The 57671-nt window shown below is 70.1% G+C and carries 45 protein-coding genes (2 of these 45 running past the window's edge); 30 read left to right on the top strand and 15 right to left on the bottom strand.

What is annotated here, in order from left to right:
• The 4 genes from C8N38_RS02550 to C8N38_RS02535 all read left to right on the top strand — a co-directional run.
• Positions 1 to 819, top strand: the 3' portion of a protein-coding gene (locus C8N38_RS02550) for an alpha-amylase family glycosyl hydrolase (protein WP_108023587.1). It extends 816 nt beyond the left edge of the window; the window shows 819 of its 1635 coding nt (coding positions 817-1635); its start codon lies beyond the left edge, outside the window; the stop codon is at positions 817 to 819.
• Positions 819 to 1913, top strand: coding sequence for an ABC transporter ATP-binding protein (locus C8N38_RS02545; protein WP_108023585.1), 1095 nt, complete (start codon positions 819 to 821; stop codon positions 1911 to 1913). The genes C8N38_RS02550 and C8N38_RS02545 overlap by 1 nt, the downstream gene beginning before the upstream one ends.
• A 114-nt stretch (positions 1914 to 2027) precedes the next feature.
• Complete coding sequence (locus C8N38_RS02540; protein ID WP_108023583.1) at positions 2028 to 2582, top strand: hypothetical protein; 555 nt, start codon at positions 2028 to 2030, stop codon at positions 2580 to 2582.
• A gap of 108 nt (positions 2583 to 2690) precedes the next feature.
• On the top strand, positions 2691 to 3236 hold the full coding sequence (locus C8N38_RS02535; RefSeq protein WP_108023581.1) for a hypothetical protein: 546 nt from the start codon (positions 2691 to 2693) through the stop codon (positions 3234 to 3236).
• 9 nt (positions 3237 to 3245) lie between these two features.
• Here C8N38_RS02535 and C8N38_RS02530 read toward each other — a convergent pair whose 3' ends face one another.
• The 3 genes from C8N38_RS02530 to dctP form a co-directional block, all read right to left on the bottom strand.
• Positions 3246 to 4646 carry a TRAP transporter large permease gene (locus tag C8N38_RS02530; protein ID WP_108023579.1) on the bottom strand — a complete coding sequence of 467 codons (1401 nt, stop codon included), beginning with the start codon at positions 4644 to 4646 and terminating at the stop codon, positions 3246 to 3248.
• Between the two features lie 9 nt (positions 4647 to 4655).
• On the bottom strand, positions 4656 to 5288 hold the full coding sequence (locus C8N38_RS02525) for a TRAP transporter small permease subunit (protein WP_108023577.1): 633 nt from the start codon (positions 5286 to 5288) through the stop codon (positions 4656 to 4658).
• A 129-nt stretch (positions 5289 to 5417) separates the two neighbouring features.
• Positions 5418 to 6422 carry a TRAP transporter substrate-binding protein DctP gene (gene dctP / locus C8N38_RS02520; RefSeq protein ID WP_108023575.1) on the bottom strand — a complete coding sequence of 335 codons (1005 nt, stop codon included), beginning with the start codon at positions 6420 to 6422 and terminating at the stop codon, positions 5418 to 5420.
• A gap of 142 nt (positions 6423 to 6564) precedes the next feature.
• Between dctP and C8N38_RS02515 the strand changes: the two genes are divergently transcribed.
• The 4 genes from C8N38_RS02515 to guaB all read left to right on the top strand — a co-directional run bounded on the left by C8N38_RS02515 (position 6565) and on the right by guaB (position 10201).
• On the top strand, positions 6565 to 7536 hold the full coding sequence (locus tag C8N38_RS02515; RefSeq protein ID WP_108023573.1) for a TDT family transporter: 972 nt from the start codon (positions 6565 to 6567) through the stop codon (positions 7534 to 7536).
• Between the two features lie 43 nt (positions 7537 to 7579).
• Positions 7580 to 8209, top strand: a complete 630-nt coding sequence (locus tag C8N38_RS02510) for a Crp/Fnr family transcriptional regulator (RefSeq protein WP_108023571.1) — start codon at positions 7580 to 7582, stop codon at positions 8207 to 8209.
• Positions 8210 to 8283: 74 nt separating this feature from the next.
• Positions 8284 to 8562 (top strand): N(2)-fixation sustaining protein CowN, encoded by a 279-nt coding sequence (gene cowN, locus C8N38_RS02505; protein ID WP_108023721.1) that lies wholly within the window; start codon positions 8284 to 8286, stop codon positions 8560 to 8562.
• Between the two features lie 190 nt (positions 8563 to 8752).
• Positions 8753 to 10201, top strand: a complete 1449-nt coding sequence (guaB, locus tag C8N38_RS02500; protein WP_108023569.1) for an IMP dehydrogenase — start codon at positions 8753 to 8755, stop codon at positions 10199 to 10201.
• A gap of 70 nt (positions 10202 to 10271) precedes the next feature.
• On the opposite strand, the gene C8N38_RS02495 is transcribed toward guaB, so the two are convergent.
• The 7 genes from C8N38_RS02495 to C8N38_RS02465 form a co-directional block, all read right to left on the bottom strand.
• Complete coding sequence (locus tag C8N38_RS02495; RefSeq protein WP_108023567.1) at positions 10272 to 13556, bottom strand: hypothetical protein; 3285 nt, start codon at positions 13554 to 13556, stop codon at positions 10272 to 10274.
• On the bottom strand, positions 13553 to 14908 hold the full coding sequence (locus C8N38_RS02490; protein ID WP_108023565.1) for an ATP-binding protein: 1356 nt from the start codon (positions 14906 to 14908) through the stop codon (positions 13553 to 13555). The genes C8N38_RS02495 and C8N38_RS02490 overlap by 4 nt, the downstream gene beginning before the upstream one ends.
• Entirely contained in the window at positions 14901 to 18500 is a 3600-nt protein-coding gene (locus tag C8N38_RS02485; protein WP_108023563.1) for a contractile injection system tape measure protein, read from the bottom strand. Before C8N38_RS02485 ends, C8N38_RS02490 begins: the two co-directional genes overlap by 8 nt.
• Positions 18501 to 20605: 2105 nt before the next feature.
• Positions 20606 to 22741 carry a hypothetical protein gene (locus C8N38_RS02480; RefSeq protein WP_108023562.1) on the bottom strand — a complete coding sequence of 712 codons (2136 nt, stop codon included), beginning with the start codon at positions 22739 to 22741 and terminating at the stop codon, positions 20606 to 20608.
• The gene (locus C8N38_RS02475; RefSeq protein ID WP_108023560.1) at positions 22738 to 23607 is read right to left on the bottom strand and encodes a hypothetical protein; all 870 of its coding nucleotides are present in this window, start codon (positions 23605 to 23607) and stop codon (positions 22738 to 22740) included. The genes C8N38_RS02480 and C8N38_RS02475 overlap by 4 nt, the downstream gene beginning before the upstream one ends.
• A complete protein-coding gene (locus tag C8N38_RS02470; protein ID WP_108023558.1) occupies positions 23604 to 27503 on the bottom strand; it encodes a baseplate J/gp47 family protein in 3900 nt (1299 codons plus the stop codon). The genes C8N38_RS02475 and C8N38_RS02470 overlap by 4 nt, the downstream gene beginning before the upstream one ends.
• Before the next feature lie 220 nt (positions 27504 to 27723).
• Positions 27724 to 28662, bottom strand: a complete 939-nt coding sequence (locus C8N38_RS02465) for a hypothetical protein (protein WP_108023556.1) — start codon at positions 28660 to 28662, stop codon at positions 27724 to 27726.
• Positions 28663 to 28906: 244 nt separating this feature from the next.
• On the opposite strand from C8N38_RS02465, the gene C8N38_RS02460 reads away from it, so the two are divergent.
• The 13 genes from C8N38_RS02460 to C8N38_RS02400 all read left to right on the top strand — a co-directional run bounded on the left by C8N38_RS02460 (position 28907) and on the right by C8N38_RS02400 (position 39914).
• On the top strand, positions 28907 to 29584 hold the full coding sequence (locus C8N38_RS02460) for an eCIS core domain-containing protein (protein ID WP_108023554.1): 678 nt from the start codon (positions 28907 to 28909) through the stop codon (positions 29582 to 29584).
• Between the two features lie 56 nt (positions 29585 to 29640).
• Positions 29641 to 30909 (top strand): transporter substrate-binding domain-containing protein, encoded by a 1269-nt coding sequence (locus C8N38_RS02455; protein ID WP_158272284.1) that lies wholly within the window; start codon positions 29641 to 29643, stop codon positions 30907 to 30909.
• Between the two features lie 281 nt (positions 30910 to 31190).
• On the top strand, positions 31191 to 31781 hold the full coding sequence (locus C8N38_RS02450) for a Pvc16 family protein (RefSeq protein ID WP_108023550.1): 591 nt from the start codon (positions 31191 to 31193) through the stop codon (positions 31779 to 31781).
• Entirely contained in the window at positions 31778 to 32506 is a 729-nt protein-coding gene (locus C8N38_RS02445) for a hypothetical protein (protein WP_108023548.1), read from the top strand. The genes C8N38_RS02450 and C8N38_RS02445 overlap by 4 nt, the downstream gene beginning before the upstream one ends.
• A 13-nt stretch (positions 32507 to 32519) precedes the next feature.
• On the top strand, positions 32520 to 34703 hold the full coding sequence (locus tag C8N38_RS02440; protein ID WP_108023546.1) for a cadherin-like domain-containing protein: 2184 nt from the start codon (positions 32520 to 32522) through the stop codon (positions 34701 to 34703).
• 20 nt (positions 34704 to 34723) lie between these two features.
• Complete coding sequence (locus C8N38_RS02435) at positions 34724 to 35182, top strand: phage tail protein (protein ID WP_075786042.1); 459 nt, start codon at positions 34724 to 34726, stop codon at positions 35180 to 35182.
• Positions 35183 to 35186: 4 nt separating this feature from the next.
• Positions 35187 to 35642 (top strand): phage tail protein, encoded by a 456-nt coding sequence (locus tag C8N38_RS02430; RefSeq protein ID WP_108023544.1) that lies wholly within the window; start codon positions 35187 to 35189, stop codon positions 35640 to 35642.
• Between the two features lies 1 nt (position 35643).
• Positions 35644 to 35826, top strand: a complete 183-nt coding sequence (locus C8N38_RS02425; protein ID WP_108023542.1) for a hypothetical protein — start codon at positions 35644 to 35646, stop codon at positions 35824 to 35826.
• The gene (locus C8N38_RS02420; protein ID WP_108023540.1) at positions 35823 to 36503 is read left to right on the top strand and encodes a CIS tube protein; all 681 of its coding nucleotides are present in this window, start codon (positions 35823 to 35825) and stop codon (positions 36501 to 36503) included. The genes C8N38_RS02425 and C8N38_RS02420 overlap by 4 nt, the downstream gene beginning before the upstream one ends.
• Positions 36504 to 36506: 3 nt before the next feature.
• Complete coding sequence (locus C8N38_RS02415) at positions 36507 to 38291, top strand: phage baseplate assembly protein V (RefSeq protein ID WP_108023538.1); 1785 nt, start codon at positions 36507 to 36509, stop codon at positions 38289 to 38291.
• 10 nt (positions 38292 to 38301) lie between these two features.
• Complete coding sequence (locus tag C8N38_RS02410) at positions 38302 to 38592, top strand: PAAR domain-containing protein (protein WP_108023536.1); 291 nt, start codon at positions 38302 to 38304, stop codon at positions 38590 to 38592.
• A gap of 4 nt (positions 38593 to 38596) precedes the next feature.
• Positions 38597 to 39031 (top strand): GPW/gp25 family protein, encoded by a 435-nt coding sequence (locus C8N38_RS02405; protein ID WP_108023534.1) that lies wholly within the window; start codon positions 38597 to 38599, stop codon positions 39029 to 39031.
• A gap of 166 nt (positions 39032 to 39197) precedes the next feature.
• Positions 39198 to 39914 (top strand): sugar transferase, encoded by a 717-nt coding sequence (locus tag C8N38_RS02400; protein WP_108023532.1) that lies wholly within the window; start codon positions 39198 to 39200, stop codon positions 39912 to 39914.
• A 3-nt stretch (positions 39915 to 39917) separates the two neighbouring features.
• Here the strand turns inward: C8N38_RS02400 and C8N38_RS02395 are convergent, their stop codons facing one another.
• Positions 39918 to 41324: a helix-turn-helix domain-containing protein gene (locus C8N38_RS02395; protein ID WP_108023531.1), complete on the bottom strand. Its 1407-nt coding sequence runs from the start codon at positions 41322 to 41324 to the stop codon at positions 39918 to 39920.
• A 176-nt stretch (positions 41325 to 41500) separates the two neighbouring features.
• Here C8N38_RS02395 and C8N38_RS02390 point away from each other — a divergent pair, with 176 nt between their 5' ends.
• The 5 genes from C8N38_RS02390 (at position 41501) to C8N38_RS02370 (ending at position 47256) form a co-directional block, all read left to right on the top strand.
• Positions 41501 to 42475, top strand: a complete 975-nt coding sequence (locus C8N38_RS02390; RefSeq protein ID WP_108023529.1) for a Bug family tripartite tricarboxylate transporter substrate binding protein — start codon at positions 41501 to 41503, stop codon at positions 42473 to 42475.
• Positions 42476 to 42555: 80 nt separating this feature from the next.
• Complete coding sequence (locus C8N38_RS02385; protein ID WP_108023527.1) at positions 42556 to 43047, top strand: tripartite tricarboxylate transporter TctB family protein; 492 nt, start codon at positions 42556 to 42558, stop codon at positions 43045 to 43047.
• 12 nt (positions 43048 to 43059) lie between these two features.
• Positions 43060 to 44583, top strand: a complete 1524-nt coding sequence (locus C8N38_RS02380; protein WP_108023525.1) for a tripartite tricarboxylate transporter permease — start codon at positions 43060 to 43062, stop codon at positions 44581 to 44583.
• A gap of 26 nt (positions 44584 to 44609) precedes the next feature.
• Positions 44610 to 46139, top strand: a complete 1530-nt coding sequence (locus C8N38_RS02375; RefSeq protein ID WP_425440001.1) for an acyl--CoA ligase — start codon at positions 44610 to 44612, stop codon at positions 46137 to 46139.
• Between the two features lie 136 nt (positions 46140 to 46275).
• Positions 46276 to 47256, top strand: a complete 981-nt coding sequence (locus tag C8N38_RS02370; protein ID WP_108023521.1) for a 2-dehydropantoate 2-reductase — start codon at positions 46276 to 46278, stop codon at positions 47254 to 47256.
• Between the two features lie 32 nt (positions 47257 to 47288).
• On the opposite strand, the gene C8N38_RS02365 is transcribed toward C8N38_RS02370, so the two are convergent.
• Entirely contained in the window at positions 47289 to 49520 is a 2232-nt protein-coding gene (locus C8N38_RS02365; RefSeq protein ID WP_108023519.1) for a hybrid sensor histidine kinase/response regulator, read from the bottom strand.
• A gap of 187 nt (positions 49521 to 49707) precedes the next feature.
• Entirely contained in the window at positions 49708 to 50412 is a 705-nt protein-coding gene (locus C8N38_RS02360) for a response regulator (RefSeq protein WP_245895477.1), read from the bottom strand.
• Between the two features lie 196 nt (positions 50413 to 50608).
• Between C8N38_RS02360 and C8N38_RS02355 the strand changes: the two genes are divergently transcribed.
• The 4 genes from C8N38_RS02355 (at position 50609) to C8N38_RS02340 (ending at position 54922) form a co-directional block, all read left to right on the top strand.
• Positions 50609 to 51163 carry an SRPBCC family protein gene (locus C8N38_RS02355; protein WP_108023518.1) on the top strand — a complete coding sequence of 185 codons (555 nt, stop codon included), beginning with the start codon at positions 50609 to 50611 and terminating at the stop codon, positions 51161 to 51163.
• Positions 51164 to 51185: 22 nt separating this feature from the next.
• Positions 51186 to 51686, top strand: coding sequence for a (2Fe-2S)-binding protein (locus C8N38_RS02350; protein WP_108023516.1), 501 nt, complete (start codon positions 51186 to 51188; stop codon positions 51684 to 51686).
• Between the two features lie 70 nt (positions 51687 to 51756).
• The gene (locus C8N38_RS02345; protein WP_108023514.1) at positions 51757 to 54123 is read left to right on the top strand and encodes a xanthine dehydrogenase family protein molybdopterin-binding subunit; all 2367 of its coding nucleotides are present in this window, start codon (positions 51757 to 51759) and stop codon (positions 54121 to 54123) included.
• Between the two features lie 10 nt (positions 54124 to 54133).
• A complete protein-coding gene (locus C8N38_RS02340; protein ID WP_108023512.1) occupies positions 54134 to 54922 on the top strand; it encodes an FAD binding domain-containing protein in 789 nt (262 codons plus the stop codon).
• A gap of 465 nt (positions 54923 to 55387) precedes the next feature.
• On the opposite strand, the gene C8N38_RS02335 is transcribed toward C8N38_RS02340, so the two are convergent.
• Both C8N38_RS02335 and C8N38_RS02330 read right to left on the bottom strand, forming a co-directional pair.
• Positions 55388 to 57274 (bottom strand): midas domain-containing protein, encoded by a 1887-nt coding sequence (locus C8N38_RS02335; protein ID WP_146176214.1) that lies wholly within the window; start codon positions 57272 to 57274, stop codon positions 55388 to 55390.
• Positions 57275 to 57371: 97 nt separating this feature from the next.
• On the bottom strand, positions 57372 to 57671 hold the final stretch of the coding sequence (locus C8N38_RS02330) for a putative bifunctional diguanylate cyclase/phosphodiesterase (protein WP_158272283.1). It continues 2313 nt past the right edge of the window; only the last 300 of its 2613 coding nucleotides appear in the window; its start codon lies off the right edge, out of view; its stop codon occupies positions 57372 to 57374.

The raw sequence follows: 57671 nt of genomic DNA, 5'->3' as shown, positions 1-57671 counted from the left end.
GTGGGCGACGCGCAAAGCGATCTGGAAATCCTCGGGCAATACACCTCGGGCGGCGACAAGGTGCAGATGTGCTATGCCTTCGATTTCCTCGGCAGCGCGCCGCTGACCGCCGCCCGCATCGCGCAGGTCTATGAGCGGCTCGACCGGGTCGCGGAGGAGGGCTGGGTCTGCTGGGCGCTGTCGAACCACGACGTCGTGCGCCACCCGACCCGCTGGAGCCTGTCGCCCGCCGCACTCAGGGGGTTCCTGACGCTGACGCTCTGCCTCAAGGGGACGGTCTGTCTCTATCAGGGCGAAGAGCTGGGCCTGCCCGAGGCCGAGGTGCCCTTCGAGGCGTTGCAGGACCCCTACGGCATCGCCTTCTGGCCCGAATTCAAGGGGCGCGATGGCTGCCGCACGCCGATGGTCTGGGCGGCCGAGGACCTGCATGCCGGGTTCTCGCGCGCGCCGCGCACCTGGCTGCCGATCCCCGAGACCCATATCGGGCTGGCCGTGACGGCGCAGGAGCACGCGCCCGAGGCGCCGATCCATCATTACCGCCGGGCCATCGCCTTTCGCCATGCCAATCCGGTGCTGGCGCGCGGCGCGATGGATGCGGTGCGCGCCGAGGGCAATGTGCTGTCCTTCCGGCGCCATGACGCCGCGGCCGAGATGTTCGTGGCGATCAATCTTGGCGAGACGCCCGCCGCGCTGGTCCCGCCCGAGGGCGACTGGCTGCCGGTTGGCGCCGAAATCAACGCAGCCCGGCCGGGGGCCGACGGGCTGGTGCATCTGGGACCGTGGCAGCCCTCGCTGATGCTGCGGCGGAAGGGGGCGTGATGGCGGGTCTGACACTCAGCGGCGTGGGCAAGAGCTATGGCGCGGTCGAGGTGCTGAAGGGGATCGATCTTGAGATCGAGACCGGCGAGCTGGTGGTCTTCGTGGGGCCCTCGGGCTGCGGCAAGTCCACGCTTCTGCGGATGATCGCGGGGCTCGAACGGATCACCGCGGGGACGCTGACGATCGACGGGGTGCGGGTGAACGACGTGCCGCCCGCCCAGCGCGGCATCGCCATGGTGTTCCAGTCCTACGCGCTTTACCCGCACATGACGGTGCGCGACAACATGGCCTTCGCGCTGAAGATCGCCGGGCAGTCGCGCGACGAGATCGATGCCGCCGTGACGCGCGCCGCGCGCAGGCTTCAGATCGAGCCCTATCTCGACCGGCTGCCCAAGGCGCTGTCGGGCGGGCAGCGCCAGCGCGTGGCCATTGGCCGGGCCATCGTGCGCGACCCCAAGGTCTATCTCTTCGACGAGCCGCTCTCGAATCTCGACGCGGCGCTGCGCGTGGCGACACGCATCGAGATCGCCCAGCTGAAGGAGTCGATGCCCGACAGCACGATGATCTATGTCACCCATGACCAGGTCGAGGCGATGACGCTGGCCAGCCGCATCGTGGTGCTGGCCGACAAGGGCGTGGCCCAGGTCGGTCCGCCGCTCGAGCTTTACGAGAAGCCGCGCTCGGAATTCGTGGCGCAGTTCATCGGCAGCCCGGCGATGAACCTGCTGGAGGGCGCCATTTCGGGGACCGGCGAGACGACAGAGGTGCGGCTGGCGGCGGGCGGCGGGGCGATCCGGGCGCGGGTGCCGACCGAGCCCGGCGACAAGGGCCGCAAGGTCCGGGTCGGCATCCGCCCCGAGGACATGGAGGCGACCGATGGCGCGGATTACGCCTTCGAGGGCCGGGTCGAGATCCTCGAGGCCCTGGGCGAGGTCACCCAGCTCTATTTCGAGCGCGAAGACCCCGAGGCCGATCCGGTGATCGCCAAGCTGCCGGGCGTCCATGCCGGGCTGCGCGGCAAGACCCTCAGGATGACCGCCGATCCGGGCCGGGTGCATCTCTTTGCCGGGGGGCGGTCGCTGCTCTGGCGATAGCCCGCCGGGGCGCGCGGGCGGCGCTTGACGGCGCGCGGGGCAGGGCCGAGAAGGGCGCGACAGGTCCGTCCGGGCGTACCGGTGGGCCGCCCCATGAAGGAAGGATGCCCTCCGATGCCGCGTTCGATGGCCCGCCGGTCCCTGCTTGTCGCGCTTCCGCTGCTGTTGCTCGGGGCATGTGTCCAGACCGGGCCGATGGGCTCGATGGCGCCCGGCGTGATCGGCCCGGTCGCGCCCGGAAGTGCCTGGGCGAATGCGGTCGGCACCGTCACCGGCACCGACGGGCTGGTCGCAAATCCGATGTGGAACGCCGAATTCTCGGGGCCGGGCTTCCGGTCCGATCTGGCGCAGTCGCTGACCCGGGCGGGGATCCTGACCGCGGGCGGGGCCTACCGGCTGAATGCCGATGTGCAAAGCGTGACCCAGCCCCAGACCGGCACCAAGGTGCAGGTGGCGATGGTGGTGCATTACACCATCCACGACGCGACCGGCCGCGCGGTCTTCGACCAGACCGTGACGACCTCTTACACTTCGCCGCTGGGCCAGGCGGTGCGGGGCGTGGACCGGCTGCGGATCGCCAGCGAGAATGCCGCCAAGGACAATATCGCGCTGCTGCTTCGCAGCCTCGGCGCCAGCGCCGAGGGCGCGCCGACCGGCGGGCCGCTCTGAGCCGGGGCGGTTGCGGCAACGGGTCGCCCTACGGGACCGCGAAGGTCTGGCATGCTTCCCGGGACGCCGCCCGGCGCGGCCGCTCTGGGAGCCTTTGGGAGGATGACCATGCCGATGCCCCGCCCGTTCGGCGCACTCGCGCTTTGCGCGCTGCTTTCTGCCTGCGCCCATGGGGCGGACGAAACGGCGATGATCCCGGCCGCCATCGCGCCGCTGCCCGCAGGCAACCCTCATCGCGGCGCGATTTCCGACATCGAGACCGCTGGCGGCAAGGATACCAATCCGGCGCTGGCCTCGCAGATTGCCGATGCCGATTTCAAGGCTGCGCTGCGCAGTGCGCTTCTGCTGTCGGGGGCCTATTCCGCCTCGGGCCGCTATGTGCTGAGGGCCGAGATCGAGGAGATCACCCAGCCGCTGTTCGGGCTCGACATGCAGGTCGGGCTGACCGTGCGCTACCGGCTGCAGGACCGCGCCGGAAAGACCCGATGGGAACGGCGGATCGTCACCCGCCATACCGCGCGGCTGGGCGAGTCGTTTCTCGGCTCCGAGCGGCTGCGCTATGCCAATGAGGGCGCCGCGCGCGAGAACATCGCTTCCTTCCTGCGCGCGCTTGGCGCCGAGGCCCGGGCCGGGGGTGTCGCGGACGTTTCCTAGCCGCCCCGTTCAGGCAAAGCTTGGCAGCCACAGGACGATCCCGGGCACCGCGATCAGCACGGCGATGGTGATGGCGTCGGCCACGAAGAAGGGGGAGACGCCGCGAAACACGTCCTGCACCGTCAGGTCGTCGCGCACGCCTGCCACCACGAAGCAATTGAGCCCGATGGGCGGGGTGATCAGGCACAGTTCGGCCATCTTGACGACGAGGATGCCGAACCAGATCGCGCACATCGGCCCCGACATGCCGAAGGCGCTGTCGGCGGCCGAGACATACTCGCCCCCGTTCAGCGCCATCACCGCCGGATAGACCACGGGCAGGGTCAACAGCAGCATGCCGATCGCGTCCATGAACATGCCCAGCACCGCATAGGCCAGCAGGATCATGACGAGCGTCAGCATCGGCGGGTGGTTCAGCCCGGTGATCCAGTCCGAGAACGCGCCCGGCAGATCGGCGAAGCCCAGGAAGCGCACATAGATCAGCACGCCCCAGATGATGGTGAAGATCATCGCCGACAGCTTGGCGGTTTCCAACAGCGCGTCCTTGAACTGCGGCCAGCGCATGCCGTGCCAGATCGCCATCAGGAAGATCACGAAGGCACCGATGGCCCCGCCCTCGGTCGGGGTGCCCCAGGCGTCGCCGCCGAAGGGGTTGTAGACGAAGAAGACGATGGTCCAGACCACGAAGAGGATCGGCAGCGCCTTGGGCAGGGCGCGGAACCGCTGACCCCAGCTAAAGCCCCGGACGGCCGGGCCGAAGCGGGGCAAGGCCAGCGCCAGCGCCACGATCAGCAGCGCATAGATGCAGGCCGAGACCATGCCGGGCACGAAGCCCGCCAGCAACAGCTTGCCCACGTCCTGCTCGACGATGATGGCGTAGATGACAAGGATCGCCGAGGGCGGGATCAGGCTGGCCAGCGTGCCCCCCGCCGCCACGACGCCCGCGGCAAAGCGCTTGTCATAGCCGATCTTCAGCATCTCGGGGATGGCGATCCGGGCAAAGACCGCCGAGGTCGCGACCGAGGCACCCGAGACGGCGGCAAAGCCCGCGGTGGCAAAGACGGTCGAGACCGCAAGCCCGCCCGGCAGCCAGCCGAACCATTTCTTCGCCGCGTCGAACAGCGCGCGGGTGAGCCCCGCGTAATAGGCCAGATAGCCGATCAGGATGAAGGTGGGGATCAGGCTCAGCGCCTGGCTGGCCACCTTCGAATGCGGCACCTGGCCTGCCGTCTTGACCGCGACCGTCAGCGCCCAGCCGAACTCCTGCGGGTCATAGCCCTTCTTCGACCAGAAGATCCAGATCAGCCCCAGAAGCCCCGCCAGCGCCGCGGCAAAGGCCACCCGCATGCCCAGCAGGACCACGACGAAGAGGATGCCCGTGACCGCAAGGCCGATGTCGATCGGTTCCATTCCCGCCCCCTAGTCGTCCGCGCCCGAGACATGGCCCGCCTCGGCCGCCGCCTGATCGGCCACGGACACCACCAGCGGCACCGCGACGGGCGCCGCCAGCCCCAGAACGAAGGCCCGGCCATAGCCCCAGAGCTGGATCGCAAGGCGCAGGCACAGGACCGAAAAGGCGACCGGCGCCAGAAGCTTGGCGGGCCAGAGCGGCAGGTTGATGTCGATCGAGCTGTCCCGGCTGAAGAGCGGCGCGCCCCAGTCGAAACTGCGCTGGAAATGGGCGAAGCTGCCCCAGACCAGCAGGGCCATGACGATCAGCATGGCCAGCGTCGTCACCGCCTCGGCCGCCCACAAGGCCCGGCCCGACAGCCGGGCCACCAGAATGTCCATCCGGATATGGCCGCCATCCCGCTGGGTATAGGCGATGCCCAGAAAGGCGATCAGCGGCATGCCCTGCTGGATCCAGTCGACATAGCCCGCCAGCGGCTGGTTGAAGAAATGCCGCCCCCCGACCGACACCACGGCCAGCAGCATCAGCGCAAAGACCGCAAGGCCCGCGACCAGCGCCAGCTGGCGTTCCAGAACGAAAAGTCCGCGGTCGAGCCGCGAGAGCGGGCTGTCATCCTCCAGCACGGGGGCATGGATGGCCATCGGTCTCTCCTTGGCTTGGGGGGGGCGGTTCGGGCGCGGGCCCGGACCGTCAGGCGGCGGTGCAAGGCACACCGGGCCGGGCAGGGTGCGCCGCCCGGCCCGGACCGCACCCCGGGCAGGTCTGCGGGCCTAGTTCCCGATCTGCCCGGTCACGGTGTCGTAAAGCTCCTGCGCGGGCAGGCCGCGGGCGGTCATTTCCTCGATCCAGGCCGCGGCCACGGGGCCGGCTGCCGCCTCGCGGAACTCGGCCATTGCCTCGGGCGCGAAGGTGATCCGCTCGATCCCGCGCTCGTCGAGCGCCGGTCCCCAGCGCGACATGGTCTCGGAGTTGTAGTAGTCGATGTAATGCGCCAGCGCCTTGTCGACGGACCCCAGCAGCGCCTCGCGATGGGCCTCGGACAGCCCCGCCAGCGCGTCGCTGTTGACCACCACCGGGCAGTTCACGGTGCCGGGGTTCAGGTTCGTCGTCCACCAGGTGCCGGTGTCGATGGTGCCGAAGGACATATGCGCATGCGGCGCGAAGGACACCGCCTTGACCACGCCGGAATCCAGCGCCTGGCGCACCTCGGTCGCGTCCATCGAGGTCGGCACCGCGCCGATGATCTGCATCGCCTCGCCGATCCCGCCGGTCGCGCGCACGGTCATGCCGTTGAAATCGGCCAGCTTGCGGGGCGGCTCGCCGACGCCCACGAAATTGTATTGCGGCATCGGCGTCGGCATCAGAAGCGTCGCGTTCCAGCGCGCCAGATCCGCCACCACCGCGGGATGCCGATACAGCGCCATCGACAGGTCGCGTTCCTGTTCCAGGCTGTCGACGCCCAGGAAGGGCAGCTCCAGCACGGTCAGCGTCGGGTTCTTGTCGCGGTGATAGCCCGCGCAGATCTGGGCCATCTCGAAGGCGCCGATCTGGATGCCATCAAGGTTCTCGGTGTTCTTCGAGAGCCCCCCATAGGACAGCGACAGCGTGAACTCGCCCCCGGTCTTCTCGCTGACCAGCTCGGCCAGTTTCTCGACGTTTTCGGTAAAGGCGCGCCGCTTGCCCCAAAGCGAGACATTCCAGGTTTCGGCCAGCGCTTCGCCCGCAAGACAGCAGCCGAAGGCGGCCAGCGCCACGGCGCCGATCGCGGTTTTCATCGGTGGATCCTCCCTGATCTCCCCGGGTCAGAGTAACGGGCGCGGCGCGCCGGTAAAGCAAAAACTCGCGCGGGCGGCGTCCAGCTTGCCGGGGCGGCGGGGGCATGGCACACCGGGACCGACCCGCCAGGAGAGACCCGATATGTTCACCCCGCGCCCCCGTTTCGGCACCCAGACCCCGCCCGCGATCTTCCCGCCGGTCCTCGGTGCGCTGGGGCTGGGGCTGGCCTGGCGCCGGGCGGTCGATCCCTTCGGCGTGCCGGGCGCCGCGGGCGATCTGATCCTGGGCGCGGTCACGCTCCTTTTTCTTTTCATGGTTGTCGCTTACGCGCTGAAGTTCGGGCGCCGCCCGGGCGTTCTGGCCGAGGATCTGCGGGTGCTTCCGGGCCGCGCCGGGCTGTCGGCCTCGGTGCTGTCGGTCTATCTTCTGTCGGCCGCGCTGGTGCCGCTGGCCCCTGTGCTGGCCGAGGCGCTGCTCTGGGCCGGGCTCGGGCTGCATCTGGCGCTTTTGGCGGTTCTGATCCGGGGGCTGGCCACGGGTCCGGCCGAGCAACGCCGCGTCACGCCGGTCTGGCATCTGCATTTCGTGGGCTTCATCGTCGCCTGCCTGCCCGCCGTGCCGCTGGGCCATGCGGGGCTTGCGACCGTCCTCCTTTACGGCACGACCGCGATGGCGCTGGCGATCTGGGCGGCCAGCCTCGTTCAGGCGCGGCGCCTGAGCGTGCCCGCGCCGCTGCGGCCGCTTTTGGCGATCCATCTGGCGCCCGCCTGCCTGATCGGCACCGTGGCCGCGTCGCTCGGCCTGATGCCGCTGGCGCTGGCGGCGGCCGCACTGGCCGTGCTCCTGCTGGTCCTGATGCTCGCAGGCGCGCGCTGGATCCTGGCTGCGGGAGTCTCGCCGCTCTGGGGGGCGTTCACCTTCCCGATGGCAGCCTTCGCGAGCCTGATGCTGGTGCTGGCCGGGACGGCGGAGCCCTTGGGCGATCTCTTCCGCATCGCGGGCGGCGTCAGCCTGGTCGCGGCGACGCTGGCGATCCCGCCGATCCTTCTGTGGGTGATGCAGGCCTGGGCAAAAGGCAAGCTCGGTGCGCAGACCAATGCCGCGCGGGTCTGAGCCTCTCTGGCCACGGGCCGCGCGCCCGCGCTAGGCTCCTGCCATGACCGAGTCCGCGCCCTTTCCCCATTCCGCCTGGCTGGCCGAACTGCCCGGCGGGCTGCGCCGCCGGTTCCAGCCGGGCGAGGCCATCGCGCGCCCGGGCGACGGGCCCGACCGGCTGTTCGTGCTGGACGCGGGGCTGGCGCGGATCTGCCTGAACGGGGCGGCGCGCGAGCTGACCATCGGCTATCTGCGCCCGGGCGGGATCTATGTCACCCATACCCGCGCCTGGATCGAGGCGCTGGCGCCCAGCACGGTCGTCTCCTGGCCGGTCAGCGAGATGCTGGCACTCGTCACCCGCCAGCCTGCGCTGGGGCTTGCCGCCTTCCGCGAGGTTGGCCAGCTTCTGCACGGCGCCATGAACCTGATCGAGGATCTGGCCTTCCGCCCGGTCGAATCCCGGCTCGCGCGGTTTCTGCTGGGCGAACGGCGGCTGCAGCACAGCGACCGGATCCGGCTGATCGACAGCACCGAATCCCTTGCCTCGGCGCTGGGCACCTCGCGGCAGACGCTCTCGACCCTGATCAACAAGCTGATCCGCGAGGGCGTGCTGGCCCGTCCCGACCGCCGCCATCTGGCGCTGTGCGACATCGCCCGGCTGGAAGAGCTGGCCGAACTGTCGGCTGGCTGACAGAACTGCGGCCCGCGCTCGCCTATCAGCACCCGGTCCCCCAAGTCCCGGCCCCGGAAGAGGAGCGCATGGCCATGACCGACCAGACCCCCGACCGCTACGTGACCTTCTGCGGCATCGATTGCGACCGCAAGGCCGACCGCCTGCTGGCCATGCTGGCCGCGCATATGGCGACCAGCCAGTCCCGCTGGGTCGGCTATTTCGACAAGAAGCTGACCGAGAAGGCCCGCATGGGCAATGACAACCTGCATTTCGTCGGCAGCCAGGTGAACAGCCTCTACGCCTTCTTCGAGGAACTGGGCGACAGCGCCGCCGAAGAGCTTCTGTACGATCTCGAACAGAACTGCTGCTGAGCGGGCCCGCCACAGGCCGCCCACCCCCCGCATTTTCTTCTTGGCGGAAATACCCCCGCCGGAGGCACCGCGCCCGCGAGGGCGCGTCCATAAGGGCGTACCCGGGAGGGCTCTGGCGATTGCCCCTTTCCTTTTCTCCCCTCGCGTGAAATAGGGAAGCGCCAAACGAAAACTCCCCCAGGAGACCCCCATGGAGATTCGCGAGGCCCTCACCTTCGACGACGTCCTTCTCGTTCCCGCCGCCAGCTCCGTGCTGCCCAGCCAGGCCGATACCTCGACCCGGGTCAGCCGCACGATCCGGCTCAACATCCCGCTTCTGTCCTCGGCAATGGATACCGTGACCGAGGGCCGGATGGCCATCGCCATGGCCCAGGCGGGCGGGATCGGCGTGATCCACCGCAACCTGACGGTGGAAGAACAGGCGCGCGAGGTCAGCCGGGTCAAGCGGTTCGAATCCGGGGTCGTCTACAGCCCGATCACGCTGCGCCCCGACCAGACGCTGGGCGATGCCAAGGTGATGATCGAGCGCTACAACTTCACGGGCTTTCCGGTGGTCGACAAGCGCGGCCATGTGGTCGGCATCCTCACCAACCGCGACATGCGCTTCGCCTCCAGCGATGCGACCCCGGTCAGCGCGATGATGACCTGTCGCGACCTTGCCGTGCTGCGCGAGCCCGTCGACCGGGCCGAGGCGCTGAACCTGATGAAGGCGCGGCGGATCGAAAAGCTTCTGATCACCGACGCGGCGGGCAAGCTGACCGGGCTGCTGACGCTGAAGGATACCGAGAAATCGGTGCTGAACCCGCAGGCCGTCAAGGACGAGCTTGGCCGACTGCGCGTCGCTGCGGCGACCACGGTGGGGGATGCCGGGTTCGAACGCTCGCTGGCGCTGGTCGAGGCGGGCGTCGACATGATCGTCATCGACACCGCGCATGGCCATTCCGAGGGCGTCGCGAAGGCGGTCGAGCGGCTCAGGAAGGCCACCAACAGCGTTCAGATCATGGCGGGCAACGTCGCGACCGCCGAGGCGACCAAGGCCCTGATCGACGCGGGCGCGGATGCGGTCAAGGTCGGCATCGGCCCGGGGTCCATCTGCACCACGCGGATGGTGGCGGGCGTCGGCGTGCCGCAACTGACCGCGATCATGGATTGCGCGGCCGCGGCGGGCGACGTGCCGGTGATCGCCGATGGCGGCATCAAGTATTCGGGCGATTTCGCCAAGGCGATCGCGGCGGGGGCCTCCTGCGCCATGGTCGGCTCGATGATCGCGGGCACCGACGAATCCCCGGGCGAGGTCGTGCTCTATCAGGGCCGGTCCTTCAAGGAATACCGGGGTATGGGGTCCTTGGGCGCGATGGCGCGGGGCTCGGCCGACCGCTATTTCCAGAAGGACGCGGCCTCGGACAAGCTGGTGCCCGAAGGGATCGAGGGGCAGGTGCCCTACAAGGGCCCGGCCAGCGCCGTCGTCCACCAGCTGGTGGGGGGGCTCCGCGCCGCGATGGGCTATACCGGCTGCGCCACGGTCGAGGAGATGCGCAGGAATTGCAACTTCGTGCGGATCACTGGCGCTGGGCTGAAGGAAAGCCATGTCCACGACGTGCAGATCACCCGGGAAAGCCCGAACTACCGGATCATGTGACCGCCGCGGCGGCCTGATATTCTGACCCGACACGCCCGGCCGCTCTGGCCGGGCGTTTCACGTTTACGGCTCAGGGCTTCGGCCCGTTCCGCGCCCGCTGATAGGCGGTGAAGCCGATCAGCAGCGCCAGACCCAGAAGCGTCGCCGCCAGCCCGGTGGGTGCCACCACCGCCTCGGGGTCGCAGACCGTCAGCGCCGTCAGGATCAGGATCACCAGCGCGACGCCGATCCAGGCCAGCTTCCAGCGGAAGGCCAGCCGGTCGGCGACACCGCTGTAGAAGGACCGCCAGACCAGCCCCGCCGTCGCCAGCGCGATCAGCGCCGCCCCGGTCAGCAGCACCGCGCGGTGCGGGCAGATCCAGGCGCAAAGCACGCTCAGCGAGGCCAGGAAGCCCGGCAGCACCGGCTCGATCCAGAGCTCGTTGAAGATCCGCCGCAGCGTCTGGCTTTCCCCGGTGGTCGGGTCGGGCGCGGGCCAGAAGCCGATGCCGCCGAAATTATCCTGGAAATAGACCAGATCGTCCCGGAACTGGCTGAAATCCTCGGGGTGGTCGTTGGGGTCCAGATCGCTGCGCGGCTGGCGCTCGACCTCGCGGTGGCCGGTCGGTGGCAGCACCGGCACGATCCGGCGCAGGACCTCGGTGCGTTCGGGGCCGCGAAAATCGCCATGCTCCAGCCGCGCGCGCAGGGTCTTCTTGGCGTCCGAGGTCGGGCGTTCCATGAAGATCAGGATGCGCTCGACCGGCGGCTCGGGGCCGCGCGCGGCGCTGGCGGCGGATTCGGCGCCGTCATCGGGGTCGTCGGGTTCCGCGACCGGCGTCGGCGGCACCAGAATCGCGCGCAAATCGTTCATCAGCGGCGTGTCGATGCCGCTGCCGATCAGGTCCAGATCGAGCCCCAGATTGACGCTTTGCCCGCGCGCCGCGAGGCCCTCGTAGCTGCGCGACACGATCTGTTGCAGCCGCCCGGCCGCCGGGTCGTTGTCCTTGCCGCCGGAATAGCCGCGAAAGATCAGCGTCACCCCGTCGGGGCGGGGCGCGTCGAAGATCGTGGGATAGCCCTCGGCCAGCGCCTTGAAGGTGTTGTCGGCGATCCGGGGGAAGGGCGCCGAAAAGCGCAGGATCTGCTGCACCGCGGTCTCGATCTGGAAATCGGTCCAGTCCTGCCAGCCGGTCAGGGTGATCGCCAGATCGGCGCGGGCACGGTGGCGATGCGCGGCCTGAATGAAATCGCGGCGCATCGCGCTCCAGTCGGATTCGTCCGGGAAGTCGGCCTGCCGGGACCCCGCTCCATAGGCGATCTCGTAGCCGTAAAGCGCGATCCGGCTGACCAGCCCGAAATCGACCTGATTGAGCGGGTCGGGCGCGGGGGGCGCGCCGTCGGCCTCCGCCGTCTTGGGCGCGGCGGGCGTCCGGGGCAGCATCCAGAACGGGTAGAAGGCATAGACCTCGGCGTGATCGAGCCTGGGCTCGACACAGCCGCAGCCCGGCAGCGCCAGCGCCTCGGCCGAGCGCGCGGCCTGCGCCTCGGCGCGGGTCACGGTGCGGAAGGCCGCCTGCCGGGCCTGCCGCTTGACCGCCTCGAACTGGCCGTAGGGGACCGGTGGCGGCACCGCATCGACCGCCGCCGCGAAGAGCCGCTGATTGGGGTAGGTCAGCCCGACCAGCTGTTCCAGCGCCAGCGCCGTCGCCTCGGGGATGTCGACGCTTTGCGCCGCGGCAACCGCGTCGAGCCCGAGGATCGCGGCGGTCAGATCGGGGGTCATGAGCCAGGTCGCGTCGATGGCGGCCTCGACCTCGGTCATGGCGGTCCTGACGATCTCTTCGACCTTGCGCGCGGCGATCGGGTTCAGCAGACGGCGCACGTCGCCCTTCAGCACCTCGGCATTGGGGGCGGGCGCATAATCGGCGTTCAGCAGCGCCTGCTGGAAATCGGCATCCTTGACCGCCGCCTGCACCGCGCTGTCGGTGGCGTCGGTCACGCCCAGCGGGGTGCCCACGGGAAGCTCGGGGAATTCCGGCACGCCCTCGGGCCGGGTGTCGAGCCCGGGCACGATCTCTTCGGCGGCGCCCGCCAGCGTGTCTGCGGCGACCTCGATCTCGGCCTCGAACTCGGCGCGCACGGCCTTGCGGATGGCGGCCTCGGCAGCGGTCTCGAGCGTCTTGCGCACCGGGGTCGACAGCCCGACCAGCGGGGCCACCGCGGCCGAGGCCGCGACCAGGTCGGTGTTCAGCGCCATGTTCGCGGCCGCCGCCGGATCGAGCCCGAAGCGCAGGCCCAGATGCGAGGGCCCGGTGACCAGCGCGCGGATCTCGTCCAGCGCGCAGCGCGTGAGCTGACCGCCAAGCGCCGCGTCGATGGCGGCGCCGAGGTCCTCGGCGCTGGCGAAGGTCTTGCCGTCGAGCCCGGCCAGCGCCGTCTTGACGTCAACGGGCGCGATCAGCGTCTGGTAATCGGCCGCGTCGAAGGCGGTATAGTCCAGCACGGTGCGGCTGACCGGCTCGGCGCAAGAGGCCGGTTCGTCCGCCTCGACGGTCTCATCGGCCTGGGTGGCGGGCGAGAGGCTGGGCCGGTATTCGGCGATCAGCGCCACCGCCGCCGCGTCCGAGCCCATCAGGCGCGGCACCCGCGTCGCCTGACCCGCGACCAGCCAGTCGGAAAACCCCGGCGAGACCAGCCGCGCGACCGCGCCGGGAAGCCCGGCCTCGATCCGGCCATAGGCGGCCAGCGCCGCGGCCACCGCCTGATCGCCCAGCGCATTCGGGACCGGGGTCAGCCCGGTGCAAAGCGCGTCGGTGTCGGGCCAGGCCCCGACCGCGGTCAGCGCGGCCAGCCCGGCGCGCGCCTCGGCCGACAGGGCGGCCTCGGACAGGCCCGCGCAGGCCGCACCCTTCTGCCAGTCCTCGAGCGCGCTGATGGCCAGCGCGGGCGGTCCGGCCAGTTGCAGCGCCAGCCGGTTCGCGCCGGTCTCGGGGATCGCGCCCAGCCGCGCGGCCAGCGCCGGGGCCACCGCGCGCGGTTGCCAATGCGCGTCGGACCGTGCCAGCGCGCCATAATCGGCCGCCAGTTCCAGCGTGCCCGCGACGCTGTCGCGCCCCAGCCCAAGCGGCACCGCCCGGCACAGCCGTACCAGTGCCTGTTTGGTGTAGGGGCCAAGCTTGCCGTCGCGCAGGTATCTGCTGGGGTCGCGCAGCGCGCTGCGCAGCCCGCGCTGGATCTGATCGATGCTGCCCGCCGCGGGCGGCAGCTCGGTCAGGGCCGCAAGATCGGTGCAATCGGCCCGCGCCGCGCCGGGCGCCGCCCAGGCCAGCGTGGCCATCAGGGCCAGAAGGCAAAGAAGCGGGGCTTTGGTCATGCGGTGCGTCCTTCCTTGCGCATCTCGGTCGAGATCGCCTGCGCGAGATCGTGCGCGCTGACCGTCTCGGCGCCACGCCGGAGCGCGCTGATCGTGGCGTGATGCACCACATTGGTAATCGACCCGCCCGCCATCTCGTGGCCCTGCGCCAGCGCGTCGAGATCGACATCGGGCGCCAGCGGTACGCGTTCCAGTATGCTGGCCCAGAGCGCGCGGCGCAGCCCCGCATTGGGGCGGGGAAAGCCCACCACCGTCTGGAACCGGCGGAAGAAGGCGTCGTCGATATTGTTGCGCAGGTTGGTGGCCAGGATCACCAGACCGGGGCAGTCCTCGATCCGTTGCAGCAGATAGGCCACTTCCTGATTGGCATAGCGGTCATTGGCCGATCCGCCCTGGCCACGGGTGCCGAACAGCGCATCGGCCTCGTCGAAGAACAGGATCCAGTCGTTCATCTCGGCCATGTCGAAGACCTGGGCGAGGTTCTTTTCGGTCTCGCCGATATATTTCGAGACCACCATCGACAGGTCGATCCGGTAGACATCGAGCCCGGTGCGCTTGCCCAGCATCGCCGCCGTCAAGGTCTTGCCGGTGCCGGGGGGGCCGTAGAACAGCGCCTTGAACCCGGCGCCGACCCGGCGCGCCAGCCCCCAGTCTTCGCGGATCAGGGCGCGATGGGTGTACCAGGCGACCAGATGCTCGATGCTGTGCTTGACGCCCTGCGGCAGGATCAGCTCGTCCCAGTCAAGCCGGGTGGTCAGCCGCTTGGCCGGAAAGCCCGGCGCATAATCGGGCCGGGGCGGGTGCCCGGCGCACAGCGTCAGCACCCGGTGCGGCGGCAGGGTCAGCGGCCCCGACAGAAGCGTGGCGCCGCCGGGGTCTGCGACCGCGCCCACGGTCAGCCCGGCCGCCGCGCGCAGCGGGTGGTCGGGCGCGAACAGCGCCATCGCCGAGATCCGCGCCGCGGCATCGGCCCCGCCCAGCAGGAACAGGGCTGTGACGGCACTTGGGGCAAAGCCCGGGCCGCCCGCCTGCGCCTCGCCCCGCGCCGCGCCGAATTCGGAGAACACCCGGTCGATGGCCGAATTCTTGACGAAGAACGGATCGAGCGTCGCGGGCGCCAGATGCGGCGCCAGCGCCAGCGCCAGAACCAGCCGGGCAGGCGCGTCGAGCCCCGCGCCGTCGATCAGCCGCGCCAGCGCCGAGTCTCCGGGCAGCGCGGGCGGATCGGGCAGGGCGAAGGGCGTGGCGGTGCCTTCGAAGAAATGGGTCAGCCGGGCGGTGACGGTGTCGGCCAGCCAGCCCAGCTCGGCCTTCAGCGCCTCGGCATGGGGATCTGTCGCGCGCTCAGTCATCGGCGTTTCTCCAGATCACGCTCAGCGCCTCGGGCATCCAGGGCAGCCGGATCGGTCCCAGCGCCCAGGGCAACCCGTCCAGCAGCATGTCGAAGGGTCCGGGCGCGACCGTCAGCCGGGGTGCGCCGCGGTCGTCGGTGCCGATCAGGCCACGGCGGCGGATGAAGGTGGCGCGCAGCCCCTCGGGCGAGGTCTTGCCCAGCCGGGTCCATTGCCCGATGACGCTGCGGAGCAGGCTGTCGATCAGCGCGGTTTCGGCCGGGGCCAGCGTGGGGCAAGGCTCGGGCCGGGCACCCTCGGGCATCCCCAGCAGCAGCCGTTCCAGCGGGTCGGGCAGGCGCTGTGCGGGCTGGGCCTCGGCCAGGGCGGCCAGCACGGCAGCGGCGCGGGGCAGGCCATCGGCGCGGATCTGCCGGGCCTCGATCAGCCCGAGCCGGTCGAAGAGCATCCGCAGATAGGGGTGAAACAGCACGAGCCCGGCGCGCTCGGTCAGGCTGTGCGTGGCCGCCTCGGAGGCGGTCCCGACCGGCGGCGCGGCGCGGGCCGGTGCGGGGGCGGGCGCGGCGGCCTTCAGCAGATCCTCGACCGCCGCCCGAGCGGTGCGGCGCAGCGCGCCCTGCGGTCCGGGCGCGGGTGCGGCATAGCCCAGCCGGGCGGCGAGGCTGCGCAACAGCACGACCCGCTCTGCCTCATCGGGGGAGAGGGCCTGAAGGAAGGCCTCGGCCGCCCGCCCGGGCGCGCCCGGCCCCGGACCGGCGACCAGCGCGGCGGCCAGCTTGGCGGCGTCGAGCCCATCGCGGTCCAGGGGGGACGTCAGGGCCACGGGCAGCGCCCCGGCGATCTGGTCCAGCATGCCGCGCACCGTCGAGGCCCCATCCCCAAGCGCCGCCTCGTAAAGTCCCGCCAGTGCCGCCTCCCGTGCTTCGGTCTCTGGTGGCGCATCTGCTGGTCCGGGTGCCTCTGTCGCCGCGGGGGCGGCATCGGCCGCGTCGGTATGGGCGCGGGACGGGCGGGCCGGATCGGGCGGCCCATCCGCAGGGCCGTCTGCCCCGGGCCGGGCGGCGTTTTCTGCATCGGCGCGGGCCTGTCCGGTCTTGCCTGTCCCGGGGTCGGCCGCCGGATCCGGCCGAGCGGTTTCGGCCGTCCTCGGCACGGACGGACCGGCGGGTCCGTCAAGAGGCTTGCCTTTGGGCGCCTCGGGGAGATCCCTCCCGGCGAGGGCTTCGATCCGAGACGGATCCGGTACGCCGTTCCGCTCGGGCGGGGGTCCGGAGGCGCGTCGTTGCGCGGCGTCGGACGGGCGCTCCTTCGCCGTGGCATGTCCGGCCGATCCTGCCGGCGCGGGCCGGTCCCCGCGCCCCGCCAGGCCGCGCGTCTCGGGCAAGGGCCGAGCATCGTGCCCAAGCAGATGGCCGGACCATCCGTCGCGCGCCGCGCCAACGGACGGCGTTGCCGGGTCCGCCCCGGGGCTGCCCTCTGCATCCTGCCGGGGTGCGTTCCCCTCGGGGCCGCGCGATCGACCCGCGCGCGCCGCGACATCGGCGTCACTCTGCGGCCCGGGCGGTGCGGCTTTGTCCGGGCTGTTTCCGGTCGCGCGCCCCGCCTCCTTCGCAGAGCCTGTCGGTTTCGGATCGCGCCGGTTCCTGGCCGCAGCCCCCAGGAACCCGGCGTCGGGAGTGGTGCCGTCGCCGGCCGCCTCGCCCGGCTGGGGGGCGGGGTCGGTCGTCGCGCCGGTCACGGGGGCATCCGGTTTCTCGCCGGGCTCGCCGGGCCGTTGTTTCGTCGGATCGGCCTGTGCCGCATGCGCGGCAGGGATCGCGCGATCGGCCGCGTGCCCGCCCTCGGCAGACCGCGGCCCGGGCAGTGCGCCTTTGTCCGGGCCGTTTCCGGTCGCGCGCCCTGACCCCTCCGCAGAGCCTGTCGGTTTCGCATCGCGCCGGTTCCTGGCCGCAGCCCCCAGGATCCCGGTGTCGGGAGCGGTGCCGTCGCCGGCCGCCTTGTCCGGCTCCGCCCGCGCCGACCCACCCGGCTGGGGGTCGGGCCCGGTCGTCGCGCCGGTCACGGGGGCATCCGGTTGCTCGCCGGGCTCGCCGGGCCGTGGTCCCGCCGGATCGCCCTGTGCGGCATGCGCGGCAGGGGTCGCGCGATCGGCCGTGTGCCCGCCATCGGCAGACCGCGGCCCGGGCAGTGCGGCTTTGTCCGGGCTGTTTCCGGCCGCGCGCCCTGACCCCTCCGCAGAGCCTGTCGGTTTCGGATCGCGCAGGTTCCTGGCCGCAGCCCGCAGGATCCCGGCGTCGGGCGCGGCGTCGGGCGCGGTGCCGTCGCCGTCCGCCTCGCCCGGCTGGGGGCCGGGGTCGGTCGTCGCGCCGGTCACGGGGGCATCCGGTTTCTCGCCGGGCTCGCCGGGCCGTGGTCCCGCCGGATCGCCCTGTGCGGCATGCGCGGCAGGGGTCGCGCGATCGGCCGTGTGCCCGCCATCGGCAGACCGCGGCCCGGGCAGTGCGGCTTTGTCCGGGCTGTTTCCGGCCGCGCGCCCTGACCCCTCCGCAGAGCCTGTCGGTTTCGGATCGCGCAGGTTCCTGGCCGCAGCCCGCAGGATCCCGGCGTCGGGCGCGGTGCCGTCGCCGGCCGCCTCGCCCGGCTGGGGGCCGGGGTCGGTCGTCGCGCCGATCACGGGGGCATCCGGTTTCTCGCCGGGCTCGCCGGGCCGTGGTCCCGCCGGATCGGCCTGTGCGGCATGCGCGGCAGGGGTCGCGCGGTCGGCCGCGTGCCCACCATCGGCAGAGCCGGTCTTAGACGCCGCGCGATCCGAGAGCCCTTGCGGCCCGACTTTGGGCGTCGCGGCAGGCGGACCCTCTGCGGCGGGGCCGGACCCAAGCGTTTCGGGACCTGCGTCCGGGGCATCCGCCTTGCGTTCGGGGGGGGCGGTCTGCGCCGGGGGCGCCGCAAAAGCTCCGTTGTCCGACGCGCCGGACCGATCTTCCGCCGGCTGGCCGGGACTTGCAGCATCGCGGGTCGCATCAGGAGCTTCGCCGGTTTGCGCGGCACGGTCGCGGCCAGGAGCGCCGGGCGTGCCGTCGCCCGGCAGGGCCGGCGCGGGCGTGACACGGCCTGGCGATGCGCCGGCCAGCGCCAACAGGTCGGCGAGGGCGCGGGCGCCGGGATCCTTCGGCGCGAGGGCACGGGCGGCGTCGAGATCGACCGGCCGGGTTTCAAGCAGGGCCTGCGCCACGGCGCGCCGGGCCGAGACCGGATCGCGCGCGGTTCGGTCCAGCGCCGCGACCGCCTCCGACAGGGCTTGCGCGCCCTTGGGCAGAAGCGCCGCGATCAGCCGGGCAATGTCGTCCGGGGCGAGCCCCGCCAGAATCGGGTCGGCCCCGCCAGGGCGGCCGATCGTCGCCTGCCGGAGCGCCTGCGCCGCAGCGCGGGCGGCCGCGCCCCCGGAGGCCAGCGCGGCCAGGGTCTCGGGCGGGGGGGCGGACCTCAGTTGCGCCGCGATGCGGTCAAGGGTTTCGGGCGAGGGCCGAAGGCGGGCGCTCTCGCCGCCAAGCGCCGGAACCAGCCGCCGGGCCGCGCGCTGGCGTCCGACCATCCCGGGCTTGGCCGAGGCGGCGGAGGCGGTGTCGTTCGGCGTTGTCGGGGCATCTGAAACGGCATCCGCGAGGCCCGATTGCGAAGGCGTTTGCGATGCGCTTGCGCCGCCCGGCCGGTGGCCTTGCCGAGACCGGTCTGCCGGGTTCGGCCGTTCGTCGCCCAATGCCTCGCGGGGCAGGGCCGCTGGGTCGGAGCGCGCGGTTGGGGCTGGGGTATCGGTCTGTTGCCCCGCGCCCGCCGCCGTCGCGGTTTTCAGTCCGGCGCCTGTGCCGTCGGCCTCATCGGGGTCCTGACGCAAGGCGGAGCCCTTCAGGTCGCGGGCCTCGCCGGTCGTCCGGGCGCGGTCGGGCTGCCGAGCCTGGCCGAGTTCCTGAGCGCCGGATCCGGGGGCAGACCCTTCCGCGGTTTCGGTCTGCGGCGGCGCGGGGTCCCCGATCGAGCGCTCCGGGGAAGATCCTGCCGCGGGGGCGACCGGTCGCGTCGGGTCGCGCCGGTTTGCATCGTCCTGCAGCGACCGCTGCGGTGAGGCCGGATGGCGCTCGGGGACGCCGTGCCGCGCAGTGGCGTCGGGCCGGTCATGCGCGGGGCGTTCCGTGGGCGGAAGGTCTGGTGTTTGGCGGCCCGAGGAGGGGCCCGGCGGCGTCTGTACCGCAGACGGCGCGCGGGCCGAGAGCGCGTCGGTCAGAGCCGAGACGCCTGCGGTCGGGTGATCCCCGAGGGACCGGGCCGAAGCGGTGTCGTCCGGCACCGACATGCGATGCGCAACGCCCGCTTCCTGTGGGATGGCCGTGGGGGTTTCCGACTCGGGCGCCGCCGGAGAGGCTGGTCGCGCCGGGGCGCCGGAGGGCGCGCGGGCCAGGCCGGGTCCGGTCCGCGCGTCGGAGGCGGGGTCAGCTTGCGGCGCGGGCGGGGCTGTGCCGGAGAGGTCGTCGGGCACGGCGGTCTGTGCCATCGGCACCGGCGCGGTGTCGGCCGAAGCCGACGAGGCCCGGTCGGCAAGGTCGCGCGGAACCACGAGGCCGGGCGGCGCGGGGACGGCCGTGCCGCCGTAACCGGGCGGGTGCGGGCGGGTGTCGCCGGGGCTGCCGGTCTGGTCGCTCGGGGCGCCGGCCGTCCGGTCCGCCCCTGGCTTCGGCCCCAGGGGAGGAGTTTCGCGGGCTGCGCTCGGTGCGGCCGGGGCGGGGGCGCTCTCCAGGGCATTGCGCAAAGAGCGTGCGGCTTCGGGCGCCGATGGCCCTGGCCGGGCGGGGCCTGAAAGGGAGGAGGTCCCGGGGCCGCTGACAGGATCGGCGACGGCGGCAGGCGGGGCAGCGGCGGCCGGGTTTCCGGATGACGGGCTGTGCCCGATGGTGGCCGTGCTGCCGAGAGACCCGGTCTCGGGAAGCCCGGTTCCGGACAGCGCGACTGAGGGCGGTTCGGGGGCGACTGCGCCGGTCGGGGGGAGCGGCGTGGCGCGGGGCGCGCTGTCGGCGGGCAGAGAGGGGGCGGCCGCATGCCGGTCCGGCTGAGCGGGCAGGGCCGCCGGGCCGGAGGTCAACCGGGTAGCCGCCGCCGGCACGGATGCCGCCCGAAAGACCGGCAGAGCGTATGGATCGGTCGGCGCCCCAGGTGCGGCCCCGGGTCGGTCGGCCAAAGGCGCTGTCGGGGGGGCGGAGGCCGGCACCCTCTCGGGTTCGGGTTTGGGCTCGGGCATCGTGGCCGAGGGGGCTGGCCCGCGCAGGCCCTCTGTGCCGGGAAAGGAGGGGCCCGGGATCGGCGCGGAGGCCGCTGGCCGGGATGGCTCTGGCCGCGGGCGGCCGAGATGGGGTGCCAGCGCGGCGGCGAGGGTTTCGGCCAGACGGCGCCTGACGGCAGGCCAGTCGGGCGGGTCGGGGAAGTCGCCGAGGTCGATCTCGACCGTCTCGAGCCTCAGATCGGCGCGGGCGTGGGCGCTGTCCGCAAGCACATGCTCGACAGTGGCGAGCAACTCGGCCCGGATCGCCAGCAGCAGCCGTTCGGGCGTGCCGAGCGGGCCCGGGCCGTCCACGAGATCGAAGCGGAATTCCAGCGTCCCGATCCGGTTCGGGGGGGCTTCGGTCAGGGGATGGGGCGCGGGCTGCCCGGTCATTCCAGCGGCCCTCCGTTCCGCCTCAGCGCCGCACGCAGATCCGCCGCGGCGCCGTCCATGCCCGCCCGCCAGGCGGCGATGCGCGGCGCCAGATCCGCCAGGGCATCGGCGTCCAGCCAGACCGGCCGGACATGCACATGGGCGGGCGCGACACGCAGGATCATGTCCTCGACATGGCGGCGAAAGGCCGGGTCGGTGCCGCGCGCGGTCCAGCCCGGCAGCAGCGCCCAGACGCTGGCCTCGGCAAAGCCGCGCCCGCTGCCGCGCAGCCGGATATCCTCGATTAGAAGAAGCTGTTCGCAGGCGCGGTTCAAATCCTGCCAGGCGCGGCACAGACGCGTCCCGAGCCGGTCGAGCGCGGCGCGGTCGCAGTCGGTGGCGCAGCGATAGAGGAAGGGCGCGCCGGGGACGGGCTCGAACAGAAGCTGCCAGCCATCGGCGGGATCGTCGCCCGGGGTCAGCAGATAGGCTTCGGCAGAGGCGGCGCGGCGCAGGAGCGCGGGCGAGAGCCGCCCCTCGGCGATCCAGGGCGAGAGCGCGGCGAGATCGGACGCGCCAAGCGGTGCGGGTGCCGACCGGCGGGTGAGAAACAGGTCATGCGCCGGATCGGGCAGGGTCAGGTCGCTGCGCGGCACGGTCGCCTCGGGGGCATCGACCCCGGCGTCGAGCGTGAGGCCCGCCGCCGCCAGCGCCGCGACCGGCCCGGTCCAGGGCGAGAGATCGCACAGATGCGCCAGCCGCGCCGCCGCCCCGAATTCGGGATGGGCAGTGCCCTTGTGAAAGTCGAACCCGGGCAGGCGGGCCAGATAGGCCTCGCGCCAGGCGATGTCCCAGCGCAGCCGCTCGGCCGCGCTGCGATAGGCATGCAGCCCGGTCTGCGCGGTGTCGGGCATCTCGTCGCCCTGCAGCGCAATGAGGTAATCGAGCATCTCGCGCCGTTCGCGCAGTGCCACCGCATCCTCGGGGTCAGTGTCGGCGCGGGCGGCATAGCGGGCGGGCAGGGCTGAAAGCGGCGCGGCCATCGCCCCGAGCGTCGCGTCGATCATCCCGCGATAGGAGGCGATCCGTTCGCCGCCCCGGATCCGGTAGATGGCGGGCAGGGTCGCATCGACCGACAACCGCCCCGCCGCGCGCAGACGCCCGGCAAAGGCCACGTCGAAATCGCGCGGGTCGAGGCGGTTGCCCTGCCCGGCGATCCGCGCGGCGGTCAGGCGGTCGTATTCCTCGGCGATGCCATGCGGATCGAGCGGCACCGGCGCGCCGTCCAGCGTCAGTTCCAGACGCGCGGCGCCTGCGGGCAGACGGACCTCGTGCACCGCGACGATGCCGGGCCGGGCCAGCCTGCGGTCGTCATGGGGCGTGGCCTCGATCAGGCGCAGCTCGTGGACATTCTCGATGCCCTCGATCCGTTCCAGCGCGGCCAGCACCAGATCGGGGCGCGCCGGGTCGCCGGGTTCGGCCTGCACCGGCGGCCAGATCGTTGCCGGATCGTCGAAAAGATCGGCCCGCGTCGCGCCCCGGCGCCCGCCGGTGCCGGTCGCGTCGAGCCCCTTCAGCACCAGATTGACCACGTGATAGACCTCGGCCGCGATGGCGTCGGGCTTGGCCATCGGGCCGATGCTGATGCGCCCGGCCAGATCGAGCCAGCGCGTCTCGGCCAGCGCGACGGGCAGGGTATCGGTACCGATCAGCCGTATCCGGTCGAAGGCGGCCGCGACCGCGTCGATGGCCGTGGCGGCGGTGATGCCCTCGCCCGGCAGCACGGCGATTTCGTAAAGCCCGCGCGCCCCGGCCGGGCGCACGAAGACCCGGGCGACCTCGGGCAGGGCGGACAGGCAGGCCGCCAGGTCGAGCGCGGTCACCGGCCGCCCCGGCAGCACCTCCTGCGGCCCGAAAAGCGCCAGCGCGTCAAGATCGAAGGCCTCGGGCGCGGCGGTCAGGTGATCGCGCACCGGATGGTCGGCGCGATAGGCGATCTCGGTCAGCGCGAAGGCGGTCTGTTCGAGGAAGGTCACGCCCGGATCGTGGGTGTTGTAATCGGTCCAGATCCGGCCCGAGGCGCGTTGCGCGGCGGGCGTCGCCTCGGCCATCAGCGCCGCAAAGGTGATCGGAGGCGGCAGCTCTTCGGTCACAACAGCCCGTCCTCGCGGTCCGGCCCTCCGGCGGGGCCGCGCGACCCGGTCATCAAGGGATCGAACCAGAGCCGCGTCAGGTGATAGCGGATCCGCACCGGCGCGCCCTCGGCCTGACCGTAATCGGCATTGGTGCGGATCTGCAGCTTGAAGTGGTGGCGTTCCTCGGTGGCAAGCCAGCGCAGCCGCAGCCGGTCGGCATAGGACCCGTAGACTGCGGTCTGGGCGCGGATCCGGCGGCGTCCGAACATCCAGTTCAGGATCGCGTTCCGGGGATGGAAGGCGTTCATCGCGACCGCGTGGATCAGCGCGTAATGGCCCTGTCCGACCTCGCCGCCGACGCCCGCCATCACCTCGAAGGCCTGACAGCCGGTCATCGGCCGGGTGATGTCGTGCCAGGTTCCGTCGGCGACGGGGTCCGCAAGGCCCTCGGTCGCGCGCCCCAGCCGCCCGTCCATCCGCGCCGTGCCGCGCAGGTCGAGCCGCCATTCGGGCGCGGCCTCGCTGATCCCGATCCGCCCGTCCCGGCCCAGCGTCAGCCCTGGTGGGCCGGTGACCCAGCCGCCCGCGGCGCTGTCCAGCGTGTTGCCCGCAACCCCCAGCCCCTGGCGGAAATGCAGATGGCCCTGGGTTTCGCCATGTTCGAGCACCCAGGAGGCATAGGGCGTGCCGAGCCCCTCATAAAGGCTGAGCACGGCGCGCGAGCTGCCGACCGAATGCAGCTGCAGCCCGTCGGCCGGGGTCTTCGAGAACCCGTCCTCGGTCTGGTTGACGCAGGATTCGATGAGGTCGCGGTAATGTTCCGCGGTGGGCAGTGCCCCGTCGCGGAAGAAGGATTTCAGCGTCGTCCTGTCCTGTCTTGTCACCGCGCCGTCTCCTGCCCCACGATCAGCATGTCGCCCACCCGGAGCCGACCGATGCCGCTTTGCGTCGCTTCGATGCCGCCCCGCGCGGTGGCTGCCGCCAGCGCGTGATCCGAGGCCGAGAGCGCCAGCGCCCAGGGCCGGGACGGCCGGATCACCGGCCCGTGCGGGCCGCGCCCGTCGATCTGTGCGGTATCGGCCAGCCGGTGGACCCCGGAATCGTCGGCCGCGAAATGCAGCACCGAGAAATCCGTGACATCCTCGACATAGTCGAGCGCCGCGATCTGCGCGCGCAGAAGAGCCACGTTCAGCGACCAGCCGAACCGCGCGATTTCGGGCGCGGCGGTCCAGACCGACAGCCGCGCGATCAGGTCCTGGCGCAGCCGGAAGGCCAGCGCGCCGTCGTTCAGGAACGGGGCAAAGCGGATCTGGGCGCGCACCTGCAGCCGGTCGAAGGCCGGGTTGACCACGTCGAAACCCGCGAAGGGGCAGGCATGGGCCTGCAGCCAGGCGCGGACGCGTTCCAGCTTGCCGACATCGAAGTACAGCTCGCGCGGCGGCGGGGGGGCGCCGTCCGTGGGCTCGGGCGGGCGGCGGACCAGCACGACCGTGGCCCGGCCCGGCGCGGGCTCGGGCGTGGCGGCGGTCAGATGGGGCAGGCATTTGACCCGCCAGATCTCGGGGAATTCCTGCAGCACCAGCCGTTCGACATCCCAGGGCGTGACCGCGCGCTTGCGGTGGCGCAGCCGCTCGGCGACGCGGGCGCGCCAGGCGGGCGGGGTCTCGGGCGGGCGCGGCGGGATCCGGCGGTCGACCTCGACCGGCTTGCCAAGACCGGCAAAGCCCGGATCGAAGCGCCAGTCGCGCGGGCCGTCGCCCGGATGCGGATGACTGTCGCGGCTTTCGGCCCAGACCCCGTTGGTATGGACGCCATCGAGCACCGGATGGGTGTGAAACCCGGGGCAGATCGCCGAGACCGCCAGCCAGATGCCGCCCGGCGGCATGTCGGGCGCGGTCTCGCTGGCGTCGTCGGGCATGTCGATCACCACCGTGCCGGACCTGAGCAGCCCGTCGGTCGTGTCCGACGAGATCGCGGTGGCGGGCAGGTCCTGCCAGCCCGCCTCGGTCAGGTAGTGCCAGACCAGCGGCACCGGATCGGGCACCACCCGTTCATGGCCGCTGTCGGCGATGTCGAACAGCAGCGCCAGGTTTTCCTTGGCCGAATTGCCCGAAAGCTGAAGGAAAAGCGTGCCATAGCCCAGCCGCGCGGGCACCAGCCCCGCCGCTCGCTCGGTGCGTTCGGGAAAGACCGGGATCGTGCCGAAAGGCGTGATCTGGCGCACCCGGTCGCGCGCCCGGGCGCTGTCGGGGGCCGACAGCGCGATCCGCCCGGCGGCCTCATAGCCGATCCTGAGCCGCGCGATCCGCGGCAGATAGGGCGGCAGCGGTACCGGACGCGGGCGCAGCCGCAGCAGGCGCGGGCGCAGCGCATCGGCCAGCCCCAACGCATAGGCGGTCTGCCCGAAGCCGCCCGCGCTGCCCGACAGCCGCAGCCGCAGCGCGCCGCTCCGGATCTCGCCCCGGGCTTTCGGCAGCTTCAGCGCGGCCGGGCCGTCCTCGGGCAGGCTGGGGCTTTCCAGATCGGCCTCGCGGTGCCAGTCGGCCAGCAGCCGGCCGCTGGCCGGATCGCGGTCGGCCATGGGCGTCGGGCCATCCAGCAGCGGCTTCCAGGTCTCGCCCGACAGCACCTCGACGTTCACAAGCGGGTCCGGGACGGGCGTGTCGCGCGGATAGGCGGCGTAATGCCCGGCAAAGCCGTCGATCCCGGCGGGCAGATCGGCCCAGGTCAGGTCGAGCGAGACATGGGTCACCGGCTTGACCGCCAGTTCGGGCGCGGCAAGCGTCAGCGTGCCGCCATCGGCGGGGCGGGCGCCGAAGGGCAGCACCGCCTGATCGACCGCGACCGGCCCGTCATCGTTGAACCCCGCCATGGTCCGCAACCCCTCGACCCGGACCCGGATCGCGGCGGCATCGACCTCGTAGCGCTCGAAGAAGCTGACCGGGCAGATCCGGGCATCGGGGGCGGCGCGGATCGCCAGCGCGGGCGCGGCCTCGGGCGTCGCCGGATCGGGTTCGAGCGGCGGGGCCTCGCGGCCGAAGGTCATGCGGAAGGTCACGCCCGGCGGCAGGCCCGGGCCGTTCGGCAGGATCTGCAGCACCTCGGGCGCGACCGGGCCGCGCGCGCTGGTCAGGGTGACGGTGAAGGCATCGGCAAAGAACTTCTGGAAGACGTCGCAGGGCGCCAGCAGGAACCCCCGGCCGCCCGGGGCCAGCTGGAAGGCGCCCGCCATCAGCGAGCCCGCGGCCCCGTCCGCCGGGGCGCTTCCGTCTGGTTCGCCCGCCGCGGCACGGCGCAGCAGCCCCTCGGGCCCCTGTTGCAGCGCGCCGTTCTTGTCCAGAAGCAGCTGCAGATAGTCGCCCTCGGGCCAGGGCACGCCCTCGACGAGGCTCAGCGTCACGATCCGCCCCAGAAGCTGGCGCAGCGGTGCCGCGTTCAGCGTCTTGCGCGCGATCACCTCGTAGATCATCGCCATCGAGGGCGCGCGTACCATGTTGCGCGCCCAGTCCTGCACGGCGGCGTCGATGACCTCGATCCCCTCCTCGAGGCTGGCGAAACCGCAGGCGCGGATCAGTTCGGGATCGTGGCGCAGTTCGAGCGCGACATTGGGGTCGCGGCCGGGCTCGGTGCCGGGCGGCAGCTTCGGCGACATCGCGGGCAGGGGGCTTGCGCGGCGCATGTCCAGCCGGAGCTCGACCTGGCGGCGCCCCTCGCGCAGCCGGAAAAGATCCGAGGCGATGTCGAGCCCCATCTCGGCCCCGGCCTGCCTGCGCCCACCCTCGGACGCAGCGGGGCTGCGGGCGACGAAGACCCCGCGCCCGAGCGGCCCGGCCCCGGCCGGGTCGAGCCCAGCCTCGACGCGGGTGATCGCGCCCAGCGTGGCAAAGAACGACACCTGCGGATCGGTCTCGTAGGTGATGGCGCCGGTGGTGCGGACCCGCGAGGTGCTGACCGGAATCGCGGTCAGGGTGCGGAAGGCCGCGACCGTGCCGTCCGCGCCGCGCGCGGCCAGCGTGGTACCGCGCGGCAGGTGGCGTTCGGCCGCGGCCGGGGGCACATGCAGCAGCACCCGTTCGGGGGTCGCATCGGCGGGCGGCTGGCCCAGGATCTCGCGGTAGTAGAAATCGGTATGGCGGCGGGTAAAGCGGTTCAGCCGGTCGTCGACCAGCCCGGCTGCGGACAGCTCGGCCAGGATCAGCCCGATGCCGGGCTCGATCATGCCCGCCTCGATCCGTTCGGCAAAGGCGGTGGCGGCGGCGGGCTGGAGCGAGGCCACGGCATGGATCATCTGCCGGTGCGCCGCGCTGATCGCGGTGGCCAGCGCCCGGGCCTCGGCGATCCGGTCGGGCACGGCGATGGCCCGCGGGTCGGCCCGGGGCCCGCCATGCGGCGGGGCGAAGGTGGTCAGCAAAAGCGCGGCCAGATCGGTGCCCGACCGGGCCGCAAGCCCGCTGACCCGCCCGCGCAGCCCCATCTGCCGTTCGAGTGCGGCGATGGTTTCGCCGAAAGCCTCGGGCAGCTGCGCCTCGATCCGCATCAGCCAGTCGTCGATCCGGCGCGACAGCGCGCGGACATGGCGGATCAGCGCCCCGGTGCCCCCGTCGGCGGCAAGATCGAAGGCGGCGATGGCATCGTCGGGGCGAAAGCTGAGGATCTGGGCCACCACCACGGCGGGCTCGGCCCGCAGCCGGTCGCGCCAGGGCGAAGGTGCGGTGTCGGCCAGCGCCGCCAGCCGGGCGGCCAGATCGCGCGGGCGAAGCCAGGGGGCATCGCGGGTCAAAGGGACTGGAAGGCGCGCCTCGCACGAGGCCCCCTGCAAGACGCGGATATCGGACCAGTCGGTATTCAACGCATGCGACTTGCCAAAGGACCGCAGCCCAGGCGGCTGCGATCGGTCCCCCCTGAAGACGGTAGAAAATCGTTCCGGTTCACGGATGTAGGGTCTTTCTTGGTTAAGATACTGGCGGAAGCCTCGGTACAGGGCAAGGAAAGAAACCCGTCTAGGGTGAAGGTTGCGACAGGAACACACCTGTCAGGGTAGCGCTGTTGCCCTGGATCGCGAAGACGCCGCCCGCGGCGCCGGGCGGGCCGGGGCGGTCGGTTCCGGCGAACTGGCTGGCCTCGAAACTGAGCAGCGCCGCCGGTTCCAGCCCGGGAGTCAGTAGCCCGACCCGGCCGCCATCGGGGCCGGTGAAGCGGACCGTCCCCTGGCCGCTGGACACCACGCGCGGCGCGCAAAGCCCGAGCCGCGACCAGGAAAAGCTGTCGAAGGGCAGGGCGGGCCCGCTGTCGGCGGTGAAGCCCGACGCGACGAAGCTGGCCCGCCCGGTGCCATAGCCGATCTGCAGGGTGAAGCTGCCCAGGGCGTCGGTGACCTCGGTCTTGCCGGTGGCGTCGGTTGCGGTGAAGCTCACCCGCACCGGCCCGGTGATGGTGGCAAGCCCCGCCTTCGGGATCTCGGTCGCGGTCGGGCTTTGGCCGACCACCAGCGGGCCGGTATAGTCGATCTTCTGCGAGCGGAAATCGAAGGTGTAGGCGGCGGGCAGTTCGGTGCCGGGGCCGAGGCCCGGGACCGGCACGGCGCTGGCGCGCTTCCAGCCTTCCAGCTTGGTCTGGCCGTTCTCTTCCTCGGGGCGGAGGCGCCGGATCGTGTCCTCCTCGATCACCAGATTGCGCGGCAGCGCGCTGCGCGACGGTCGTCCGGTGACGTATTGCGCAACGCCTCCGGCCGAGCCCACGGCGATCTGCAGATAGGCCCCGGTCATGCGCCGCTGCTGGTAGAGGTTGATGTCGCAGGGCACCTCGACACCGAAGCCGAACCGTTCGACGACCGGCAGTTCCTGCACCTTCGTGACCAGCCCGCAGGCGGTGGGCGCGAGGCAGGCGATCCCCAGCGCAACGGCCGGAAAAGACTGGAACAGGCGGCGGCCTGTGGTCATCTGGGGCGCCTCCCTGGGGGCGGTTTGTTGCCGACAGGGTGGCCGAGCCACTCGGCTTCGTCAACCATGGCGTGTGGCGGCGCGACATCGGCAAGGACCGGTCCGGAAGGGCGTTGCCCTGGCGGGGCAACGGCGCCAAGCCGGACGCGGCCCTTGCCGCGACGGTGGGGCGCGGGCGCGCGATGCCGCTTGCCAGCGCTTCACAACCTGTGGTTTCATTCCCTATCGGTATCGGGAGGCAGCCATGGCCCAGATCTTCCAGAGCGAACGCGGCAGCGCCGGTCCGGCGCCGCAGGCCCGGGGCGGCGCCCGGGCGGGTGGCCCCGAGGAGGACCGTCTGTCCGCGCTTCAGGCCAAGGCCGATGCGGCAACCTCGGGGGGCACTGCCGCCCGGCTGGGGGCGCTTCGGGCCGAGGCCCTGCAACGCGCCGAAGCCGCTGAAGAGGAGGAGCCCCTTCAGGGCAAGGCGCTGCAACGGGCCGAGGCGCCCGAGGAGGAGGAACCGCTGCAGGGCAAGGCGCTTCAGCGGGTCGAGGAGGAAGAGCCGCTTCAAGGCAAGGCAATCCGGGGCAAGGCGATCCGGGGCAAACCGCTCCAGCGCAAGGGCGGTTCGAAAACCGGCCTGCCGGAGAGGCTCAGGTCCGGCGTCGAGCAGCTTTCGGGCCTCGACATGAGCAACGTGCGGGTTCACTACAATTCGTCCAGGCCAGCCGCGGTGCAGGCCCATGCCTATGCGCAGGGATCGGACATTCATCTTGGGCCGGGCCAGGAAAGACACCTGCCGCACGAGGCCTGGCACACGGTGCAGCAGGCCAAGGGTCAGGTGAAACCCACCAGCGAGGTCGCCGGGCAGCCGCTGAATGACAGCCCCGCGCTGGAAAGCGAGGCCGACCGGATGGGCGCCAAAGCCGCAAAACTATGATCCGGATCGGGTCCCGCCCGGCGCCGGCGGGGCGCATCCTACCGGCGGCGGCGGGGGTGTCCCGGCGCGGTCGTGGTCTCGGTCGCCGGTTCGGTGTTCAGCTCGGTGCGCGGTGTCGAGCGCTGGCGATCTGGGGGCTGGTCACGGCTCTGGCCGCCGGGGCTGCGGCGGCCCAGTGCACCGGCCCGCGCGAGCCGGGTTTTCTCGATCTCGCGGTGTCCCATGCGCCGCCCTTTGTCATCCTCGAGGACGGCGCGCCGCCCACCGGGCTGTCGGTCGAGCTCTGGCGCCGGGTCGAAACCGGCCTGATCGAGGCCGGGCGGATCAAGGGCAGCCATTTCGTGGTCTGCGACGCCATCGAGCAGCAGGAGGAGGCGCTGACCGATGGCGGTCTCGATCTGGTGCTGGCGCCGCTGACGATCACCCCCGAACGGCTGCTGTCCTATGGCTTTTCGCGCCAGTATTTCCTGTCGGGGCTGACCATCGCCGCGCGCCACAGCAACGAGATCGCGTTTTCCCATGCGCTCGAGGTGCTGGTGACGACGCTGTTTCAGCCCGGCACGCTGCGCGCGGTGCTGCTGTTCCTGGTGCTGAACCTCGTGCTGGCGGTGCTGATCAAATGGGTGCTGCGCGACGCCCGCCGCCGCCCCGACGAGGACCGCGCGGCCCCCGGCCGCCTGCTGGCGCTGGTCGATCCCTATCTCGAGGCGGTCGAGCGGACGCTTGGGCTGAAGGGGATCGGCGATGCCGGGTTCAACCTGGCGGGCCGGGGCCTCGAAATGTTCATGGCGATCATCGGCACGGCGCTGTCGGCCGCCCTTCTGGGGGTGTTGACCTCGGCCTTCGTCTCGGCCATCGGCCAGAGCGAGCGGATCGACGAACGGGACCTGACCGACGAGCGCGTGGGCATCGAATCCCACTCGACCGCCCAGGAATTCCTGACCGATGCCTATGAGGCGGCGGCCGGAAAGCCCGACGATCCCGGCTGCCGGCCGCTGTCGGCCGCGCCGCTGGCGGGACCGGGCTGCGCGACCGAGCCCTCGGCCGAAAAGCTTCTCGAGGCGCTGGTCGCGGGCGAGGTCGATCAGGTGATCGGCGACTGGGCCGAGCTGACCTATCTGGCGGGCACCGACCGGTTTCGTGGCAAGGTAACCGTCGAACAGAAGGTTTATCGCAACGAGCCGCTCGGCTGGGGCTATGGCAGCGCGCTGCCGCAGGACCTGCGTGCCCGGATCGACAGCGCGCTGATCGAGCAGATCCGCCATGGCGGCTGGCGGCGGCTGGCGCAGCGCTATCTGGGATCAAGCAGCATTGCCCCCGATTGACGCCGCCCCCGACCGCGTCCGACGGCTAGCGCAAGGGCAAGGCCAAGGGCCGGGACCGGACACCGCAGCCGGATCGTCCGTGACGGCGCGGAACGGCGGTCAATTCTTGGCTTGCCTAAACGCTACCTCCTGTGGTTGAATTTGGATTGCGGAACAACGCCTTTTGGCGATTGCGCGGGACGCCGGTCAAAACGGCCGGACCCGCGGTCCGGTCAGGGGGGAGCCATGCTTGCACCCGCAGCCCGCGTCGGATCTGTGTCGCCCCGAAGGGAGAGCGGCGCATGATCGATCAGGCGTTGACCCTTGCCGTCGACCGCCTGAACGGCCACCTGGCCGGGCGGTTCCGGACCGGGGACGACGTCGTGGTGCTGTCGCCGCTGACCGATGCCGAGGGCAAGCCCGCCGATACCGCCCGCAACAAGCTGGCCCTGTTCGTCACCGCCATCGCCGAGGACACCATGCCGCGCAGCGCGCGCGGGCCGGGGCTGTCCTCGATCGGGCTCGCGCGCGGGGCGCAGGCCATTCATCTCGACATCTACGCGATGCTGGCCGCCGCCCATGACCCCGACAAATATGCCGAAGGGCTCAAGCAGCTGTCGGCGGCGCTGATGTTCTTTCAGGCGCAGCCGGTTATGACGCCGCAGAACACCCCCGACATGCCGCCCGGTCTGGCGCAGCTGTCCTTCGAGATCGCCAATCTGAAGGTCGAGGAAGTGGGCCAGCTCTGGGGCAATCTCGGCGGGCGCTATGTGCCCTCGGTGATGTTCAAGATCCGGTCTGTCCGGGTCGATGCCGGCGCCATCGCCGGGGTTGCGGCGCCGATCCGGTCGCCGCAGCGGCCCGAGGGGCGCACGGGGAGGGGGCGCGAATGAGATACCGCGTCGCCCTGGATCTGACCGTCCGTCATGGCTTCTGGGGCGACGCGCCCGCCCCGCTGAGGATCGCGGCGGCCGATCCGGGACGGCTGGCGCGGGCCGATATCGTCTTCAAGACCGACGGGACGCGGGCCATTCTCGGCCTGCCCGAGACGGCTCCGCCGCCTGCGCCGGTGGCGCTGGACATCCTGGCCGAGCCGCGCGCCATCGCGCTGACCGAAGGCTGGCAGGCCGACGCCGTGCCGGTGCTGACGCCCGGCCCCGGGACGAGTGAGACCGGGCTGGCCGATGCGACCGAAACGCTGCCCCGGGGGCCGGGCGACGCCCGGATCTGCCGGCTGGTGCTGGATCTCGCGGGGGCCGACCCCGGGGGCTGGACGCTGCGGTTGTCGCTCGAGCCGGTCGCGGCGCTCTGGGCCTATCACGTGACCGGCCGCGGTGCGGACGGGCCGATCCGGGTCATCGATCCGGCCGATCGGATCGCCTTCGAGGATCTGGGCCAGACGCCCTTGCCCGACGGGCGGCGCGCGCGGGTGATCCGCTCGACCCGGCCGGTGGCGCTGGCCGCGCGGCCTTCGGTCCGGTTCCGGCTGGAGGAAACCCAGCCCGCGCCCTTCGATCCCATAGCCCTGATCCCGGTGCTGCCCGCGGGCGGCGTCAACCTGCGTCCTGCCCCCGGTCAGGACGGCCTTCAATCCGACATATACGTGAGCCTTTGGTAGAGGAGACGCCCCCATGGCCATGAAGACCCCCGGCGTTTACATCGTCGAGAAAAGCGCCTTTCCAAACTCGGTGGTCCAGGTGGCCACCGCAGTGCCGGCCTTCATCGGCTACACCGAACGGGCCGTCAACGGCACCGTGTCGCTGGACATGACGCCCTGGCGGATCACCTCCTTCTCGGAATTCGTGCAGTATTACGGGGGCGCCCCCGACCCGGTCTTCGAGATCGTCGATTTCGAGGTCGCCTCGGGCGTCTCGCCGCTGTCGGCCGATGGCGCGGCGATGAAGGACCCGTTGCCGCGCGCGGTCTTCCCGCTGGGCGAGAAGAAATTCGAGCTTAAGCAGAAGAACCCGGCCTTTTCGCTTTACGGCGCGATGCGGCTCTTTTTCCAGAACGGCGGCGGGCCCTGCTACGTGATCTCGATCGGGGCCTACAAGGTCCGGGACGACCAGGGCCAGCTGGTCGACAACGTGATCGACGCCGAGAAGATGCTGACCGCCATCGACAGCCTCAAGAACGAGCCCGAGCCCACCATGCTGGTGATCCCCGAGGCGACGCGGCTGGTGCGGCAGAACTGCGTCAAGGTCCAGCAGGCGATGCTGAAGCATTGCGGCAACGACATGAAGAACCGCTTTGCCATCCTTGATATCTTCGGCGGGCATCTTGGCCAGAAGGACCCGCTGGGCAATCCGGTCGCGACCTTCCGCAACGATGTGGGCATCAACAACCTCGATTTCGGGGCGGCCTATTTCCCCTGGCTCGACACCTCGATATTCCAGTCGCGCGACTTCAGCTTCCAGAACATCGAGCCCGCGAGCCATCCCAAGATGATGGCGCTGCTCAAGCAGTCGGTGAAGCGCAATCCCGACCTCGCGCCCGAGATCGACCGGATCAGCGCGCCGACCGTGACCGGCGATTTCACCATTTCGGTGACCAAGGGCGGCAAGGTCGCGATCACCGAGCAGGACCTGAAGGCCGAGGATGACGAAAGCGACAAGGCCGGGCTGACCTACGCCCTGGCCAAGAAGCCCGGCACCCTGGCGGGCAGCTTCGTCAAGACCGAGGACGACAGCGAGATCAAGACCTTCACCCAGGAAGACGTGTCCGAGGGCAAGGTCAGCTTCAAGCATGACGACGCCACGCCCGAGGGCAAGTTCGAGATGACCGTGACCGACGAGCTCGGGATCTCGACCGACACCATCACGCTGAAGGTCGAGGTGGTGGGCGGCGTGCTGGCCAAAGCCGATATCGAGGCCGAGACCGCGGTTTCGGTCGATGTGGCCGCCGACAATCCCGAGGGCGACGCGGACTCGGTCGTTCTGGTCGAGGCCACCAGCAGCGACGGCAAGACCAAGGCGCTGGACGGGGTCGGCACCTGGAAAGCCGATGCGGGCACGGTGACCTTCACCCCCGATCCGGCCTTCGCCGGGCCCGAGGCCAAGGTGAAATACACCATCTTCAAGGACGACGCGCCGCTCGCGACCCGCGAGATCCGGGTGCTGGTCGACGGCACCACGCCGGTGCGCCAGGAAACCCCGACGCCCGCCGCCATCGACAAGACCCTGCGCGCGCTGGTGCCGCTGTATGTCACGATGATGGACGCCATCGCCAGGCGCGAGAACGCGATGCCGCCCGCCGCCGCGATGGCGGGGATCTACACCATGGTCGACAATGCGCGCGGTGTCTGGAAGGCGCCCGCCAACGTGTCGCTCAATTCGGTCGTGGCGCCCCGGGTCAACATCAACCACGAGGAACAGGAAAACCTCAACGTCTCGACCACCGGCAAGTCGATCAACGCGATCCGGCCCTTCGTGGGCGAGGGCACGCTGGTCTGGGGGGCGCGGACGCTGGACGGCAACAGCCTTGATTGGCGCTACATCAACGTGCGCCGGACGATGATCATGATCGAGGAATCGATCCGGCTGGCGTCGAAGGCCTATGTGTTCGAGCCCAACACCGCCAATACCTGGGTCACGATGCGGTCGATGATCGAGAACTTCCTGACCTCGGTCTGGAAGGCGGGCGGGCTTGCGGGCGCGGTGCCGACCGACGCGTTCAGCGTCTTCGTGGGCCTGGGCGAGACGATGACGCCCGAAGACATCCTCGAAGGCATTCTGCGGATCACGGTGCTGGTCGCCGTCACCCGCCCCGCGGAATTCATCGAGATCACGTTCCAGCAACAGATGCAGAAATCCTGAGCCTGAGGAGGGTATGACCCATGGCAGATGACGGTTCCGCCCAGTCGCAGACGGTATGGCCGCTTCCGAAGTTCTATTTCCAGGTGAAATGGGATGATACCGAACTGGCCTTCCAGGAGGTCTCGGGGCTCGACATGGAAAGCGAGGCCATCGAGTACCGTGCGGGCAACAGCAAGGTGTTTTCCAAGATCAAGATGCCGGGGCTTCTGAAGACCTCGAACATCACCATGAAGAAGGGCGTCTTCGTCAAGGACAACGCGATCTGGGACTGGTTCGCCGAGATCAAGATGAACATCATCAAGCGCAAGGCGCTGACGATTTCGCTGCTGGACGAGGAAGGCAACCCGACCATGGTCTGGAAGGTGCAGAACGCCTTCCCGGTCAAGGTGTCCTCGACCGATCTGAAGGCCGAGGGCAACGAGGTCGCGGTCGAGACCATCGAGATCGCGCATGAAGGCTTCGTGATCGAGAACGGCTGAGGCGATGGAGGATTTCGCGCCTCCGGTCGCGTTCCACTTTTCGGTGAGCTTCACGGGAAGCGCGCCGAAGGTGGACGACACCGCCTTTCAGGAGGTGGGCGGTCTCGAGACACGGATCGAGACCACCCCCTTGCAGGAAGGTGGCGAGAACCGGTTCCAGCACCAGTTGCCGGAAAAGGTCACGCATGCGAACCTGACGCTGAAACGGGCCCTGACCGGCACGTCGAGCGGTCTGGTCACCTGGTGCAAGTCCTGTCTCGAAGGCGGGTTCGGCACCGCGATCGTGCCCAAGGATCTGGTCGTGTCGCTCTTGGACGAAGAGGCCAATCCGGTCGCGACCTGGTCGGTCGGCAACGCCTTCCCGGTCAAGTGGACGGTGGCGGGGTTCGACGCGATGAAGAACGAACTGGCGCTGGAGACGGTCGAGCTGGCCTATCTGACGCTCGAAAGGAAGCTGTGAGATGACGATCGAGATCGGCAGTCTGGTGGTGAAGGGCTCGTTCGGGCGCCCGGCGCAGACGACCGAGGCGGTCGGCCCCGAGGAATTCGCAGAACGGCTGGCCGATCTGCGGCGCGACCTTGAGGACGAGATCGCCCGTGCCGTCGAGGCGGCCGAGCGGCGGCTGCGCGAGGGACGGTCGTGACCAAGCTCAAGATCACCCGTTGCGAGATCCAGGGCGGCGACATCGTGAAGATGTCGGGCGATGCGAACATCTTCACCGCCACCATCAACCCGGCGCGGTTCAAGCGCAAATACAAGACCCGGTTTTCGGGCATCGAGCGCGACAGCGCCATCGGCAAGTCGAAGCCGGTGCCCAAGTTCGACCGCTCGGAACCCGAACAGCTGACCCTGACGCTGACGCTCGACGGCACCGGCGTGGTGCCCGATGCCGCAAACACGACCGTCTCGGCCCAGATCGAGAAGCTGCGCAGCATCGCCTACAGCTATGACGGCGACGACCACCAGCCGAACCCGGTCGAGGTCGAGTGGGGTGGCGGGTTGTCGGATTTCCAGGGCCGGCTGACCGGGCTCGACGTCGATTACACCCTGTTTCAGGCCGATGGCACGCCGCTGCGCGCCACCGTCGAGCTGAGTTTCATCGAGGCCATCACCGAAGAGAAGGAGGCCAAGGAGAGCAACGACAAGTCGCCGGACATGACCCATGTGCTGCAGGTCCGCGAGGGCGATACGCTGCCCCTGATGTGCCAGCGGGTCTACAAGGACGTCACGCGGTATCTGGAAATTGCCCGGGCCAACGACCTGGACGATTTCCGCGACCTGGCGCCCGGCATGCTGCTGCATTTCCCGCCGATCCGCTGAGCCATGGCCGAAAGCCCCGTCTCCGGTTCCGATGGCCCGCTGGGCGTCACCGTCAAGCTGAACGGCTCGGCGCTGGCCGATACGGTCGGCATCGTCTCGATCCGGGTCGAGACCGAGCTGAACCGCGTGCCCGAGGCGGTGGTCACGCTGGCCGACGGGTCGGTCGCCGAACAGGAATTTCCGCTGACCGATGCCGATACCGCCAAGCCCGGAAGCGAGATCGAGATTTCCGCCCAGTTCGGGTCCAACACGGCGCAGACGCTGTTCACAGGCATCGTCACCGGCCTGCGGCTTCGGATCCGCAGCGGCAGCGGCGGCCAGCTTGAACTTTCCTGCCGCGACAAGGCGGTGAAGATGACCGGCCTCTGCCGCACGGCGGTCTGGTCCAAGACCAAGGACAGCGATGCCATGTCGGCGCTGGTTCAGGCCGCAGGGCTGACCGCCGACATCGCCGCGACCGACGGCCCCGAGGCCGATCTGGTGCAGCATGACTGCCCGGACTGGGACTTCCTCAGGCTTCTGGCCGACCGCAACGGGCAGGTGCTGGCGGTCGATGCGGGCAAGATCACCGCGGCCGCGCCCGATCCGTCGGCCGCGGCCAAGCTGACGCTGACGCTGGGCGATGATGTGCTCGATTTCGACGCCCGGCTCGACACGGTGGGGCTGGAAAAGACGGTTTCGGTGACGGGCTGGGACCCGGCCCAGCAGACCGCGACGGTCCAGACCTCGGATGCCGCGGCGGCGGGCTCCTGGGGGTCGAGCGCGCTTTCGGATCTGACCGGCGTGACCGGGGACCGCACCCGGTCGCAGACCGCCTCCTATGCCGAGGGGCAGGTCTCGCTGACCTCGGTCGCCAAGGCGCGCGCCGCGCGGGTGTCGCTGGCGTCGCTGCAGGGGCGGTGCAGCTATCCCGGCTCGGCCTCGGCCAAGCCCGGCGACACGATCGAGATCAAGGGCGTGGGCGAGCGCATGGGCGGCACCGCCTATGTCGCGGGCATCACCCACGAGCTGGGCGACGGGCACTGGACCACCACCGCCCGGCTGGGCCTGCCGCAGGGCTGGCGGTCGGACGGGATCGGGCCGGGGGGCGCTGCGGCGGGCGGGCTCGTGGCCCCGGTGCCGGGGCTGCAGCCCGCGACGGTGGTGGCCCTGACCGACAGCAGCAGCGAAAACCCCCTGTCCGACGCCGCGATGATCAAGGTCAGCCTGCCGCTGTCGGGCGATCCGCCGGTCGAGATCTGGGCGCGCTATGCCCAGCCCTACGGGTCAAACGGGGCGGGCATCCAGTTCCTGCCCGAGGTGGGCGACGAAGTCGTCCTGGGCTTTTTCGCCGACGATCCGGCGGCGCCGGTGATCCTGGGCTCGCTCCATGGCGGCAAGCTCGCGCGCACCCGCGAGGCCACCGACGAGAACGAGATCAAGGCGCTGACCACGCGCTCGGGCCTCGAGATCAGCTTCGACGACGACAAGACCGTGCTGACCGCCAAGACCCCGGGCGGCCACAGTATCGTGCTGAGCGACGATGACACCTCGGTTACCGTCACCGACAGCACCGGCAACACGATCAAGATGGAAAGCTCGGGCGTGACGGTGTCCAGCAAGGGCACGCTCGATCTGACCGCCGAGGGCAACATCACCATCAGCTCGTCGGGCGGCGACGTGACTGCCAGCGGCACCAACGTCTCGCTCAGCGGCGATATGGGGCTGACCGCCAAGGGCGGCACCTCGGCCGAGCTCAGCGCCGGTGGACAGACCACCGTCAAGGGCGCCATGGTGATGATCAACTGAGGAGACACCGATGCCGCCTGCCGCGCGACTGACCGACATGCATGTCTGCCCGATGACGACGGGCGTTGTGCCCCATGTGGGCGGACCGATCTCGGGGCCGGGCGAGGCGACGGTCCTGATCGGCGGGCTTCCGGCGGCGGTGGTGGGCGACAGCTGCGTCTGCGTCGGGCCGCCCGACAGCATCGTCAAGGGGTCGGCCACGGTGATGATCGGCGGCATGCCCGCGGCGCGGATGGGCGACACGACCTCGCATGGCGGCTCGATCGTGCTGGGGCTGGCCACCGTGATGATCGGAGGCTGAGGCGATGGAGAAGGGCGATCCGGGGTTTCTGGGCCGGGGCTGGGCGTTTCCGCCCGATTTCGATCCGGCCGAGGGCGGCGCGCGCATGGTCGAGGCGGTCGAGGACATCGAGCAGAGCCTGCGCATCCTGTTCGAGACCCGGCCGGGCGAACGGGTGATGCACCCGACCTATGGCTGCCGCATCCACGATCTGGTGTTCGAGCCGATGACCGCGGCCACCGCCCGCGCGGTCGAGACCGCCATCTCGCGGGCGATCCTGTTCTTCGAGGCGCGGATCAGGCTGCGCGAGGTGCGGGTCAGCTTCGAGAACTGGGCCGAGGGGCGGATGAGCGTCTTTCTCGACTACGAGGTCGAGCGCACCAATACCCGCCACAACGTCGTCTTTCCGTTCTACGCCCAGGAGGGCACGCTGGTCACCGGCACGCCGGTGGCAGCCTGACCGCTTCGCGCGTCGCATGAAGATACCCGCATAAGTTTCGGAAAATTGGCGATTTATGTCGCGAATGCCGCAGGCTTTGTTAACCCATGGTTGACCCTTCTTCGCCGATCCTGAGCCGGGGCGCCTGTCGCGCGCGCCTCGCGGAAGAGTTGGGCAGGAGGGTTGGATGGACACGGGTGTCCTGCAGGTCTTTGCCGTGCCGATGGGCGCGGCGCCGGAGCCGCGTCCGGGCGGCTATGCGGGCAAGCGTCTGCTGGATATCGTCCTGTCGGCGGCGCTGCTGATCCTCTGTGCGCCCGTGATCGGCGCGATCTGGCTTCTGCTTCGGGTCGAGACGGGGCAGGGCTTCGCCCGGCGGATCCGGATCGGCCGGGGCGGCGCGCCGATCTCCTGCCTTGTCTTCCACACCGCCCGCCCGATCCGGGCGGTGCGGTCGCGGCAGGGGGACCTTTGGGCACGGCTTGGCAATACCGGAGCCGAACCCGCGGCGGGCCGGGTCGGCATCTGGGTGCGGCGGCTGGGGCTGGCCGGTCTTCCGATGCTCTGGACCGTGCTGCGCGGCGACATGAGCCTTGTGGGTCCGCGCCCGGCCACGCGCGCCGAATTGGCGCGCTACGGTCTGGCGCGCAGCGTCTATCTGGCGATGCGCCCGGGGCTGATCGGGCTTGCCGATGCGCGGCCCGGCGGGCGGTTCTGCGACCGGGTCCATGACGACCTGCGCTACAGCCAGATCGCCGGTCCCTGGGTCGACCTGAGCCTGATCGCCGGTGCGCTGACGCGCCGGGACGCGGTCGGACCGCGCAAGGCTGCGGGCTTTGGCCCGATGGCCCCGATGACCGGCCCGCTGCCCTTTCCCGGCGCCAGCCCGGCGCCGCGCCGCTGACGCTCAGCTTTCGTAGCGGGTCTTGCCGCGCCGGTCGGCATCCATCGGCAGATCCATGTGCAAGGGCTGGTGCGCCCGCTGCGAACAGGCCTGGCGCGGGCAAAGCTGACAGCTGACGCCGATCCGGGCGACCGGCCCGTCGGCCTCTAGGTTGACCGCCTGGGCATAGCCGATCCGGTGCGCCTCGCCGCGCTCGCAACCCAGCGCCACGGCCAGCCGGTTGTCCTGCAGATGCGGGCTGAAGACCGGGCGCTTGACGGTGCGGCTGAGGGTGAAGAACTGGCTGCCATCGGGCATCTCCACCAGCTGCGGCAGGATCACGCCGGGTGTGGCAAAGGCGTTATGCACGTTCCAGACCGGGCAGGACCCGCCCTTTTCGGCCAAGGCAAACGGCGTGGCGTTGACCCGCTTGGTGACATTGCCGGCCTTGTCGACCCGGATCAGGAAGAAGGCCACGCCGCGCGCCCCGTCGCGCTGAAGCGTGGTCAGGCGGTGGCTGACCTGCTCGAACGAGGTGCCGAAGGCCGCGCCCAGCCGGTCGACGTCGTACCCCGTGGCCTCGGCCAGGGCGAGGAAGGGGTCATAGGGCATCAGCAGGGCGGCCGCGAAGTAGTTGGCAAGCTCGACCCGGCAGCGGGCGGCGGCCAGATCGGTGTCGATCCCGCTTTGGCCGATCATCGAATCAAGCAGATAGGGAATGTCGGCCAGCGCCAGCACATGGGCCAGCTGGAATACCCGGTTGGCATGGTCGAGCGCCTGCGACAGCCGCACCTGACCCGCCTGCCGGTCGAAGACCCGCAGCGCGTCGGGCATGTCGTGGCTGGGCTCGACCCGCACCTCGATATCGAACTTCAGCCGCAGATAGCGCTTGAGCTGGGCATACATGTCATCGGCGCCGCCGATGAACTGGCCGCGCACATTGTCGGCCGCGGTTTCGAGCGCGTCGAAATAGTTACGATTGTCGCGAAAGAAGTCATGCACTGCGGTTTCGGGCGAGGTGACCAGCAGCTGGGGCTCGGTTCCGGTGCCGCCGATCCGCGCGATCCGGTCGACTGCGGTGCGGTGGCTGCGGTAGAGTTGCAGGAACAGATCGACGAGCCGGGGGGCGTGGTCGACCGCGCCGCGCAGCTCCTGCAGATCGGGCCGGTCGCGCCCGAAGGCGGGGTCCGAGACGGCGGCGCGCAGATCGGCCAGACGCCCGGCATTGCGGTCGCTCAGTAGTTCGCGGATCTCGATGCCATAGGCCTCGGCCAGCGCCATCAACACCTTGACCGACAACGATCTCTGGTTGTTTTCCAGCAGGTTGACATAGGCCGGGCTTATGTTCAGCCGCCGCGCCATCTCGGCCTGGGTCTGGCCATGATCGCGCCGCAGCTGGCGTAGTTTCGATCCGATCAGGGCTTTCTGCATGATTTACAACATTACAGGAACGCGGTTTGTAAGAACCCACTTTAACAGACCGACGCGGTTTCGTGTGAAAAATCGGCCTCCCCGCTTATTGTCGAGGCTGCGGAGAGACCGGTTCGGCAGGCAGGGAGGAGACTGCCCGCCGGACCCGGCCTTCCGGTCAGTTTGGGAGGATCAACATGACACACCGATTCACACGTCGGGCGAGCCTGGCCCTGATGGGCGCGGCGGCCCTGACCGCGGCCGCCCCCGCTTTCGCCGATGAGTGGAAACCGATCAAGCCCATCGAGATGGTGATCATGGCCGGGCAGGGCGGCGGCGCCGACCAGCTCGCGCGGCTCTTTCAGGCGATCATCCAGAAGCAGGGCCTGTCGCGCATGCCGATCCTGCCGGTCAACAAGGGGGGCGGATCGGGCGCCGAGGCGCTGCGCTATCTCAAGGACAAGTCGGGCGACGCCCATGTCATCATGGCGACGCTGAACAGCTATTACACGACGCCCCTGCGCACCGATATCGGCGTCGACATCGCCGAGTTCACGCCGATCGCCCGGATGGCGCTGGATACCTTCGTGCTGTGGGTCTCGGCCGACAGCGAGATCCAGACACTGGACGATTTCGTCGCCTCGGTGAAGGAGAAGGGCGGCACCTGGAAGATGGGCGGGACCGGCACCGGGCAGGAGGACAGCCTGGTCACCGCGATGCTGGAAAAGGAATTCGGCATCAAGGTCACCTATGTGCCCTACAAGGGCGGCGGCGACGTGGCCACTGCGCTGATCGGCGGGCATGTCGATTCGACTGTCAACAACCCGTCGGAACAGATGGGCTTCTTCCGGGCCGGCAAGTCCCGCCCCATCGCCGCGCTGACCGCCGACCGGCTCGAGACCTTCCCCGATCTGCCCACCTTCACCGAACTGGGCCACCCGCTGGTCTACACGATGCAGCGGTCCTTCGTCGGACCGAAGGACATGCCCGAAGGCGCGGTCGCCTATTACACCGACATGTTCCGCCAGCTCAGCGAGACCGAGGAATGGCGGAAATACACCGCCGAACAGGCGCTGCAGGCCGACTTCCTGACCGGAGACGCGCTGCAGGACTATTTCCTCGAGGAACGCGACAAGCACGCCCAGATCCTGCGCGAGATGGGGTCGTCCTGATTTCGTCCTGATCCCGAAGCCCCGGCGGGTGCGCCCGCCGGTCCCGGCCCGACAGACTGGCACGAGAAGGAGCGAGGCCCATGCTTGCCGCCGACCGTATCATCGCCCTGGCCCTGATGGGGCTGTCTCTTTGCTTCATGATCTATGCCCTGCGTCTGCCGATCGGCTGGGAGCCCGAGACCGGGCCCGGCGCGGGCGCCTTTCCGTTCTGGCTGGGGCTCGGGATGCTGCTGGCCTCGGGGGCGATCCTGGCGCGCAGCTTCGTGACGCGGCCCCATTCGGACGAGACCTTCATCCCCGATGCCGATGCGATCCCGCAGATCCTGGGGGTCGTCGGGCTGCTGCTGGGCGCCATCGCGCTGATCCCGCTGCTCGGGGCCTATATCGCGCTGATGCTGTTCCTGCTGGGCTATCTCAGGATCATCGGCGGCCATGGCTGGCTGCTGACCGGCATCCTGACGCTGACGACGCCGGTCTTCCTGTTCTTCTTCTTCGAGGTGACGCTGAAGATCCTGCTGCCCAAGGGCATCACCGAGCCGCTGTTCTATCCGCTTTACGCGATGTTCTTCTGAGGAGCCCCGGAGATGGACGTTCTCGCACTTCTGGTTGACGGGTTTGCCACCTCGATCTCGCCCCTGAACCTGCTGATCGTGCTGATCGGCGTGACGGTCGGCATCTTCATCGGCGCGATGCCGGGGCTCGGGTCCGTCAACGGGGTGGCCATCGTGCTGCCCTTGACCTTCATCGTGCCGCCGACCTCGGCCATCATCCTCCTGGCCGCGATCTATTACGGGGCGATGTATGGCGGCGCGATCAGTTCGATCCTGCTGGGCATTCCCGGCGCCTCGACCGCCGTGGCCACCACCTTCGACGGCCGCCCGATGGCGCAGAAGGGCGAGGCGGGGCTGGCGCTGATCGTGGCGGCCGTGGCCTCCTTCATCGGCGGCACGATCTCGGTCGTGCTGTTCACCGTCTTCGCGGTGCCGCTGGCCGACATGGCGCTGGCCTTCGGTCCGGCCGAGGAATTCGCGCTGGTCCTGTTGGCCTTCACCACCTTCGTGGGGCTCGGCGGCGACGACATCCTCAAGACCATCGTCATGATCTGCCTCGGGCTCGTGCTGTCGACCGTCGGGCTCGACATCATCTCGGGCGAGCCGCGGCTGATCTTCGGCGACATGCCGGGCTTCTATTCGGGGATCTCCTTCCTGGTGCTGGCCATCGGGGTCTATGGCGTGGGCGAGGTGCTTTACACCATCGAGACCTCGCGCAATGCGCCCATGGTCACGCCCGCCCGGCTGACCTTTTCCGAACTGCGCGCGGGGCTGTCGAAAATGACCCGGATGTGGCGCACCATGAGCCTCGGCTCGGTGCTGGGCTTCTTCGTGGGCATCCTGCCGGCCGCGGGCGCGACGCCCGCCGCGCTGATGAGCTATGGCGTGGCCAAGTCGATCTCGAAGCGCCCCGACAGTTTCGGGCGGGGCAACCCCGAGGGCGTGGCCGCGCCCGAGACCGCCAACAATGCCGCCTCGACCGGCTCGCTTCTGCCGATGCTGACCCTGGGCATTCCCGGCTCGCCAACGACGGCGCTGCTGTTGGGCGGCATGGTGATGTGGGGGCTGACGCCCGGGCCGATGCTGTTCGTCGAGCAGAAGGAGTTCGTCTGGGGGCTGATCAGTTCGCTTTACACCGCGAACGTGGCGGCGGTGCTGGTCAATATCGCGCTGATCCCGGTCTTTGTCTGGGCGCTGAGGATGCCGTTCACCGTGCTCTGCGCCATGGTTCTGGTTTTGTGCATCGTCGGCGGCTACGCGCCCGACCAGCGCATGCATGACGTCTGGATGATCGCCGGGTTCGGGGTCGCGGGCTATGTGCTGCGCAAGGCCGACTATCCGCTGGCGCCGCTGGTGCTGGCGCTGGTGCTTGGCCCCTTGATGGAAAAGAGCTTCCGTCAGACGATGATCGCGGAACATGGCGATCTGACCGTCTTCGTCGACCGGCCGATCTCGGCGGTCTTCATGGCGATCTCGCTGCTGCTCTTCTCACTGCCGCTGATCCGGCTGCTGCGCCGCAGCCGGGCCCGCGCCTCCAATCCGGCTCCGGCCGAGTGACGTAACGAGACTGAAAGGACATGAACGTGCAGACCATCGCGGACCTTCTTCAGGCACATGACGACGCCGCGCCGGCCATCGGCGCGCCCGGGCGGGCCTGGCTCGATTTCGGCGGGCTTCGGGACCAGGCCCGGACCGTGGCCGAGGCGTTGCATGACGCGGGTATCGGCCGGGGCGACCGGGTGGCGATCGTGCTGCCGAACGGCCCCGAGATGGCGGCGGCCTTCGTGACGGTGGCGCAGGCGGCGGTGACGGCGCCCTTGAACCCGGCCTATCGCGAGGAGGAATTCGCCTTCTATCTGGAAGACCTGAAGGCCCGCGCCATCGTGTTGCAGGAAGGCTATGACGGCCCGGCGGCGGCGGCCGCGCGCCGGTTCGGTCTGATCGTGCTGCGGCTCTCGGCCGATCCGGCCGGACCCGCGGGGCGGTTTTCGCTGCGTGCCGAGGGCGGCGGCGGCGAGTGCGATACCTCTGCGCCGGGGCCTGAAGACGTGGCGCTGATCCTGCACACTTCGGGCACCACGTCGCGGCCGAAGATCGTGCCCTTGCTGCAATCGAACGTCGCGGCCTCGGCGGTGCATATCCGCGACTCGCTGGCGCTGAAACCGGCCGACCGCTGCCTCAACGTGATGCCTCTGTTCCATATCCACGGGCTGCTGGCGGCGGTGACGGCGTCCTTGTCGGCAGGCGCCTCGATCTGGTGCGCGCCGGGCTTCGACGCGCTGAAATTCTTCGGCTGGATGTCGGAGGCGCGGCCCAGCTGGTACACCGCCGTCCCGACCATGCATCAGGCGATCCTGTCGCGCGCGGGCCGGAACCGCGATGTGATCGAGGCGGTGCCGCTGCGCTTCCTGCGGTCGTCCTCGGCCTCGCTGCCCGCGCAGGTGATGACCGCGCTGGTCGAGACCTTCGACGCGCCGTTGATCGAGGCCTATGGCATGACCGAGGCCGCGCACCAGATGTGCTGCAACCCGCTGCCGCGCGGCGCCCAGAAGCCCGGATCGGTGGGCGTGGCCGCCGGGCCCGAGGTGCGGATCGCCCATGAGGTCGAGAACCGCCTGACGGACGGCACCGGCGAGGTGGTGATTTCGGGGCCGAACGTGACGCCCGGCTATGAAGGCAATCCCGAGGCCAATGCCAAGAGCTTCTTCGAGGCCGAGGGTCGGCGCTGGTTCCGCACCGGCGATCAGGGCGCCTTCGATGCCGATGGCTATCTGCATCTCACGGGCCGGTTGAAGGAGATCATCAACCGGGGCGGCGAGAAGGTCAGCCCGCTGGAGGTCGATGGCGTGCTGATGGACCATCCGGCGATTGCGCAATGCGTGACCTTCGCGCTGCCGCATCCGAAGCTGGGCGAAGAGGTCGCGGCGGCCGTGGTGCTGAAGGAGGGCGCCGAAGCCAGCGAGCGCGAGATCCGCGAGTTCGCGGCCGGGCGCATCGCCGATTTCAAGGTGCCGCGCAAGGTGGTGATCCTCGACGAGATCCCGAAGGGCGCGACCGGCAAGCTGCAGCGGATCGGCCTGGCCGAAAAGCTGGGCCTGTCAGAACCCGCCTGAGCCGGTTTCCGGGCTTTGCCCGGAGTCCAAGAGTTCCGGGCTTTGCCCGGACGCTGCGCGGCGGGTATTTTTCCCAAGAAGAAGAGCAAAGCGGCGGGCCTGTCGGGCCCGCTGCCGGGATCAGGGACGTGTGTGCATGAAGATCTGTGTGTTCGGGGCGGGCGCCATCGGCGGCTATATGGGGGCGAAGCTGGCGCAGGCGGGCGCCGAGGTCAGTCTGGTGGCGCGCGGCCCGCATCTGGCGGCAATGAAGGCGCGGGGGCTTCGGCTGATCGAGGAGGAGACCGGGACCGACGAGACGGTGCCGGTGCGGGTTGCCGAGGATGCGGCCGAGCTGGGCGAACAGGACTACGTGATCGTCACGCTCAAGGCGCATTCGGTGCCGCCGGTGGTGGGCAAGATGCAGCCGCTGATCGGCGAGGGCACGACGATCGTGTCCGGGGTGAACGGGGTGCCCTGGTGGTATTTCCACAAGATCGGCGGCCCGCTGGAGGGCACGCGGCTGGCCTCGGTCGATCCGGGCGATGCGCAATGGACCGGGTTCGGGCCCGACCGGGTGCTGGGCTGCGTCGTTTATCCGGCGGCCGAGGTGATCGAGCCCGGCGTCGTCAGGCATATCGAGGGCAACCGCTTCTCGCTGGGCGAGCCCGACGGGTCGAAGTCCGAGCGCGCGACTCGGCTGTCGCAGGCGCTGGCCGCGGCCGGGCTGAAGGCGCCCGTCCGGCCCAAGCTGCGCGACGAGATCTGGGTCAAGCTTTGGGGCAACCTGTCGTTCAATCCGATCTCGGCGCTGACCCATGCCACGCTCGATGTGCTGTGCACCGATCCGGGCACGCGGGGCGTGGCGCGGGCGATGATGCTGGAGGCGCAGGTCATTGCCGAAAAGCTGGGCGTGAAGTTCCCGATCGATGTGGACCGCCGGATCGAGGGAGGCGCGGCAGTCGGCGCGCACCGGACCTCGATGCTGCAGGATCTGGATCTGGGGCGGCCGATGGAAATCGACGCGCTGGTCGGATCGGTGCAGGAACTGGGCCGGATCACCGGCACGCCGACGCCCGCCATCGATACGGTGCTGGCGCTGGTCAGCCTGCGCGCGCGCGTCGCGGGGCTGTACTGAGCGCGGGCATTCGGACCTGCCGGGCTTGCGGGTCAGTCCTGACCGTTCCGGCGGCGCGAGACATCCGCGAAGAAGGCGCGGAGCGGTTCGGGCGAGAGCGGTTTCGGCAGGATCTGGACCCCGCGCGCCCGGCAGGCGGCGGCGAAATCGGGGCTGCGGTTCGCGCTGACGATGCGGGCCGGGATCGGGCCGTAGCGCGCCTCGATCCGGTCGAGCGCCTCGAGCCCGGTGCCGGTCCCGAGCCGGTCGTCGATCAGGGCCGCGTCGGGCTTGAGGTCGATCTCGGCCAGCAGCGCCAGCGCCTCGTCGGCATCGGCGACGTCCAGCACATCGACGCCCCAGCGCCGGACCAGCATCGGCAGGGCGCGGCGAATCTCGGGATCGTCCTCGATCAACAGCGCGACCAGCCCCGGCGCGGCCTCGGGCAAGGGCTGGGCCGGGGGACCGACGGGCGCAGGTTCGGCCAGCGGCACGGTGACGAAGAAACCGCTGCCGCGCCCGGGCCGCGACCAGAGCCCCAGCGGATGGCCGAGCCGCGCGCAGGCGCGCTCGACGATGGCAAGCCCGAGCCCCATGCCCTCGCTGGCCGAGGCGCGGGCGTTGAGCCGGTGGAATTCGCGAAAGATCGCCTCCTGGTCCTCTTCGGCGATGCCGGGGCCGGTGTCCCAGACCTCGAGCCTCAGCGAGGCTCCCTGGCGCCGGGCGCCGACGAGGACCCGGCCGGTTTCGGTATATCGGATGGCGTTCGAGACGAGGTTCTGCAGGATCCGGCGGATATAGCCCGGATCGGTGCGCACGGTCAGATCGCGGGGCATCACCCTCAGATCGAGCCCCTTCAGCGCGGCATGGGGGGCAAAGCCCGTCTGCAGGCGGGCAAAGAGATCGCGGATGCCGACCGGCTCGGGCGAGATCGCCGCCTGACCGCTGTCGAGGGTCGAGATGTCAAGCAGCGCCTCAAGGATACCCTCGACGCTTTCCAGCGCGGTTTCGGCGCGGCTGAGGACCTCGCGGTGATCGGGTTGGGCCAGATCCTCGACGATGGACGAGACGTAAAGCCGGGCGGCCGAAAGCGGTTGCAGCAGATCGTGGCTGGCCGCCGCGACAAAGCGCGATTTCGAGGCATTGGCCCGTTCGGCCACCGACAGCGCGTCCTCGAGATCGAGCGTGCGTTCCAGAACCCGCTGTTCGAGATGGGTCTTGGCCTCGGCCAGCGCGCCCGCGGCGCGGCGTGCGGCGGTCACGTCGGAAAACGAGATGACGAAGCCCCGGTCGGGCATCTCTTCGGCCAGAGCCTCCAGCACCAGGGCCTCGCCGCGCGCCAGCCCGAACTGCAGCGGCGGGCGGCGGTCGGTGCGATGGACCCAGGTCAGAAGCGCCTCGGGGTCGGTGTCGAACTGCAGCGCCGGGTCGGCGGCAAGCTGGCCGAACAGCCGGTCGAAATCGGCGCCCAGCCGGAACTGGGCCACCGGGATCGACAGCATTGCGCCGACCTTCCGGTTCCACCCGACCAGCCGCTTTTCGGGGTCGAAGATGCAGACCCCCTGGTTGATATGTTCGAGCGTGGCCCGCACCATGCGGGCCTGGTCGTCCAGCATCCGGCTGCGTTCGCGCCGTTCCGAGCGCATGATGTCGGTGATATCGGTCTGCAGGATCACCGTCTTGCCGTCTTGCGTGCGGTGATCGCTGACCTGGATCCAGCGATGCCCGAGCAGGCTGATATTGATCACCGTATGGAGGTTGTCGCGGTGGCGCGCGATCCGGCGGTCGGCCCAGTCCGCGGCGGTGTCGCCATCGGGCAGGGTCAGAAACCGTGACCGGCTGACCGCCTCGACATAGGCCTGGAACCCGAGCCCGGGCCGAAGCTGTTCGCGAACGTCGGGCATCTGCATCACGAAACGGCTGTTGCACAGAACCAGATGGTCGGCCTCGTCGAAAAGCGCAAAGCCCTCCTGCAACGTCTCGATGGCATTGGCCAGATCGGCGCGGGCGGCCTCGGTGGCCCGGTTCGCCGCGGCCAGACGCGCATTCGATTCGTTGAGCAGGTCGAGCGCGTGTTCAAGCTCGTCGGTGCGGGCGCGCACCTCGTCCGCAAGAAGGACCGCGCGATCGGTCAGCGACGGGCCGGGGCCCTCGGGGGCGGACGCGTCGGCCCTGCGGGCGGTCAGGAGCCGCGCGATGCGGTGCACCCGCTCGGTCTGGTCTTCGGGCCGGTCTTCGGGCCGGTGCGCGGGCGGGTCCGGCGGGCGGATCAGGCGGTCGGACATTTCGGGTACCGCGGGCGGGTCGGGCCAGAAGCCGGACAGGCCGCGCCCGACAGGCGCTGGCGGTCCGGCGGACAGGCGGGCCGGTCCTGGTGTCGGCCCGGTATCGCGGTGCGGTCCATGCATCTCCTCCCAAAGACGACGACCCCTAGGGTGGCTCCGGTTGGCTCCGGCGCCGGCTGGCCTGCATCTAGCTCGGGTCGGTCATCACCCCGGAGAAGCTGGCTTCCTGGGCGATCAGGACCGCCTGGGTCCGGCTTTGGACCCCGAGCTTGCGCATGATGGCAGTGACATGGGCCTTTACGGTAGTTTCGGCGATGGAGAGGTCGAAGGCAATCTGCTTGTTCAGCTTTCCCGCGCAGATCAGTTGCAGGATGCGCCCCTGCTGCGGCGTCAGCAGCGCAAGCCGCCGGATCGCGTCGTCCCGGGCCGTCGCGCCAGAGCAATCGCTCAGCATCACGCCGTCGGGCACGTAGACCTCGCCCTCGGCGATGGCGGCAAAGGCGGCCCGGAACACGTCGCGGGGGCTGTGCTTGGGCACGAACCCGGCCGCGCCTGCCCGGATCGCGGTGCCGATCAGCCGGGGATCGGCCATCGAGGACACGACCACCACCGGGGTCTCGCCGACCGCCGTCTTCAGCCGGATCAGCCCGTCGAGCCCAGTGACATCGGGAAGGTTCAGATCGAGCAGCACGATATCGGGCCGCGGCGCCTGGCCGAGCCGCGAAAGTGCATCCTCCAGGTGATCGCTGGTCTCGACCCGTCCGATGCCCACGGCCGATTTCAGCGTCATCGACAGCGCGTCGCAGAAAAGCGGATGGTCGTCGATCACCATCGCCGTGTCGAAACGGCGGGGGACGGGTCCTGCGGCCGGGCGGTTCTGGACGGCGGTCATGGCCCTTGGGTCTCCCGGCTGGTTGCGGTCTGGCGAAGCCTAGCATGCGGGCAGCGCCGCGCCCATCGGCACCAAGGTCGGACCGCCCGGTTCGGCCCTTCAGTGCGACGGTGGCATGACGGGGGATATAATCCCTTGGTCGAATAGCAGCAGAGGCGCGGGCACCCTAGGCTGGGCGCGAAGAGGGGGGCGCAAGATGAAACTCGCTGCAACGCATGACATTGCCGCGCCGCGCGCGACCGTGTGGGAGGCATTGCTGACCGACGAGGTGCTGAAGGCCTGCCTGCCGGGCTGTCAGGAGCTGTCGGGCAATCCCGAGGACGGCTTCGAGGCGACGGTTCTGCAGAAGATCGGCCCGGTGAAGGCGACCTTCAAGGGTCATGTGACCCTCAGCGACATGGAAGAGCCCTCGGCGCTGACGCTGTCGGGCGAGGGCAAGGGGGGCGCTGCGGGCTTTGCCAAGGGCGCGGCCCGGGTGACGCTGGAGGAGATCCCCGAGGGCACGCGGCTCGGCTACGAGGTCGAGGTCGAGGTCGGCGGGAAGCTTGCCCAGCTGGGCAGCCGGATGATCCACGGCGTGGCCCACAAGCTGAGCGACCAGTTCTTCACCCGCTTCAAGGAGGTCGTCGAAGGCCCCTCGGAAACGGAAGAGGCGGCCGCCGAACCGGAGGGCGCGGACCCGGCAGAGGATGCGCCGAAAGGCAAGGGCTGGCTCGGGCGGCTGATGACCCGCAAGGCCGAAGCGGAATGACAGGGATCCAGGGAGGACGGAAATGACCAAGGTCAGCATGAAGGTGAACGGCAAGCCGGTGTCGGGCGAAATCGAGGGGCGGACGCTGCTGGTGTCTTTCCTGCGCGACACTCTGGGCCTGACCGGCACCCATGTCGGCTGCGACACCAGCCAGTGCGGCGCCTGCGTCGTGCATGTCGACGGCAAGGCCGTGAAATCCTGCACCATGTTCGCGGCCGAGGCCGAAGGCTGCGAGGTGACCACGATCGAGGGCATGGCCAATGCCGACGGATCGCTCTCGACGATCCAGCAGGCGTTTCAGGACCATCACGGCCTGCAATGCGGCTTCTGCACGCCCGGCATGGTGATGTCGGCGGCTGCGCTTCTGGCCGAGACGCCGAAACCGACCGAGGCCGAGGTACGGCATTATCTCGAAGGCAACATCTGCCGCTGCACCGGCTACCACAACATCGTCAAGGCGATCCTTGCGGCATCGGGCCAGGATGTCGGCGACATCGGCGGCGACGCCATCGCCGCCGAGTGAGGCAGACACGAATTTTCGCAGAAAATTCGGACCGATCTTTCGCAGAAAGATCGTATCAGGGAGGATAACAATGCCGAAAGATCATGGCATCGGCGCCAGCTCGAAGCGGCGCGAAGACAAGCGGTTCCTCACCGGCAAGGGCCGCTACACCGACGACATCAACCTGCCCGGTCAGGCCCATGCCTGGTTCGTGCGCTCGCAGGTCGCCCATGGCCGCCTGACCGGAGTCGACACATCCGCCGCCGAGGCCATGCCGGGCGTGCTGCGCGTGTTCACCGGTGCCGATTTCGAAGGGGTGGGCGGTCTGCCCTGCGGCTGGCTGGTGACCGACCGCTTCGGTCAGCCGATGCAGGAACCCGGCCACCCGGTGCTGGCGCGCGGCAAGGTCCGCCATGTCGGCGACCCGGTGGCCGTCGTCGTCGCCGAAACCGCCGAGCAGGCCCGCGACGCCGCCGAGGCGGTCGAGGTCGAGATCGACGAGCTTCCGGCCGTGCTCGACATGAAAGCCGCGCTCGACCCCGACGCCCCCCTCGTCCATGACGAGCTGAAAAACAACCTCTGCTATGACTGGGGCTTCGTCGAGGAAAACCGCGCGGCGGTCGATGCCGCCTTCGAGACCGCCGCCCATGTCACCACCCTCGATCTGGTGAACCAGCGGCTCGTGCCGAACGCCATGGAGCCGCGCGTCGCGCTGGGCGATTTCAACCCGGCGACCGAGGACTCGACGCTTTACACCACCTCGCAGAACCCGCATGTGATCCGGCTGCTGATGGGCGCCTTCGTGCTGGGCATCCCCGAACACAAGCTCCGTGTCATAGCCCCTGACGTGGGTGGCGGCTTCGGCTCGAAGATCTTCCACTACGCCGAAGAGGCCTTCTGCACCTTCGCCGCGAAACAGCTCAAGCGCCCGGTGAAATGGACCTGCACCCGGTCCGAGGCCTTCATCTCCGACGCCCATGGCCGCGACCATGTCACCCGGATCGAACTGGCGCTCGACGCCGAGGGGCATTTCCAGGCGCTCCGGACCGAGACCCATGCCAATATGGGCGCCTACCTCTCGACCTTCGCGCCCTCTATCCCGACCTGGCTGCACGGCACGCTGATGGCGGGCAATTACAAGACCCCGCTCATCTATGTGAACGTCAAGGCGGTCTTCACAAATACCGTGCCGGTCGATGCCTATCGCGGCGCCGGGCGGCCCGAGGCCACCTACCAACTCGAACGGGTCATCGACAAGGCTGCGCGCGAGATGGGGATCGACCCGGTCGAGATCCGGCGCCGGAACTTCATCACCGAATTTCCCTACGCGACCCCCGTCGCCGTCGAATACGACACCGGCGATTACAACGCGACCCTCGACAAGCTGCTGGAGATTGCCGATGTCGCGGGTTTCGAGGCGCGTCTGGCCGACAGCAAGTCCCGCGGCATGCTCCGCGGGCTCGGGCTCAACTGCTATATCGAGGCCTGCGGGATCGCACCCAGCCAGCTCGTGGGCCAGCTCGGCGCCCGCGCGGGGCTTTATGAAAGCGCGACCGTCCGGGTCAACGCCACCGGCGGGCTGGTCGTGATGACCGGCTCGCACAGCCACGGGCAGGGCCACGAGACCACCTTCGCCCAGGTCGTTGCCGACATGATCGGCATCGGAGAGGACATGGTCGAGATCGTCCATGGCGACACCGCCAACACGCCGATGGGCATGGGCACCTACGGGTCGCGCAGCCTCGCGGTGGGCGGCTCGGCGATGGTCCGGGCGACGAACAAGATCATCGCCAAGGCCAAGAAGATCGCGGCCCACCTGATGGAGGCCGCGCCCGAAGACATCGAGCTGAAGGACGGCAGGTTCTCGGTCGCGGGTACCGACAAGTCGGTCGCCTGGGGCGATGTCACCCTCGCGGCCTATGTCCCCCACAACTACCCGCTCGAGGATATCGAGCCCGGGCTCGAGGAAACCGCCTTCTACGACCCCAACAACTTCACCTATCCCGCGGGCGTCTATGCCTGCGAGGTCGAGGTCGATCCGGACACCGGCAAGGTTACCGTCTGCTCCTTCGCCGCCGCCGACGATTTCGGCAATATCGTCAACCCGATGATCGTGTCGGGCCAGGTCCATGGCGGGATCGCGCAGGGCGTGGGCCAGGCGCTGCTGGAGGCCGCCTCCTATGACGACTACGGCCAGCTTCTGTCGGGGTCCTACATGGACTACGCCATGCCGCGCGCCGACGATGTGCCGTTCTATCGGGTCGATCATTCCTGCGCCACGCCCTGCACCCATAACCCGCTGGGCGTGAAGGGCTGCGGCGAGGCGGGCGCCATCGGATCGCCGCCCGCGGTGGTCAATGCCGTGGTCGATGCGCTGCAGCGCGCGGGCCATACCGGCGTCACCCATATCGACATGCCGCTGACGCCCTCGCGCGTCTGGGCGGCGATGCAGGGCTGAGGAGAAGACCATGTATGCGTTCGAAATCGACCGTCCGACCACGCTCGACGCGGCCGTCACGGCGCTGGGGCAGGAAGAGGCGCAGGCGCTTGGCGGCGGGCAGACCCTGATCCCGGCGCTCAAGCAGCGGCTGGCAAGCCCCGCCCGGCTGGTCAGCCTGACCGGCATCGACGAACTGAAGGGCATCTGCGTGGCCGATGACGGCGCGCTTTGCATCGGCGCGGCGACGTCCCATGCGACGGTGGCGGCCGAGGCCGCGGCGACCTATCCGGCGCTGGCCGATCTGGCCGCCCATATCGGCGATCCGGCGGTGCGCAACCGCGGCACCATCGGCGGCTCGCTGGCCAATAACGACCCCTCGGCCTGCTATCCGGCGGCGGTGCTGGCCTCCGGTGCCACGATCCGGACCAATACCCGCGAAATCGCGGCCGATGACTATTTCGAGGGCATGTTTGCCACCGCCCTGGAAGAGGGCGAGATCATCACCGAGATCCGTTTTCCGGTGCCCGAGCAGGCGGCCTATGTGAAATTCGCCCAGCCGGCCTCGCGCTTCGCGCTGGTGGGCGTTTTCATCGCGCGGTTCGGGGACGGGGTGCGGGTGGCAGTGACCGGCGCCTCGGAAGACGGGGTCTTCCGCTGGACCGAGGCCGAGGCCGCGCTGTCGGACGATTTCCGGCCCGAGGCGGTGGCGGGGCTCAGCGTCGACCCAGAGGGCATGATCGGCGATCTGCACGGCTCGCCCGAGTACCGCGCGCATCTGATCCGGGTCCTGACCGGGCGGGCGGTTGCGGCGGCCTGAGGCGTGACCACCGGGCCTGGACCTTTCCGATGGAAAGGCCCGCCAGGTGCGGGTCGTTTCAATCGACGGTGTCGTCCCTCGGGCAACAGGTGACCTCTGATTGCGGCCGAAACTCGGCACCGCTCCAAAGACGCGGCTTCCCGAGCGTGCAAGTCTTGGTGCGGTCCTGACGACCCGTTGGGGGTCTGGAAAGAAAACGGGCCGTTGCCGCCCTCTGGCGGCGGGCCGCGGCTTTCTCCGCTGATCGGTCCGGGCGCGTGTTGGGCCCGAGTTGCCCGATGGCTGTAACGGCGCGCCCGAAATCGGAGGACTGGTGGTCAAAGACGGGACCGCCGCCGGAGCGTCGCAGGCGCGAGGTTTCGAACAGGCCTGCGAAACAAGGCGGACCCCGGTCCCGAAATCGGGACCGGGGTCCGGTCTGTCCGGGGCCACGCAAGGGGGGAAACGCGGAGACCCGGACGAAAATCAGGCGCTGATCTGGCGTTCGGGGGCAGGGGTGCCCTCGATCAACTGGCTGACCATGGCAGCGATGCTCTCCTGGGTGGCGTTGAGACGTTCGAGCACTTCCTCGAGGCCGTCCTTCCGTTCGCCACCGCCCTGACCCGCCATCAGTTGTTCCGAAAGCGCGGTGACGAGGCTTGACAGCGCATCGATCTCGATGGCGCGCGCGGCGATGTCGTCGGCGCTGACGCTGCCGTCGGGCTGGGTTTCGGCGAGCCGCTCGATCCGCTCGATCAGGGCGGCGATCTCGCCCGAATGCGACGATTGCACCTCGGTCAGACGATCCGCGATGGCCTCGATCCGCTGATCCACCGCGTCGAGCGCGTCACCCAGGGTTGCGCCACCGTCAGCGGGCGCGGCAGGCGCGGCTGCCTGACCGGCGAGTCCCTCGAGCGCGGACTCGATGCGGGACACGGCGGCCTCGACCCGGTCGAGCCCTTCGGCGAGACGCCCCTGTTCGGCTTCGACACGGGCCAGCCCGGCCTCGATCTGCGAGATCCGCGTGCCGAGGCTTTCGCCCGGATCTGATTCGGCGGAACCGGCCTCGCCGTCGCGCTGACCGCACAGCATGAATTCGATGAGGTCGAGCCGGTCCATGATCTGGTCGAGCCCGGCGTCGTCGCCGATGCGGGCTTCGGCCTCGATCCCGGCATCGACTTCCGCGGTCTCGTCACTGTCGGCGTCGAGTGTGGCCCCCAGGTCGTCAGGGTCGGCATCCGTCAGGGCGTCGATCTCTGCGGCCTCGTCCGCGAGGTCCGGAACGTCGCCTTCGTCGCCGAGGGCTTCGTCTTCGGCCATCTCGCCGCAGGCGTCGAACGCTGCGTCGGACGGTGCCTCGGCCATTTCTTCGTGGCCCATGTTTTCGTGGCCCATTCCTTCGGGACCCGTGTCTTCTGGACCCATCTCGTCGGAGACGAGGTCTTCGGGCGCCTCCGCAGGCATGCCTTCATCCCCCAGAAGCATGTCTTCGCCCGCCGTGTCGAGCGCGTCGTCTTCGGGGGCGTCGAGATGGAACTCGTCGGCGCCGAATTTCATCGACTCGGCCACGGTTTCAGCGCTGCCGAAAGCGACAGGCTCGTCCATCTCTGCGGCCGTCCCGTCGTCGGCGGGCATCCCGGCCTCGGTCAGGTCCATCGGGGCCGCGTCAGAGAGGCCATCGTCCACATCCCCGGCCATCGCATCGACACCGAGCGGTTCGGCGTCATCGGACCCGGCCGCCATATCGAGTCCGGTCTCGTCCGTGTCGGCCTCGTCGAAGGCGGGCAGATCTGCATCGGCGGCGTCGGTTTCGGACAGATCCAGGTCGGATTCCGGAACATCCGCCTCGGCCAGGCCCGCGTCGCAAAGGTCGGTGTCGCCGAGATCGGTGTCGGCAGGATCGGTGTCGGCAAGATCGGTGGCCGGGACGTCCTCGGCGCCGAGGTCCAAGCTGTCTTCGCCCGTTTCATCGGTCGCTTCGGACCCGATGTCTTCCGAGGCCGTGTCCTCGCCCATGGCGTCCGCATCGGCCTCGTGCGTCATGTCCGTCTCGACGAGGTCGACCTCGGCCTCCGGATCGGACGGCGATTCCGCGGGGGCGAGATCGGTCAGGCGGAAGGGATCGAGCCGGAGGAAATTGGGGATTTCGCGCCGGAAGGTCAGCCCGACGCCCTGTCCGGGCATCATGACGGCCTCGACACCCATCGCGCGCAGCACCCGCATCGCAGAGGCGGGCACGGCCTCGGGCGCGCCGCGGGACATGGTCAGAAGGTGGGTCGGCTGAGGCTCGACGGTGGCAGTCGCCTCCGCGGCCGCGGTGTCCGGGCCGGGGATCGCCGACGCCGGGGACATCTCGTTTGCAAAGCCAGTCACGGGATTCTCCCTGCTCATCAAGTCACTCCCGGTCCTACGCCGAATGGGTTACGAAAACCTTGAAGCCCGAGCGAAACCCGGTCTCATGCGCCCCGGCTCAGGCGACCGAGGAGGCGCCGGGGCCCATCCGCCCCTCGCTCAGCCGAGTGCACAGCTCCTTCGGCGCGAGCGGGCGGGCGAAATGAAAGCCCTGCAGGGTGTGGCAGCCGAGGGCTGCGAGGATCTCGGCATGGGCGGCGGTCTCGACCCCTTCGGCGGTTACCCCGATGCCGAATGTGTGGCCGATATCGACGATGCTGCGCACCAGTCGGCGGGCCCGCTCGGTCCGGGTGACGGGCACGATCAGCCGCTGGTCGATCTTCATGACGTCGGGCGCGAGCTGCATCAGCCCCACCAC

It is taken from the genome of Rhodovulum kholense, assembly GCF_003053725.1.
GTDB lineage: Bacteria > Pseudomonadota > Alphaproteobacteria > Rhodobacterales > Rhodobacteraceae > Rhodovulum > Rhodovulum kholense.
The sequence above is the reverse complement of the archived record's forward strand: the minus strand, read 5'-3'. Positions and strand labels throughout refer to the sequence as shown.

Bases quoted from the DNA above. Each gene is read 5' to 3' on its own strand.
- C8N38_RS02395 (WP_108023531.1), bottom strand. From the start codon at position 41,324: ATGCAGAAAGCCCTGATCGGATCGAAACTACGCCAGCTGCGGCGCGAT.
- C8N38_RS02345 (WP_108023514.1), top strand. From the start codon at position 51,757: ATGCCGAAAGATCATGGCATCGGCGCCAGCTCGAAGCGGCGCGAAGAC.
- C8N38_RS02355 (WP_108023518.1), top strand. From the start codon at position 50,609: ATGAAACTCGCTGCAACGCATGACATTGCCGCGCCGCGCGCGACCGTG.
- C8N38_RS02370 (WP_108023521.1), top strand. From the start codon at position 46,276: ATGAAGATCTGTGTGTTCGGGGCGGGCGCCATCGGCGGCTATATGGGG.
- C8N38_RS02435 (WP_075786042.1), top strand. From the start codon at position 34,724: ATGGCAGATGACGGTTCCGCCCAGTCGCAGACGGTATGGCCGCTTCCG.
- C8N38_RS02445 (WP_108023548.1), top strand. From the start codon at position 31,778: ATGAGATACCGCGTCGCCCTGGATCTGACCGTCCGTCATGGCTTCTGG.
- C8N38_RS02405 (WP_108023534.1), top strand. From the start codon at position 38,597: ATGGAGAAGGGCGATCCGGGGTTTCTGGGCCGGGGCTGGGCGTTTCCG.
- C8N38_RS02430 (WP_108023544.1), top strand. From the start codon at position 35,187: ATGGAGGATTTCGCGCCTCCGGTCGCGTTCCACTTTTCGGTGAGCTTC.
- C8N38_RS02515 (WP_108023573.1), top strand. From the start codon at position 6,565: ATGTTCACCCCGCGCCCCCGTTTCGGCACCCAGACCCCGCCCGCGATC.
- C8N38_RS02425 (WP_108023542.1), top strand. From the start codon at position 35,644: ATGACGATCGAGATCGGCAGTCTGGTGGTGAAGGGCTCGTTCGGGCGC.
- C8N38_RS02530 (WP_108023579.1), bottom strand. From the start codon at position 4,646: ATGGAACCGATCGACATCGGCCTTGCGGTCACGGGCATCCTCTTCGTC.
- C8N38_RS02495 (WP_108023567.1), bottom strand. From the start codon at position 13,556: ATGACCAAAGCCCCGCTTCTTTGCCTTCTGGCCCTGATGGCCACGCTG.
- C8N38_RS02385 (WP_108023527.1), top strand. From the start codon at position 42,556: ATGCTTGCCGCCGACCGTATCATCGCCCTGGCCCTGATGGGGCTGTCT.
- C8N38_RS02525 (WP_108023577.1), bottom strand. From the start codon at position 5,288: ATGGCCATCCATGCCCCCGTGCTGGAGGATGACAGCCCGCTCTCGCGG.
- C8N38_RS02400 (WP_108023532.1), top strand. From the start codon at position 39,198: ATGGACACGGGTGTCCTGCAGGTCTTTGCCGTGCCGATGGGCGCGGCG.
- C8N38_RS02485 (WP_108023563.1), bottom strand. From the start codon at position 18,500: ATGGTCGGACGCCAGCGCGCGGCCCGGCGGCTGGTTCCGGCGCTTGGC.
- C8N38_RS02410 (WP_108023536.1), top strand. From the start codon at position 38,302: ATGCCGCCTGCCGCGCGACTGACCGACATGCATGTCTGCCCGATGACG.
- C8N38_RS02460 (WP_108023554.1), top strand. From the start codon at position 28,907: ATGGCCCAGATCTTCCAGAGCGAACGCGGCAGCGCCGGTCCGGCGCCG.
- C8N38_RS02545 (WP_108023585.1), top strand. From the start codon at position 819: ATGGCGGGTCTGACACTCAGCGGCGTGGGCAAGAGCTATGGCGCGGTC.
- C8N38_RS02490 (WP_108023565.1), bottom strand. From the start codon at position 14,908: ATGACTGAGCGCGCGACAGATCCCCATGCCGAGGCGCTGAAGGCCGAG.
- C8N38_RS02450 (WP_108023550.1), top strand. From the start codon at position 31,191: ATGATCGATCAGGCGTTGACCCTTGCCGTCGACCGCCTGAACGGCCAC.
- C8N38_RS02365 (WP_108023519.1), bottom strand. From the start codon at position 49,520: ATGTCCGACCGCCTGATCCGCCCGCCGGACCCGCCCGCGCACCGGCCC.
- C8N38_RS02415 (WP_108023538.1), top strand. From the start codon at position 36,507: ATGGCCGAAAGCCCCGTCTCCGGTTCCGATGGCCCGCTGGGCGTCACC.
- C8N38_RS02510 (WP_108023571.1), top strand. From the start codon at position 7,580: ATGACCGAGTCCGCGCCCTTTCCCCATTCCGCCTGGCTGGCCGAACTG.
- C8N38_RS02465 (WP_108023556.1), bottom strand. From the start codon at position 28,662: ATGACCACAGGCCGCCGCCTGTTCCAGTCTTTTCCGGCCGTTGCGCTG.
- C8N38_RS02340 (WP_108023512.1), top strand. From the start codon at position 54,134: ATGTATGCGTTCGAAATCGACCGTCCGACCACGCTCGACGCGGCCGTC.
- C8N38_RS02350 (WP_108023516.1), top strand. From the start codon at position 51,186: ATGACCAAGGTCAGCATGAAGGTGAACGGCAAGCCGGTGTCGGGCGAA.
- C8N38_RS02535 (WP_108023581.1), top strand. From the start codon at position 2,691: ATGCCGATGCCCCGCCCGTTCGGCGCACTCGCGCTTTGCGCGCTGCTT.
- C8N38_RS02390 (WP_108023529.1), top strand. From the start codon at position 41,501: ATGACACACCGATTCACACGTCGGGCGAGCCTGGCCCTGATGGGCGCG.
- guaB (WP_108023569.1), top strand. From the start codon at position 8,753: ATGGAGATTCGCGAGGCCCTCACCTTCGACGACGTCCTTCTCGTTCCC.
- C8N38_RS02380 (WP_108023525.1), top strand. From the start codon at position 43,060: ATGGACGTTCTCGCACTTCTGGTTGACGGGTTTGCCACCTCGATCTCG.
- dctP (WP_108023575.1), bottom strand. From the start codon at position 6,422: ATGAAAACCGCGATCGGCGCCGTGGCGCTGGCCGCCTTCGGCTGCTGT.
- C8N38_RS02440 (WP_108023546.1), top strand. From the start codon at position 32,520: ATGGCCATGAAGACCCCCGGCGTTTACATCGTCGAGAAAAGCGCCTTT.
- C8N38_RS02540 (WP_108023583.1), top strand. From the start codon at position 2,028: ATGCCGCGTTCGATGGCCCGCCGGTCCCTGCTTGTCGCGCTTCCGCTG.
- cowN (WP_108023721.1), top strand. From the start codon at position 8,284: ATGACCGACCAGACCCCCGACCGCTACGTGACCTTCTGCGGCATCGAT.
- C8N38_RS02360 (WP_245895477.1), bottom strand. From the start codon at position 50,412: ATGACCGCCGTCCAGAACCGCCCGGCCGCAGGACCCGTCCCCCGCCGT.